Source organism: Micromonospora vinacea (assembly GCF_015751785.1).
Taxonomy (GTDB): Bacteria; Actinomycetota; Actinomycetes; order Mycobacteriales; family Micromonosporaceae; genus Micromonospora; species Micromonospora vinacea.
This window is the reverse complement of sequence record NZ_JADOTY010000001.1, coordinates 6,325,541-6,383,211: the sequence shown is the minus strand read 5'-3', so window position 1 is coordinate 6,383,211 and position 57,671 is coordinate 6,325,541. Positions and strand designations below refer to the sequence as shown.

Annotated in this window: 48 protein-coding genes and 1 pseudogene (2 of these 49 running past the window's edge); 29 read left to right on the top strand and 20 right to left on the bottom strand. The window is 69.8% G+C overall.

Annotation, left to right across the window (positions count from 1 at the left end; translation table 11 throughout):
• The 3 genes in view from IW249_RS29815 to IW249_RS29805 are tightly spaced (at most 25 nt apart) and all read right to left on the bottom strand, a layout consistent with a single transcriptional unit that may run on beyond the window.
• Positions 1-627: the 5' end (the start) of an FAD-binding and (Fe-S)-binding domain-containing protein gene (locus IW249_RS29815; protein ID WP_196923827.1), read on the bottom strand. 2,241 nt of this gene lie to the left of the window's left edge; only the first 627 of its 2,868 coding nucleotides appear in the window; the start codon lies at positions 625-627; the stop codon falls past the left edge of the window.
• Between the two features lie 25 nt (positions 628-652).
• Positions 653-1,825 (bottom strand): anhydro-N-acetylmuramic acid kinase, encoded by a 1,173-nt coding sequence (locus IW249_RS29810; protein ID WP_196923826.1) that lies wholly within the window; start codon positions 1,823-1,825, stop codon positions 653-655.
• 11 nt (positions 1,826-1,836) lie between these two features.
• Positions 1,837-3,402, bottom strand: coding sequence for a sodium:solute symporter (locus tag IW249_RS29805; protein ID WP_196923825.1), 1,566 nt, complete (start codon positions 3,400-3,402; stop codon positions 1,837-1,839).
• 260 nt (positions 3,403-3,662) lie between these two features.
• Between IW249_RS29805 and murQ the strand changes: the two genes are divergently transcribed.
• Positions 3,663-4,556: an N-acetylmuramic acid 6-phosphate etherase gene (gene murQ / locus IW249_RS29800; RefSeq protein WP_196923824.1), complete on the top strand. Its 894-nt coding sequence runs from the start codon at positions 3,663-3,665 to the stop codon at positions 4,554-4,556.
• 460 nt (positions 4,557-5,016) lie between these two features.
• Here the strand turns inward: murQ and IW249_RS29795 are convergent.
• Positions 5,017-5,364, bottom strand: a pseudogene (locus IW249_RS29795) (ADP-ribosylation/crystallin J1); the annotation flags it as partial.
• A 159-nt stretch (positions 5,365-5,523) separates the two neighbouring features.
• On the opposite strand from IW249_RS29795, the gene IW249_RS29790 reads away from it, so the two are divergent.
• Positions 5,524-6,534: a hypothetical protein gene (locus IW249_RS29790; RefSeq protein WP_196923823.1), complete on the top strand. Its 1,011-nt coding sequence runs from the start codon at positions 5,524-5,526 to the stop codon at positions 6,532-6,534.
• Between the two features lie 103 nt (positions 6,535-6,637).
• On the opposite strand, the gene IW249_RS29785 is transcribed toward IW249_RS29790, so the two are convergent.
• From IW249_RS29785 to IW249_RS29770, 4 genes are all read right to left on the bottom strand, one after another.
• The gene (locus IW249_RS29785; protein ID WP_196923822.1) at positions 6,638-6,922 is read right to left on the bottom strand and encodes a hypothetical protein; all 285 of its coding nucleotides are present in this window, start codon (positions 6,920-6,922) and stop codon (positions 6,638-6,640) included.
• A gap of 13 nt (positions 6,923-6,935) precedes the next feature.
• A complete protein-coding gene (locus IW249_RS29780) occupies positions 6,936-7,682 on the bottom strand; it encodes a hypothetical protein (protein WP_196923821.1) in 747 nt (248 codons plus the stop codon).
• A 228-nt stretch (positions 7,683-7,910) separates the two neighbouring features.
• Entirely contained in the window at positions 7,911-9,149 is a 1,239-nt protein-coding gene (locus tag IW249_RS29775) for an MFS transporter (protein ID WP_196923820.1), read from the bottom strand.
• Between the two features lie 56 nt (positions 9,150-9,205).
• Positions 9,206-9,871 (bottom strand): DNA alkylation repair protein, encoded by a 666-nt coding sequence (locus IW249_RS29770; RefSeq protein WP_196923819.1) that lies wholly within the window; start codon positions 9,869-9,871, stop codon positions 9,206-9,208.
• 111 nt (positions 9,872-9,982) lie between these two features.
• Between IW249_RS29770 and IW249_RS29765 the strand changes: the two genes are divergently transcribed.
• Positions 9,983-10,696 (top strand): alpha/beta fold hydrolase, encoded by a 714-nt coding sequence (locus tag IW249_RS29765; RefSeq protein ID WP_196923818.1) that lies wholly within the window; start codon positions 9,983-9,985, stop codon positions 10,694-10,696.
• A 65-nt stretch (positions 10,697-10,761) separates the two neighbouring features.
• On the opposite strand, the gene IW249_RS29760 is transcribed toward IW249_RS29765, so the two are convergent.
• A complete protein-coding gene (locus IW249_RS29760; RefSeq protein WP_196923817.1) occupies positions 10,762-12,528 on the bottom strand; it encodes an alpha/beta hydrolase-fold protein in 1,767 nt (588 codons plus the stop codon).
• A gap of 347 nt (positions 12,529-12,875) precedes the next feature.
• Here IW249_RS29760 and IW249_RS29755 point away from each other — a divergent pair, with 347 nt between their 5' ends.
• Positions 12,876-13,268 carry a YybH family protein gene (locus IW249_RS29755; RefSeq protein ID WP_196923816.1) on the top strand — a complete coding sequence of 131 codons (393 nt, stop codon included), beginning with the start codon at positions 12,876-12,878 and terminating at the stop codon, positions 13,266-13,268.
• A 117-nt stretch (positions 13,269-13,385) separates the two neighbouring features.
• Here the strand turns inward: IW249_RS29755 and IW249_RS29750 are convergent, their stop codons facing one another.
• Together IW249_RS29750 and IW249_RS29745 are read right to left on the bottom strand one after the other, a co-directional pair.
• Positions 13,386-14,954: an alpha/beta hydrolase gene (locus IW249_RS29750; protein WP_196923815.1), complete on the bottom strand. Its 1,569-nt coding sequence runs from the start codon at positions 14,952-14,954 to the stop codon at positions 13,386-13,388.
• 69 nt (positions 14,955-15,023) lie between these two features.
• Positions 15,024-17,852, bottom strand: coding sequence for an AfsR/SARP family transcriptional regulator (locus IW249_RS29745; RefSeq protein WP_196923814.1), 2,829 nt, complete (start codon positions 17,850-17,852; stop codon positions 15,024-15,026).
• A 188-nt stretch (positions 17,853-18,040) separates the two neighbouring features.
• Between IW249_RS29745 and wrbA the strand changes: the two genes are divergently transcribed.
• On the top strand, positions 18,041-18,649 hold the full coding sequence (wrbA, locus tag IW249_RS29740; protein WP_091399821.1) for an NAD(P)H:quinone oxidoreductase: 609 nt from the start codon (positions 18,041-18,043) through the stop codon (positions 18,647-18,649).
• A 92-nt stretch (positions 18,650-18,741) separates the two neighbouring features.
• On the opposite strand, the gene IW249_RS29735 is transcribed toward wrbA, so the two are convergent.
• Positions 18,742-19,344: a class I SAM-dependent DNA methyltransferase gene (locus IW249_RS29735; RefSeq protein WP_196923812.1), complete on the bottom strand. Its 603-nt coding sequence runs from the start codon at positions 19,342-19,344 to the stop codon at positions 18,742-18,744.
• Positions 19,345-19,397: 53 nt separating this feature from the next.
• Between IW249_RS29735 and IW249_RS29730 the strand changes: the two genes are divergently transcribed.
• From IW249_RS29730 to IW249_RS29710, 5 genes are all read left to right on the top strand, one after another.
• Positions 19,398-20,180, top strand: a complete 783-nt coding sequence (locus IW249_RS29730) for a hypothetical protein (RefSeq protein WP_196923811.1) — start codon at positions 19,398-19,400, stop codon at positions 20,178-20,180.
• Positions 20,181-20,254: 74 nt separating this feature from the next.
• The gene (locus IW249_RS29725) at positions 20,255-21,091 is read left to right on the top strand and encodes an alpha/beta fold hydrolase (RefSeq protein ID WP_196923810.1); all 837 of its coding nucleotides are present in this window, start codon (positions 20,255-20,257) and stop codon (positions 21,089-21,091) included.
• Positions 21,084-21,674, top strand: a complete 591-nt coding sequence (locus tag IW249_RS29720) for a TetR/AcrR family transcriptional regulator (RefSeq protein ID WP_196923809.1) — start codon at positions 21,084-21,086, stop codon at positions 21,672-21,674. The genes IW249_RS29725 and IW249_RS29720 overlap by 8 nt, the downstream gene beginning before the upstream one ends.
• 86 nt (positions 21,675-21,760) lie before the next feature.
• Positions 21,761-22,648, top strand: coding sequence for a helix-turn-helix transcriptional regulator (locus tag IW249_RS29715; protein ID WP_196923808.1), 888 nt, complete (start codon positions 21,761-21,763; stop codon positions 22,646-22,648).
• Positions 22,649-22,747: 99 nt separating this feature from the next.
• Positions 22,748-23,752, top strand: coding sequence for an SMP-30/gluconolactonase/LRE family protein (locus tag IW249_RS29710; protein ID WP_196923807.1), 1,005 nt, complete (start codon positions 22,748-22,750; stop codon positions 23,750-23,752).
• A gap of 137 nt (positions 23,753-23,889) precedes the next feature.
• Here the strand turns inward: IW249_RS29710 and IW249_RS29705 are convergent, their stop codons facing one another.
• Together IW249_RS29705 and IW249_RS29700 are read right to left on the bottom strand one after the other, a co-directional pair.
• Positions 23,890-24,291 carry a hypothetical protein gene (locus IW249_RS29705; RefSeq protein WP_196923806.1) on the bottom strand — a complete coding sequence of 134 codons (402 nt, stop codon included), beginning with the start codon at positions 24,289-24,291 and terminating at the stop codon, positions 23,890-23,892.
• Positions 24,288-24,716 carry a hypothetical protein gene (locus IW249_RS29700; protein ID WP_196923805.1) on the bottom strand — a complete coding sequence of 143 codons (429 nt, stop codon included), beginning with the start codon at positions 24,714-24,716 and terminating at the stop codon, positions 24,288-24,290. The genes IW249_RS29705 and IW249_RS29700 overlap by 4 nt, the downstream gene beginning before the upstream one ends.
• A 79-nt stretch (positions 24,717-24,795) precedes the next feature.
• On the opposite strand from IW249_RS29700, the gene IW249_RS29695 reads away from it, so the two are divergent.
• A complete protein-coding gene (locus IW249_RS29695) occupies positions 24,796-25,413 on the top strand; it encodes a TetR/AcrR family transcriptional regulator (protein WP_307788750.1) in 618 nt (205 codons plus the stop codon).
• 77 nt (positions 25,414-25,490) lie between these two features.
• Here IW249_RS29695 and IW249_RS29690 read toward each other — a convergent pair whose 3' ends face one another.
• Complete coding sequence (locus IW249_RS29690) at positions 25,491-26,282, bottom strand: IclR family transcriptional regulator (protein WP_196923804.1); 792 nt, start codon at positions 26,280-26,282, stop codon at positions 25,491-25,493.
• A gap of 161 nt (positions 26,283-26,443) precedes the next feature.
• Between IW249_RS29690 and IW249_RS29685 the strand changes: the two genes are divergently transcribed.
• From IW249_RS29685 to IW249_RS29655, 7 genes are all read left to right on the top strand, one after another.
• Positions 26,444-27,691, top strand: coding sequence for an ABC transporter substrate-binding protein (locus IW249_RS29685; protein WP_196923803.1), 1,248 nt, complete (start codon positions 26,444-26,446; stop codon positions 27,689-27,691).
• Positions 27,692-27,766: 75 nt separating this feature from the next.
• Positions 27,767-28,720, top strand: coding sequence for a carbohydrate ABC transporter permease (locus IW249_RS29680; RefSeq protein WP_196923802.1), 954 nt, complete (start codon positions 27,767-27,769; stop codon positions 28,718-28,720).
• Positions 28,717-29,547 (top strand): carbohydrate ABC transporter permease, encoded by an 831-nt coding sequence (locus IW249_RS29675; protein ID WP_196923801.1) that lies wholly within the window; start codon positions 28,717-28,719, stop codon positions 29,545-29,547. The genes IW249_RS29680 and IW249_RS29675 overlap by 4 nt, the downstream gene beginning before the upstream one ends.
• 8 nt (positions 29,548-29,555) lie before the next feature.
• The gene (locus IW249_RS29670) at positions 29,556-30,737 is read left to right on the top strand and encodes a mandelate racemase/muconate lactonizing enzyme family protein (RefSeq protein WP_196923800.1); all 1,182 of its coding nucleotides are present in this window, start codon (positions 29,556-29,558) and stop codon (positions 30,735-30,737) included.
• A complete protein-coding gene (locus tag IW249_RS29665) occupies positions 30,734-31,942 on the top strand; it encodes a fumarylacetoacetate hydrolase family protein (protein ID WP_196923799.1) in 1,209 nt (402 codons plus the stop codon). Before IW249_RS29670 ends, IW249_RS29665 begins: the two co-directional genes overlap by 4 nt.
• A complete protein-coding gene (locus IW249_RS29660; RefSeq protein WP_196923798.1) occupies positions 31,939-33,456 on the top strand; it encodes an aldehyde dehydrogenase family protein in 1,518 nt (505 codons plus the stop codon). Before IW249_RS29665 ends, IW249_RS29660 begins: the two co-directional genes overlap by 4 nt.
• 322 nt (positions 33,457-33,778) lie before the next feature.
• Positions 33,779-35,353 carry an alpha/beta hydrolase-fold protein gene (locus tag IW249_RS29655; protein ID WP_196923797.1) on the top strand — a complete coding sequence of 525 codons (1,575 nt, stop codon included), beginning with the start codon at positions 33,779-33,781 and terminating at the stop codon, positions 35,351-35,353.
• Positions 35,354-35,471: 118 nt separating this feature from the next.
• On the opposite strand, the gene arfA is transcribed toward IW249_RS29655, so the two are convergent.
• Positions 35,472-36,995: an arabinosylfuranosidase ArfA gene (gene arfA, locus IW249_RS29650; RefSeq protein ID WP_196923796.1), complete on the bottom strand. Its 1,524-nt coding sequence runs from the start codon at positions 36,993-36,995 to the stop codon at positions 35,472-35,474.
• A gap of 285 nt (positions 36,996-37,280) precedes the next feature.
• On the opposite strand from arfA, the gene IW249_RS29645 reads away from it, so the two are divergent.
• The 9 genes from IW249_RS29645 to IW249_RS29605 all read left to right on the top strand — a co-directional run bounded on the left by IW249_RS29645 (position 37,281) and on the right by IW249_RS29605 (position 49,599).
• Positions 37,281-37,568 carry a hypothetical protein gene (locus tag IW249_RS29645; RefSeq protein WP_196923795.1) on the top strand — a complete coding sequence of 96 codons (288 nt, stop codon included), beginning with the start codon at positions 37,281-37,283 and terminating at the stop codon, positions 37,566-37,568.
• Positions 37,529-39,655, top strand: coding sequence for a glycoside hydrolase family 3 N-terminal domain-containing protein (locus IW249_RS29640; protein WP_196923794.1), 2,127 nt, complete (start codon positions 37,529-37,531; stop codon positions 39,653-39,655). The genes IW249_RS29645 and IW249_RS29640 overlap by 40 nt, the downstream gene beginning before the upstream one ends.
• Positions 39,656-39,944: 289 nt before the next feature.
• Complete coding sequence (locus IW249_RS29635; protein ID WP_196923793.1) at positions 39,945-40,967, top strand: LacI family DNA-binding transcriptional regulator; 1,023 nt, start codon at positions 39,945-39,947, stop codon at positions 40,965-40,967.
• Positions 40,968-41,135: 168 nt separating this feature from the next.
• Positions 41,136-43,319, top strand: coding sequence for an alpha/beta hydrolase-fold protein (locus IW249_RS29630; protein ID WP_196923792.1), 2,184 nt, complete (start codon positions 41,136-41,138; stop codon positions 43,317-43,319).
• Positions 43,320-43,422: 103 nt separating this feature from the next.
• A complete protein-coding gene (locus IW249_RS29625; RefSeq protein ID WP_196923791.1) occupies positions 43,423-44,763 on the top strand; it encodes an ABC transporter substrate-binding protein in 1,341 nt (446 codons plus the stop codon).
• 165 nt (positions 44,764-44,928) lie between these two features.
• Entirely contained in the window at positions 44,929-45,783 is an 855-nt protein-coding gene (locus IW249_RS29620) for a carbohydrate ABC transporter permease (protein ID WP_231392701.1), read from the top strand.
• The gene (locus IW249_RS29615) at positions 45,783-46,667 is read left to right on the top strand and encodes a carbohydrate ABC transporter permease (protein ID WP_196923789.1); all 885 of its coding nucleotides are present in this window, start codon (positions 45,783-45,785) and stop codon (positions 46,665-46,667) included. Before IW249_RS29620 ends, IW249_RS29615 begins: the two co-directional genes overlap by 1 nt.
• An 87-nt stretch (positions 46,668-46,754) precedes the next feature.
• The gene (locus IW249_RS29610) at positions 46,755-48,482 is read left to right on the top strand and encodes an IlvD/Edd family dehydratase (RefSeq protein ID WP_196923788.1); all 1,728 of its coding nucleotides are present in this window, start codon (positions 46,755-46,757) and stop codon (positions 48,480-48,482) included.
• Positions 48,483-48,594: 112 nt separating this feature from the next.
• Positions 48,595-49,599: a LacI family DNA-binding transcriptional regulator gene (locus tag IW249_RS29605; RefSeq protein WP_196925010.1), complete on the top strand. Its 1,005-nt coding sequence runs from the start codon at positions 48,595-48,597 to the stop codon at positions 49,597-49,599.
• A gap of 130 nt (positions 49,600-49,729) precedes the next feature.
• Here IW249_RS29605 and IW249_RS29600 read toward each other — a convergent pair whose 3' ends face one another.
• The 3 genes from IW249_RS29600 to IW249_RS29590 form a co-directional block, all read right to left on the bottom strand.
• On the bottom strand, positions 49,730-50,893 hold the full coding sequence (locus tag IW249_RS29600) for an FUSC family protein (RefSeq protein ID WP_231392700.1): 1,164 nt from the start codon (positions 50,891-50,893) through the stop codon (positions 49,730-49,732).
• 214 nt (positions 50,894-51,107) lie between these two features.
• Complete coding sequence (locus IW249_RS29595) at positions 51,108-52,808, bottom strand: cellulose binding domain-containing protein (protein ID WP_196923787.1); 1,701 nt, start codon at positions 52,806-52,808, stop codon at positions 51,108-51,110.
• A gap of 173 nt (positions 52,809-52,981) precedes the next feature.
• Positions 52,982-53,917, bottom strand: coding sequence for a hypothetical protein (locus IW249_RS29590; protein WP_196923786.1), 936 nt, complete (start codon positions 53,915-53,917; stop codon positions 52,982-52,984).
• 332 nt (positions 53,918-54,249) lie between these two features.
• Between IW249_RS29590 and IW249_RS29585 the strand changes: the two genes are divergently transcribed.
• Positions 54,250-55,077 (top strand): SAM-dependent methyltransferase, encoded by an 828-nt coding sequence (locus IW249_RS29585; RefSeq protein WP_196925008.1) that lies wholly within the window; start codon positions 54,250-54,252, stop codon positions 55,075-55,077.
• Between the two features lie 72 nt (positions 55,078-55,149).
• Here the strand turns inward: IW249_RS29585 and IW249_RS29580 are convergent, their stop codons facing one another.
• Positions 55,150-55,674, bottom strand: a complete 525-nt coding sequence (locus IW249_RS29580; RefSeq protein WP_196923785.1) for a MarR family winged helix-turn-helix transcriptional regulator — start codon at positions 55,672-55,674, stop codon at positions 55,150-55,152.
• Between the two features lie 144 nt (positions 55,675-55,818).
• Between IW249_RS29580 and IW249_RS29575 the strand changes: the two genes are divergently transcribed.
• A protein-coding gene (locus IW249_RS29575) for an LLM class flavin-dependent oxidoreductase (RefSeq protein WP_196923784.1) crosses the window boundary here: on the top strand, positions 55,819-57,671 show its 5' portion. 427 nt of this gene lie beyond the right edge of the window; only the first 1,853 of its 2,280 coding nucleotides appear in the window; its start codon is at positions 55,819-55,821; the stop codon falls past the right edge of the window.

Here is a 57,671-nt window from a genome sequence, read left to right as displayed (position 1 = left end):
CAGCCCGGCGTGCAGCTCGGGCTCGTCGACCCGTAGCCGGTCGTCGGCGTCGCGGGCGCCGGAGTCGACGACGGTGCCGGACGGGAGCACGAAGCGCAGCGACTCCATGGTGCGGTACGCGTTGTCGGTGGTGCCGCAGGTCATCCCGCTGGAATTGTTGGCCACCATGCCGCCGACCGTGCACGCGGCCTCGCTGGCCGGGTCCGGGCCGAGCCGGCGCCGGTAGCGGGCCAGCCGGGCGTTGGCCTGCCGGATCGTCAGGCCCGGCTGGAGGCGGATGCGGCGGCCGTCGTCGAGGACCTCGGCGTGCCGCCAGTCGGTGCGGACGTCGACAAGCACGCCCGCGCCACCGGCCTGCCCGGCGAGGCTGGTGCCGCCGCCGCGCAGGGTCAGCGGCACGCCGGCCTCCCGGGCGCCGGCCATCAGCGCCCACACCTCGGCGGCCGAGGCGGCGCGAACCACTGCCTGCGGCTCGAACAGGTACGGCGAGGCGTCGTGTGCCGCCGCGAGCCTCCGGGGCAGCTCGGCGCTGGCCCGGCTCGGATCATCCAGGCGCGAGCGCAGCAACTCGGCGACCGCGCGGGCGCGAGCGCCGGCCGCGGTTGGTGTGGGTACCACGGTGCTCATGGGCGATCCTCCCTGGAAGGGACGGTCAGTCGGCGACGATCAGCAACCGGTCGGGAGCGGTTCCGACCGGGGCCGGCAGCCGCAGCGGCTGCCGGCCGGGGGTGATGCTGCCGAGCACGGAGGCGTGCCGCGCGCCGGTGCCCGACGGCAGTGTGCCCGGCAGCCCGTGCACGGTCAGGTAGCCCAGCAGCGCGAAGGCCAGCGCCTCCTTGGCGTCCGACGCGATGCCCAGGTCGTCACTGGAGGACAGCTCGACGCCGGGCAGCTCGTCGGCGATCATGCGCATCAGCGTCGGATTGTGTGCGCCGCCGCCGGAGACGACGAGCCGGGTGACGCCGTGGTCGCGGCAGGCGTCGGCCACCGTGACCGCCGTCAGCCGGGTGAGCGTGGCCAACACGTCCTGCGGGTCCGGCGTGGGCGCGTCGGCGAGGGCGGCGAGCAGGTAGGGCCTGTGGAACAGCTCCTTCCCGGTGCTCTTCGGGCTGGACAGCCGGTAGTACGGCTCGTCGAGCAGCCGGCGCAGCAGGTCCGGGTTCACCTGCCCGGCAGCGGCCCCGCGCCCGTCCCGGTCGTACTCCTCGGTGCCCCCGCTGAAGTGGCGGGCGGCGGCGTCGAGGAGCGCGTTCGCCGGCCCGGTGTCGAAGGCGAGCGGGTCCGCGTCCGGCGCGACGACGGTGATGTTGGCGATGCCGCCCAGGTTCAGCGCGGCCGGGACGCCGGGCAGGCCACCCAGCAGCAGTGCGTCGAAGAGGGCGACCAGGGGAGCGCCCTGTCCGCCGGCGGCCACGTCGCGGCTGCGCAGGTCGGCCACGACCGGAAGACCGGTGGCCTCCGCGATCCAGGCCGGCTGGCCCAGCTGGAGAGTGCCCCGAACCGTGCCGCCCTCGACCCAGTGGTGCATGGTCTGCCCGTGCGAGACGACCAGGTCGGCAGTGCCGTCGCACAGGTGGGCGAGGGCCCGCACGCCGGCCTCGGCGAAAGCCTGGCCGATGCCGGTGTCCAGCACGCAGATCGCCTCGGTGGTGGTCGCCGCGGGCGGCAGGGCCGCGGCGATCTGCGTGCGCAACTCGTCGGAGTACGGGTGGCTGAGCCGGCCGAGTGGTCGCATCCGCAGGGTGTCCCCGCTCAGCTCGAACTCGGCCGCGGCGGCTTCGATTCCGTCGTAGGACGTTCCGGACATCAGGCCGATCACGCGCATCACGTCCTCCTTCACGCCCGGCCGACGGGCGTCGCCGCCGCGTCGTCGTCGACCTCGTCCTTACGCCCATGGTCGTACGGCGTCTCCGGGGCCCTGTGGAACCAGCTGGACACCGCGCCGACGACCAGGGTGATCAGGACGCCGATCGGGACCAGCCACTGGGCGGCGATGGCGGTGGCCGTGGTGGTACCCGCCGTCGTCACATCGATCTTGACATAGCGGACGATGTAGGTCATCACCGCCACTGTGACGAGGAAGGCGATCACCGCGTCGACCTGGTTGGCCCGCTTGACGAGGCGGCCGAGCAGGAAGGCCCCGAGCAGCGCCCCGTAGGTGTAGCCGGCGATGGTCAAACCGGTCAGGTAGACGTTTCCGGTGCTGGAGCTGAACGCACAGGCGAAGACCGCCATCAGCACCGCCCAGACCAGGGTCATCACCCGGGCGAGTCGGAGCATCGCGTCGTCGGAGGGGACCTTGCGGAAGAAGCTGTGGATGAAGTCGGCGACGGTGGAGTTCGACATCGAGTTCAACGCCGAGGACAGCGAACCCATCGCGGCGCCGAGGATGCCGGCCACCAGCAGACCCGAGATGCCCACCGGCAGGGCGTGCAGGATGAAGCTCGGGTACAGGTTGTCGCTGCTCGCCAGGCCGAGTTCCTTGAAGGTCTGACCCTTGTTGTACGACCACAGCAGCGCCCCCACCAGGGAGAACGCGGCGAACTGGATCACCACGAAGATGCCCGAGGAGATCATCGCCTTCTGCCCCTCCCGCAGTGTGCGGGTGGACAGGATGCGCTGGACGATCAGCTGGTCCGACCCGTGGCTGGCCATCGCGAAGATCGCGCCACCGATGATCGCGGTCGGCAGGGCGAACGGGCTGGTGAGCACGTGCGCGAGGGTGAAGTTGGTGTCGAAGAGCTGGAACTTGCCGGCGTCCAGCGCCTGTGAGTAGCCGTCGAAGCCGACGGCGTGGCTGAGCACCGCGATGGCCAGGATCGCCCCGCCCAGGTACAGACCCATCTGGATGGCGTCGGTCCAGATGACCGCCTTGATGCCACCGAGGTAGGTGTAGATCACCGTGATGAGCGTGAGAACGATGATGATGGCCTGATAACCGACATTGAGCCCGAACTCGTCGAGAAGGAGCTTGATGGGGATGGCCGAGGCGAACAGCCGTACGCCCTCGGCGAGGAGCCGGGTGAAGACGAACGTCACGGAGGCCAGGCCCTGGAGCTTCAGGCCGAACCGCTCACCGAGGTACTGGTAGGCGCTGACGAACCCACCCCGCTTGTAGAGCGGGATGAGCACCGCTGCCACGACGACCCGACCGATGACGTAGCCCAGGGCCAGCTCGACGTTGCCGAAGCCCTGACCGCTGTAGGCGCCGCCGGGAACACTGATCACGGTCAGGACGCTGGTCTCGGTGGCGACCACGGAGAACGAGACGGTCCACCAGGGCAGTCGACCCTCGCCCACGAAGTAGTCCTTGGCGGACTTCTGTTTACCGGACAGGCGAAGTCCGACGAAGGCGATCACCACGAGGTACAGCACGATCACGACGAGGTCGAGTTGACGCACGGCTCGCTCCCAACCAGCGGTTGTCAATAAGTGACGCTGACCCACCCTAACGCGAAACTTTTTGCCACCGCCCGTCCGGGCTGGTTACGCTGTGGTTTCAGCCTGCTGATACGGGGACTGTTCGCGGCTGCGCCCTCAGCCTGGCCGCGGCGGCAGGTCGCGAAGACGCGCTCGACGGCGAGCCGTCGCCGCCGCCGGGCGACCGGAAACCTCTCCCCGCCGGCTGGCGACTGCACACCAGCGAGAGGAACGAGCACCCCGTGGACCTCAGCACCCTCGGCACCGAGACCCGCAACGACAAGACCAGCGACCTCGACCGGATGTCTCCCACCGAGTTGCTTCTCGCGATGAACGACGAGGACCGGACCGTCGCCGACGCCGTCCGCCGGGCCGTGCCGGACATCGCCGCCGCCGTCGACGTCATCGTGGCGTCGCTCCGTCAGGGCGGACGGCTGATCTACCTCGGCGCCGGCACCAGCGGCCGGATCGGCATGCTCGACGCCGCCGAGATCCCACCCACCTTCGGTACGACGCCCGAGCGGGTCGTCGGTCTGCTCGCCGGCGGGGCACGAGCCTTCGGCGTCGCCGTCGAGGGTGCGGAGGACGACCCGACCCGCGCCGTCGCCGACCTCGACGCGGTCGGCCTGACCGCCCGCGACACGGTGGTCGGGCTCGCCGCCAGCGGCCGTACCCCGTACGTGGTCGGTGGGTTGGACCATGCCCGTGCGATTGGCGCGGCGACCGTCTCCGTGGCCTGCAACACCGAGGCGGTGACCAGCCGGCACGCCGACGTCGCCATCGAGGTGCCCACCGGTCCCGAGGTGCTCACCGGCTCCACCCGGCTCAAGGCCGGCACCGCCGAGAAGCTGGTCTGCAACATGCTCTCGACCGCCACGATGGCCCGGCTCGGCAAGGTCTACGGAAATTTGATGGTGGACATGAACGCCACCAACGAGAAGCTCGTCGACCGGGCGCGGCGGATCGTCGCCGAGGCCGCCGACACCGACCTCGACACGGCGGCGCGGGCGCTCGCGGCGGCGCACGGGCACGCCAAGACGGCGATCGTGCTGCTGCTGGCGAACTGCACCGCCGAGGAGGCCTCAGCCCGGCTGCGCGCCGCCGACGACGACGTCCGGGCGGCCGTCGCGGCCTGACCCAGGGGGTTCGCGGTGGGGTCGTGACCGGGCAAGGGTGAGCGGTAGCTCGTTGCCCGGGTTCGGGTCAGTCCTTCAGGTCGAACGCGAAGGTGCCCGCCTCGATGCGGTCGATGAGCTGACTGACATCGTCGGCCTGCCGGATGGCGGTGTCCCACCCGTCGCTGGCGATGTCGACAAGCAGCACCGGGGCGGGGTCACTGCGCAGATCGAGGACGAGCTGTTCCCTGGAACCGTCACCGCCGATGATCGCGATACCGGGGTGCGTGACGGTGGCCTGGTCCCACGCCTCGTGCACCTCGAGCGTCTCGCGTGGCGAATTGAGCCACACGTAGGCCTCGGTGGTCATCCAACCTCGCCGGAACCACGACTCGCCCTGGAGGTAGGTGCGCCACGCCTCGGGCAGCGCCCGACCCAGGGCCTCCTCCGCGTCGGTGAACTCCTCGTCGTCGACGGGGCCCCGGTACTCGGCCTCCGCAATGATCGCGCCGACGAGGTGGGCGTTGAAATCGTCAAGCTCCTCGGCCGGGATCCAGTACTCCAGCACATCGCGACCACCGGCCTGCTGAACCTGGTAGCGGTCCAGGTAGGAACGCCGCACGTCGAACCGGGTCACGTAGCCGACGCCTTCGGCGGGGACGTTCCACTCGCGGGCGATCTTCGTGGCGTACCAGCGGTTGAGCACGGGGTAGAAGATCGGCTGGTCGGGCAGGCGTGGTGGCCAGGCCCGCCAGCCGGCCGCCGCCACGAGGTCGAGTTCGGCCTGTCCGGTGGGCCGCCACAGCGTGATCGTGTCGGAGGTGCCGATGGTCTGCTCCCTGTCAGTCCCGGTGATGGCGGCATGATGCCACCGCCCGACATTCTGGTGGTACGAGTTTCCCGGGTGGACGCCGCGGCTCGTGCCGGCGACGATCGCCGTGCAGTCGGCACGGATTCGCTGTCGGTCAGCCCGCCTAGAGTGCGCCGCATGTACTTCGTCTGTCGCTGGCGCGAGGAATCGCCGTTCAGCAAGCGGGTGGTCACCGTGTCCGACACGACAGTGCTCGACTGGTTCCGTCGGGGCTGGAGCTGCGACGACCCGCGAGGCTGGATCGAGAGCGAGCTGGGCGAGATCGTCTACGGTCTGGACTCGATCTTCGACGAGGCCCAGGAGCGGCACCTGCCGCGGCCGGAGACGGTTGACGAACTGCGCGACCTGCTGAACGAGCACCTCTGGGTGGAGGGCGACGACGACGGCACGTTCATCCGGCTCGGTGAGCACGCCCTGCGTGTGCGGACCGACGACGACGAGGTGGATCTGGCCTACTACTTCATCGACGACGACGCCGCCGCCGCGTCGCCTGACCGGCTCGCGTACCTGCTCCACGACACCTGGCCGCTGCCCCCCGACGCCGCCGCGCCCGGTGCGGTCTTCGAGCATGGCGTGCCGGTCCGTACCGTCCGCATCGCTCCGTCCGGGCCGGAGGCCGTCTTCTCGGTCCGTCTGTGCTGGGATCCGCCTGGTATCGAGACGAACCTGGATCTGGCTGGCGCCCTCGTCTTCCCCGGCCTCACTCTGCCGGGCTTCGCCGCCCGTCTTCGGGCCGCCGACGCGCCCGACACCCGGCTCTGGCCGCACGACGCCCGGTTGCTGCGGGCCCTGATCGCGCCGGACGAGGAGGACGCTGGCGTGGCGCTGGCGCGCTACGCCCGGCTGCCCGGATACGACCCGTCGCCCGCCAATCTCGACCTCGTGTCCGCACACCACGAGATCCACCGGGAGACGCTGGAGATGATGACCCCGGAGCCGTCCGTCGGGTCGTTGATCCGGTTGGATGCGCACATCGTGCAGGTCGCTCGATACATCGACGACTTCTTCGGGTTCGACCAGTGGTTTCTCTTCGACACCAGATGGGCGGCGGCAAACCCGGACCTGGCCCGCTCGCTGCTGCGCTACGCGGCGCACTGGGACCCGTACGACGGCGTCACGTCGAAGTAGCTTCTGCCGTCGTCCACGGCGTCGCGTTGATCAGCACTGGTCTGGGTCGAGAAGCCAGATCGACGAAGCGCCCCGTCCATAGCGGACGGGGCGCTTCGTGGTGTCAGCCGAACTGTGTGTCCGGAACCGTTCGGTCCCCGTCCGCGTCGATGCCGGGGGAGCCGGCCAGCTCGATCCGGGGGGACCGATCCGGCGGGAGGTGGGCGACGTCGGCGATGACGACGACATCCACCTCCCCGTCGATCATCGTCTGCTCGACGGTCTCCCACGGGGCCCGCATGATTCCTGCGAATCGGTAGGAGTGTCGGCGAAGGTGGCTGAGACACCTCGCGACGGCGGGCTCCGACGGCTCGATGTGGGCGGGAATCCAGATAACGGCGATTTCCATGAACCTCTCCTGATCAACGTCGTGGACGTGGGTGGGTGATCAGGAGTTGTCGGGGCGGGGGAGGGCCCCGCTCCACGGGACGGCTGGTAGCGCGCCTGTCGACGCTGGTGACGGTGAGCCCTGGGCGCAGCGGCGAGGTGGGCGGCGGAGCGTCGGCTGTCGACGTGGGTGGGTCAGCGCCGCCGGTGCCGGCGCCGGTCGGTGCCGACGCGAGGGCCAGCACGACCGCCGGCGGCCCCGGTGCGGGACGGGCGGGCGGGTTGGGCCGTTGCCCGGTGGCGCTGGTCATCGTCGCCCGCGCCCGCTTCGACGTCAGGCCATCGAACGTGCTGTGGCCTGTGTCCCGGGGCGTCGTCGCCAGCACACGCGTCGACGGTGCCGGCGATGGCCGCGAGGCAACGCGTGCCCCCGGGGACGCCGAGGCCGACGGTGCCGGTGTGGCCGGCGGCGACGACGATGGCGTACGGGCCGGCCGACGTGGCGGGGCGGTGGAGGGTGTGGTCGACGGCGTCGGCAGCGGAACGGCCGACGGCAGCGGCAGCGGGTCCGTCGACGGTAGCGGCAGGGGCAGGGGAACGACGGCGGTCGGCAGGGGCAGGGGGACGATCGGCTGCGCCTCGACCACGTCGGCCACCGAACCCGTGATGGCCTTCGGCGAGGCGGTGACCTCCATCAGTGGCAGACGCGACGGCGACGGCGTGTCGGCATGGGCGGGGTCGGCACCCAGAGCCGCGCCGAGCGCCACTGCGCCGAGCGCCACCGGGGGGAGGCTGTGCCTCAGCCGCATCAGACGGAGGCCGTCGGCCGCGGGGTCGCCAGCCCTGCCCGGTCCGGCTCACCGATCCGGTGTCGCTGGCCGAGCAGTCGCCCCTCGCACAGTGCTGCTCCCTCCATGCGCGGTTCTTGCCCCGGCAGATCGCGGGCTACACCTTCCGTCGATATCCCGACCGAGCGATGTGGACAGAGGCCGGGAACGCACCCGGCCGGGTCAGACCCGGGCCTCGCTGGGTGTCGGCGCGGGGTCGAGCGGCAGGTCACGCAGCCGACGGATCGGCGTCGACAGGTAGATGATCGGGGACAGCACGGTGAGCGCCCCGAAGATCAGCAGGGTGGTGCGGGCGCCGAGTGGCCCGGCCAGGATGCCGGCGAGGAGACCGCCGACCGGGATGGCACCCCAGGAGACGAACTTGACCGTGGCGATCACCCGGGACAGCAGTTCCGGCGGGCTGGCGAGCATCCGGTAGGTACGGGTGGTCACGCTGAGCACCACAGTGGAGCCGGCGAAGATGAGGTTCCCGACGGCGAAGGCCAGGAACGCGGCGGTGCCGGTGCCCAGCGGGATGATGAGCGCGCCGACCACGCCGACGAAGGCCGAGATGATCAGGCCGCGGGCGGTGCCGAACCGGTCGGTGAAGCGGGTCGTCAGTGCGGCGCCGATGAGCGTGCCGAGGCCGTCCGCGGCGAGCAGCAGCCCGACCATGAATGGCGATGCGTGCAGTTCGCGCACCAGGTAGAACGGGAACAGGGCGAGCATGGCGCCGTTGACGAAGTTCGTCGCGGTGGCGTCCCACATGGCCGGCCCGATGATCGGGTGTCGGAGCACGAAGTGCCAGCCCTCGCGGATCATCGTGACCATCGGTGGCCGCTCGGTCGGTCGCTGCACCCGCCGGGCCGGCAGGGTGCGCAGCAGCACGGCGGAGAGCAGATAGCTGACGGCGTCCACGAACAGCGTCGGGACCGCACCCAGCACCTGCACGGCGAGGCCGCCCACTGACGGTCCGCCCAGCGATGTGGCGGCATGCGTGCCGGAGGTGAGGCTGTTGCGGGCCTGCAACTGCGCGGCCGGCACGATCTCCGGCAGGAAGGTCTGGTTCGCCACGTCGAACAGCACGTTGGCGAAGCTCACCACCAGGGCGACAGCGATCAGTTGGGCCACCGTCAGCATGTCGAACCACCAGGCCAGCGGGACCGACGCGATGGCGAGGGCCCGGACCAGATCCAGGGCGACCTGCATGCCGCGCAGCGGCACCCGCTGCACGATCACCCCCGCCGGCAGGCTGATCAGCAGGTACGCCAGGTAGCTGGCCGCCGTGATCAGACCCATCTCGAAGGCCGACGCGTCGAGCACTGTCAGCGCGGTCAGCGGGAGCGCCACCGCGCCGACCGCCGAGCCGAGTTGGCTGGTCGTGCCAGCGACCCACCACCGCCAGAACGTAGTAAGTCCCATAATGGAACTCACTATAGGGGTGCGCGCGAGACGGCGTCGACCCCGCCCATGCGGGCTTATCCCGCTCTGCGCACCATCTCGCCGATCCAGATCGGCGCGAACGGGGACGTGCAGCCGGGGGAGGTGGGGTAATCCTTGAGCACCTCCAGGCGTTCGCCGATGTCGATCGCCCGGGCGCGGTACTCGGCGTGCTCGATGCCGATCTGCGCCAGGCAGTGGTTCATCGCCCACTGCAGGCGATCCGGCGCGTCCCTCATCTCGGTCTCGATCACATCGAGCAGTCCCGGGAGGTCGAGACTCCCGGGATTCTTCGTCACGCGGTCGGTGGTCAACGCCCAGCCGGCACTCGCGACCACGGGATCCGCGTCGGCGAACCAGGCCAGTCGCAGCTCGTCGGAGTGCGGGCTCTTCTTCACCACGTAGTTCACGAGCCAGTCGTGCACCTTCGGGGTGCGCGCCTCGCGCACCATGGCGTCCAACTCGTCCCGCTCGAAGGCCCTGGGACGGCAGATCAGGACTGCCAGCAGCCGCGCCGAGGCGTCACCCGTCGCCCAGAGCTGGCGCGCGAGATCGTGCTGCATCTTCAGCCGCTTCCCGAGGGCCCGAAGCGCGCCGAGGTGCACACCATGATCGTCACCGTGTCTGGCGTTCACCTCCCGTGCCTTCGGGTCCTCCAACTCGGCCAGCTCGGCCATCACGTCGGTCACCGTCGTCGTAGCCATCGCAGCCTCCTGCCACATCGGGACCGGACGTTTCACACTCGCGTAACGGGTATCCAGGCGTACCAGTGCGACCGGCGGTGAACAGCTTCACGGAGTGAGGGGGCACCTATCATGCCTGATCCACAGCCCACCATCGTGCTCGTGCACGGCGCGTTCGCCGAGTCGGCGAGCTGGAACGGTGTGCTCGAGCGGCTGAGCGGCGCGTACGACTTGGTGGCCGTTGCGAACCCGCTGCGGAGCCTCGCCGGCGACGCCGCGTACGTGCGGGATGTGGTCCGTAGCATCGGTGGTCCGGTCGTCCTCGTCGGCCACTCGTACGGCGGCATGGTGATCACCCAGGCCGCAGCCGGCGACACTTCGGTGCGCGCCCTCGTGTACGTGAACGCCTTCGCCCCGGACACCGGTGAGTCGGCGCTTGCGCTGTCCGCGAAGTTCCCCGGCAGCACGCTCGCCGACACGCTGGTGCAGTACCCGGTGTCGACCGGTGGGAACGAGGTGGCGATCGGTCAGGACCAGTACCACGCGCAGTTCTGCGCGGACGCGTCGGACAAGCTGGCCGCGCTGATGGCGCGGACCCAGCGGCCGATCACCGAACAGGCCCTGGGCGACACGCTCACCGGCGACCCCGCCTGGCGATCGCTGGCCAGCTGGTTCGTGTTCGGGGACGCTGACAAGAACATTCCCGCCGAGGTGCACCGCTTCATGGCCGAGCGGGCCAATCCCCGGGGGCAGCGCGAGGTCGTCGGCGGCTCGCACGCGATGGCGGTGGCCCGGCCGGGTGAGGTCGCCGAGACGATCATCGAAGCGGTCCGGGGCGTGAGCTGACGGTCCGGACGGACAGCTGACGGGTGGGCCGACGACGAGAGGTCGCCGGCCCACCCGCCTGTTGGTCAGCGAACCCGCAGCTGCTGGTGGACCGCCGCGGTCGGGGCGTGGACCCGGTCGCCGGAGTAGGCGACGTGCACCGGGTACGACCCGGAGGGCAGCCCGTCGGTCGGCAGCGTGACGACGGCCGCGCCATCGCGGAGCGGCACCACCCGGGTGGTGCCGCCGAAGGTGACGGCGACCTCGCCGTTCACCGCCGTGGCAGCTTTCCGGTGCGGATGCTGCGCCCGCACGTCGACGGTCAGCGTGAACGTGTCACCACGGACGACCGAGGCGGGCGTGGCCTTCGTCTTCACCGTGACTCGCGCGGGGCCCGGAGGCGTCAGGGTGACCTGGGCCGAGCGTGATCTGGTCGGGTCGACCACCGACGTCGCCACGACGGTGAGCGACGACGCGGTCTCCGCGGCGGCGACCGAGAGCAGACCCTCCGCGGAGATGGTGGTGCCGGTGGAGGTCGCACCCTGAACCGACCACGTCACCGCCGGGCTCACACCCTCGTTGGTCGTCACCTGCGCGGTGAACTGCCTGGTCCAGTTCCAGCCCGTGGTGAGGTTCACCGTCGCCGGCGTCACCGACACGGAGTCGACCCCCGACCACAGGTGATCCCGGGCGAAGATCGTGAACAGTTGACCCGCCGTCATCCCGTCGTGCGCGCCGGGGACCTGGGTCGTCGCGGCGGAGTACCCCCGGGCCCGGAAGTTGTCGGCGATGGCGTTCTGGGCGTTGAGGTTGCCCTCGAAGACACCGTTGCCGAGGAAGACGGAGAGGTCGTCGTCCCCGACCGCGTTCGCGATGGTGTCGTAGTCCTGGGTGGTGAGGGACGGGTTGCCGGAGAAGTGTCCGTAGAACGCGAAGGTGGTCGGGTAGTTCTTGATGACGACGCCGCCGGTCATTCCGCCGTACGAGAACCCGGCGTAGGCGCGCCCGGACCGCTCGGTCGAGACGTTGTAGCTGCGCTCGATGAGGGGCAGGATCGTCTGGACCAGGTTGTTGGCCGCGTTGGTCTGGTTGTAGGACGCGAAGCCGAGGCCGGTGCCCGTGAAGTGGTTGCCCATGGTGACGACCACCGTCGGCTCGATCTCGCCCCTGGCCGTCATGTTGTCCAGGATGTTCGGGACGTTCGCGGGGACCATGAAGTCGGTCTCGTCGCCGAAGATACCGTGGGCGAGATAGGCGACCTTGTACGGCTCCGCGCGGTTGGCGTCGTAGTTGGCCGGCAGGTAGACGCCGAGGTAGTGGCCGCTGTCACCCAGGATCGTGGTGTACGGGACGTACCGGACGGTTCCCCGCTTCGCGCGGTCGGCCAGCGGCAACTCGTAGTCCGCACGCTCCTTCAGCACCGGGTCGTTCTGCTTCTTGGCGTACGGCACGTACACGGCATCGAGGACGTCGTTGTTCCGGACCCGGAACGAGGACTCGCCCGGCGGCCGAGGGTTCGTCGAGGCGGGATCCCAGATGCGCTTGTTCTCCCAGCCCTGGGTCGGGTCCCAGACGCGGTACCAGTAGCTGAGACCTCCGGCGTGCAGCGGGAGCGAGACCGACCAGTTTCCCTTCGGGTCCCTCGCCATGTCCCGGAGGAACTCGGTGCCGCCGGCGTGGTAGCGCCCCGGCTGCCACTCTTCCGGCTGATAACGCGTGCTGCCGGTGCCGACGTCGAGCAGGGTCAGGTCCCCGGCGAGACGGACCTGGGTGGCATGGGGATTGCGGTAGACGAATGTGACTGTGTAACCGGTCGGTGAGGTGCGGTCCGCCTTGACCGTCGTACCCGGCACGGGCGCGGGCCTGCCGGCGGCGGCAGCCGGCGCGGGGAGGACGGCCCCCGCAGCGAGTGCCGTGAACGCGAGAATCGAGATCGCAAGCCGGAGCCTGCGTCTTCCGGTCGTTTCCCTCATGCGCGAAGACTCCTTTGTGGTGGTCGCTCGTCGCGGTCTGGTCCGGTGGTGGGAGTTGAGGGCTCCGATGGCAGCTAAATCGAATTAGCATCGGGAGTGTGGCTGGCTACACCCGTCGATGTCAAGGGTGTCCGAGGCCCGAGGCTGGCGAGCGCCCCGATGGGTGCGTTACCCGCGGCCTGCGGGTTCTCGCAGCTGGGCGGCCCCCGGATGGCAAGGTGGAGGGCATGGACAGGACGCACGTCGAGGAGTGGCTTGCCACCTACGAGCGGCTCTGGCGGACCCCGGGCACTGACGCGCTGGTCACGCTCTTCACCGAGGACGCGAGCTACCAGCAGGGGCCGTACTGGACCCCCGTCGTCGGCCTGCCGGCCATCGCCCGTATGTGGGAGAAGCAGCGCAAGGGCCCCGACGAGGTGTTCCAGCTGACCACGGAGATCGTCGCGGTCGACGGCGACACCGCCGTGTCGCGCCAGGAGGTCCGCTACGGCGACCCGGTCGACCAGGAGTACCGCGACCTGTGGGTCATGCGGTTCGCCGACGACGGACGGTGCCGCTCATTCGAGGAGTGGCCGTTCTGGCCGGGACAGCAACCCGCCGATCCGCCCGACGGCTCCTGACCGCGACTGGTTGCGGCGACGCCCCAGCCGCCGGCGTAGAAGACCTGACCGACACGACGTCGGACCGGTCGCGCTACCTGCCGAGAGCTGGGGCGTCACAGTGACGACCTCGCCCCGTCAGACCGGGGCGGCCGGACAGCTCGCGCCGACCGGTGGCGTGGTTCTGGTGATGAGGTACCGCTCCACCTGACGACGGGTGCACTCGGTCCGTGGGTAGCTGGCGTGGCCCGACCCCTCGTAGGTGACGAGGTGGCCCCGGCCGCCGAGCTGACGCACCACCCGCTGGGCCCCGTCGTACGGGGTGGCCGGGTCGTACCGCCCGTTGAGCACCAGCAGCGGCGCGCTCGTCCGTACCCGCAGCTGATGTTGTGGGTTGGTCGCCGTCCACCCCAGGCAGATCGCGCCGAAGCGGACGGCCAACGGGGAGGCCCGCAGGTGCGGTGCCGCGGCGCGGGACAGTTCGAGATACCGGTTCCAGTCGGCGAACCCGTCGATCGGCAGCGACCAGTCCTGGCAGAACGCCGGTAGCGCGTACTCGGTCAGGTCCGTGTCGCCGTCGACCGGCACCATCGGGGACGCGAGTGAGGCGGGCTCGCCCCGCTCCAGGGCGAGCAGCATGTTCGCGAGATCGGCCCAGGTCGCGTCGAAGAAGTTGACGAATGTCGCGAACCCGAGCTCGAACCAGGTCAGCGTGGTGCCGGTGGCCGCGTCGACAAGCGTGCCGGCATCGGCGCGGCGCACCAGTCGGTCGTAGAGCGCCGGCACATCGCGTCCGTGCAGCGCGCAGCCGGGGCTCCGCTGGCACCACTTCACGAATTCGTGGAACAGCGCCTCGTTGCTGGCCGCCCCGCTGCGGAAGTATTCCCTGACCCCCTGGCTGTGGTCCATCACGCTGTCCATGACCAGTGCGCGGACGCGGTCAGGAAACAGCTCCGCGTAGGACTGCCCGATCAGTGTGCCGTAGGACCACTGGTAGAAGCTGAGCTGCCGCTCGCCGAGCGCGGCCCGGATGGCGTCCGTGTCACGCGCGACGCTCACACTGTCGAGGTGGTCGAACAGCGGGCCACTGCGGGCGCGGCAGTCGTCGCGCAACTGGCTGTTGTAGGTACGGAGCCGCTCGAACTCCGCAGCGTTGGCGGGCGTCAGGGAGGGGTGCCGGCCCAGCAGCGCCGACGAGCAACGCACCGGTTCGCTGCGGACCGTGCCCCGCGGATCGAAGCCGACGATGTCGAAGCGGCGCAGCACGTCCGGCCCGAGCTGGCTGGCGGCCGTCAGCGCCACGTCCACCCCGGACAGGCCGGGACCGCCGGGGTTGAAGACCAGGACACCGATGCGGGCGGCCGGGTCGGTGGCGGGACGCCGGGCCAGGGCCAGTTGGAAGGTCTCCCCGCCCGGACGGGCCCAGTCGACCGGCAGGCGCAGGGTGCCGCACCGCGTACCCGGATCGTCGGGCTGTTCCGGGCACGCCTGCCAGTCGATCCGACCGTTCCCACCGCTGGCGGTGTTCGCGGCGACCGGCCCGGTGCCGCCGCCCGCCGGCGTGGTTGTGCCAGCGAGCGACGGTGGAGCGTTGAGCGAGAGGGCGACCAGGACCGCGACGACGGCCGAGAGGCTACCGAGGAGCCGTCGGCGTCGCCGGGCGCCCCCGCGGGGATGCCGGAAGGTGGTGCTCTTCGTGGTCAACATTCGCCCAGCCTGCCGACGCCCGGTCCACGTCGGATCCATGCCGGTCCGGGGACGGTCGGCGAAAGGCATTCACCGGTACGCCTCAAGCCGCTCGGACAGCGCCGTGGCCTGCGGATGACCGACCCGGTCGAGGATCGCCAACGCCTGTCGCCACAGGTCGACCGAGGTGTCGTGGTCGCCCACCGCCTGGTGGGTGTCGCCGAGGCGGACGAGTGTGTCCGCCCTTCCGCACGGGTCCTGGACGTCGGAATAGAGCGCCAGAGCGCGCCGGTAGCAGTCCGCCGCGGTCGGATGTTTCCCGAGGCCCTGATAGGCGAAGCCGAGGCTGTCCCAGGTGTGGGCCGCGCCGAGCCGGTCCTCGGCCTTCTCGTAGAGCGCGAGCGCCTGCTCGCAGTAGGAGATGGCGCGGTCGTGCTCGTCCAGCCGCGCGTGGCTCCAGCCGAGCGCGTTGAGCGCAGCAGCCTCGCCGAGCCGGTCGTCGATGCTGCTGGCCAACGCCAGCGCCTGCCTGGCATGCGGCAGTGCCGCCCGGGCGTCGCCCTCGATGTCGGAGAGCCAGGCGAGATGCAGGTGTGCGCTGGCCTGCCCCGGGCGGTCGGCGGCCTGGTCGTACCGTGCCATCGCGCGTTGAAGGTGATGGTGGGCCGCACCGAACCGGCGGTACTGGATGTGTGCCAGCGCCAGGTCCCGGTGTGCCAGCGCCTCGGCCCGCGGATCACCGAGGCGCTGCGCGACAGTGATCGCATTGGCCTGTACGGCGGCCAGGTCGTGCCACTGTGACAGCCTGCTGAGCAGGGGAGTGAGGGCCTGGGCGAGGTGCCCGGCGTGGGCGTCGAAACGGTGCGCGACCGCGTCGTCGACGGCAGCCAGCAGCACCCGCTGTTCGATGGTGAACCAGGCCAGCGCGGCCCGGTGGTCGGCAAACGCCGGCGGTGCCGTGTCGGCGGGCAGGGGCGGCGGATCGAGCGGCTGCCAACCGGTGTCGACCAGCCTCGCCGCGTCACGGGCGACGCGTAGGTAGTGGTCGAGCACGCGCCTCCGGACGGCCCTGTGGTCGGCCGGGCGGTCGAGCGCGTACGTCAGTTCCTCCCCGTACGCCCGGAGGAGATCGTGACAACGGAACCGGTTGGGGGACTCCTCGGCCAGCAGGTTCGCCCGGGTCAACTCGTCCAGCGCCGGCCGGATCAGGTGCGGCGGCGCCCCGGCGAGGCTGGCTGCCGCCGCCGCGCCGACGTCGGCGGCGGGGTGCAGGCTGATCTGCCGGAACAGCCGGGCCGCGTCCGCGCTGAGCAGTCGGTACGACCAGGACAGCACCGTCCGCACGTCGGTGGCGGCATCGTCGGTGGCGAGGGCGGCGAGCCCGCCCCGAGTCGCCGCCAGATCGTCGGCGATGGCCTGGAGCGGGAACGTGGGCCGGGCGGCGGCTCGCGCGGCCACGATGGCCAGGGCCAGGGGCAACCGCGCGGTACGGCTGATCAGCTCGTCCACAGCTGCCGGCTGGGAGGCGGCTCGCTGCGCACCCAGCCGGCGTACGAGCAGCTGGCGCGCTTCGCCATCGCTGGGCAGGTCCAGCGCGAGGGGATGGGCGCCCTCGGCGGCGACCAGGCCGGGCAGGGTGTGGCGACTCGTCACGAGCACACCGCAGCCTGTCGACCCCGGAAGCAGCGGCCGTACCTGTTCCGCGTCGCGGGCGTTGTCGAGCAGCACGAGTAACCGCCGGTCCGCGGTCAGGCTGCGGTACAGGGCGAACTGGGCCGCCGACTCGGCGGGGATCTCCAGAGGCTTCACACCCAGGGCGGGCAGGAGCGATCGGACGACGACGGCCGAGGGTGACGCCGCCTGCGGCGCGGTGCCGAATCCGTCCAGGTCGACGTGAAGCTGGCCGTCGGGGAAGTGGTGCAGGTTGTCGTGCGCCCAGCGCAGCGCCAGCCAACTCTTTCCGACGCCGCCCGTACCGGTGATGACGACGGTGCCGGCCGAGCCGGGGTCGCCGAGTAGCAGCGTGGTGAGCCGGGCCAGCTCCCCGGCCCGGCCGGTGAACAGGGTCGGTGGGGCCGGCAGCTGCCGGGGGACGACCCGCGGGGGGCATCGTTCCGGTGACCGCGCCTCGGATGTCAACAGCTCCCGCTCGGCCCGCAGGACGCGGGTGTGCAGGAGTTGGAGATCGGGACCGGGCTCGACTCCCACCTCGTCGGCGAGGAGTTGGCGTAGCTGCCGGTAGGTGGCCAGCGCGTCGGCGCGTCGGCCCGCCCGCGCCAGGGCCACCATCAGTTGCCCCCAGGGGCGCTCCCGCAGCGGATCGGCGTCGACCTGGCTCCGCAGCGGTTCGATCAGCTCCTGGTGCCGTCCGGCGCGCAGCTGCAGGTCCACCACCTCTTCCACCAGGCTCGACCGCTGCTCCTGGAGCCGCGCTCGGACGGAGAGCAGCACCCCCCAGCCGGGAAGGCCCGCGAACGGCTCCCCACGCCAGAGTGCCAACGCGGCCTCGAACGACTCCTGGGCGGCTGACCAGTGACAGTGCCGCAGCGCGGAATATCCGCGCTGGGCCAGGTCGTCGAAGGCCACACTGTCCATCGTCAGCCCGTCGAGGGCGAGGCGGTAGCCGGTGGGCCCGGCGAGGATGGCGGCGTCGGGGGAGCCCGGGGACCGCAACGCCCGGCGCAACGCCCAGACATAGGTCTTCACGTTGCCGGCTGCCGTCTTCGGTGGGCGCCCCTGCCACAGCTCGTCGACGAGTTGGTCGATGGACCACCCGGTGCCCGGCTGCGACATCAGGACGGCCAGGAGGCGCACCTGCATCGGCGTGCCGAGGGCCAGCCGTTCCCCGTCGGCCGACCGCACCTCGACTGGCCCGAGCAGGTGGTACCGCGCCGCCGGTGGCGCCCCAGCGGGGTCCATCGCCTCATCGTAGGGGCCCGAACCGTCCCGCCTCATCGGCTGGACGGCCGCGGCCCGCGCCCGTCTGCCGAGTGGTGTGCTCCGTCACCCGAGTGGGCATGGTCAGGACGTTGGGGTGTCGCGAGGCGGCTGCTACAGTCGAGATTGTTGCGGCCGCAAATTTATCAGCGGCAACTACTCTGGGAAGGATGCCTCCGATGACCAAGCTCTCCGTCATCTACTACTCGTCCACCGGCACTCTCCACGCCATGGCCAAGCGCCTGGCCGAGGCCGGCGAGAAGGCTGGCGCCGAGGTGCGGCTGCGTCAGGTTCCGGAGCTCGCCCCGGCAGAGGCCATCGCCTCCAACGCCGCCTGGAGCCAGCACTTCGACGCCACGAAGAACGAGCCGAAGGCGACCGCCGACGACGTCGTCTGGGCGGACGCGGTGCTGTTCGGCACGCCCACCCGTTACGGCAACGTCGCCAGCCAGCTCAAGCAGTTCATCGACACCCTCGGCCCGCAGTGGGCGCAGGGGCTGCTCGCCGACAAGGTGTACGCCGGCTTCACCGCGTCGATGACCGCGCACGGCGGCCAGGAGTCGACCCTTCTCGCGCTCTACAACACCGTCCACCACTTCGGCGGCCTGGTCGTCGCCCCGGGTTACACCGACCCGCTGAAGTTCGCCGACGGCAACCCGTACGGCGTCTCGCACGTCACCGGCGGCAGCAACGACGCCCCGCTGGGCGACGCGCAGTTCGCTGCCCTCGACCACATGGCCGAGCGGGTCGTCAAGATTGCCGGGAAGCTCAGCGCCTGAGCGCTGCCGCCGTACCGGACGCCCGCGTCGACGCGTGTGGCCAGTTGGGCGAGGGCCGGTCTCCCGCTACGGGAGGCCGGCCCTCGGCGTCCTCACACCGCGATCGCCGCGATGGCGGCAAGCGGCCGATGCTCGTCGGTGCCGGGCCGCTGGACGCGTTCGACCTCCCGGAAACCGGCTCGGGCGAGACGCTCGGAGATCTCGTCGGGCGGCCAGCGGTAGGCGGTCAGGACCTTGTGGTCGAAGGCGCCGACCTCCTCGGCGGCGAAGACGCCCAGGACGAAGCGTCCGGCCGGGACCAGCACCCGCCGGAACTCCCTGAGCACGTCGTCGAGCTCCGGCGGCGGAAGATGGATCAACGAGTACCAGGCCAGGATGCCGTCGATGGAGTCCTCGGCGATGTCGAGGCGTTCCATCGAGCCGAGGTGGAACTCGACGCCCGGGTGGGTCGCCCGCGCATGGGCGATGAACTCGGGGACCAGGTCGATCCCCATCGCGTCGACGCCCAGCTCGCGAAGGTAGCCGGTGAGGTGGCCAGGCCCGCACCCCAGATCGAGCACCCGGCCGGACCGGCTGTCCAGGTGTCGTCTGATGAGGGCGAGGTCGTCGGCGTCCACCTGCTGTTTCGTGCCGAACAGCTCGATGTAGAGCTCCGCGACGGACGTGTAAGCCTGCCGTACCGTGTCCGTTTCCATCGCGGAACTATACGGGTCACCGGACCTTGCTCAGGCGGCCTACCGTGATGGCCATGACACGTCGAGCCACACTGGCCGGCATTTCTGCGGGCCTGCTCCTGCTGGGTTGCTCGGTCGGCGCACCGACGGAGAACGAACCCCAACCCGAATCCGCCCCGGTGTCGGCCGCCAGCGCCGATGCCACCACGACGGCCGAGGCGATCGGCCTGCTGCGTGGGGGCACGGCGTTCGTCAATCAGACGAGTTATCGCAGCGACGTCGACATCGCCAGTCAGGTCACGGCGCTGTCGCACAGCGACAACGTCCACAAGCGCTCGATCGGCACCGTTTCGACGCCGGGTGGGGGCATCGAGATCCGGATGATCGACGACGAGGTCTACATGAAGATCGGTCTACCCATGCGCGGTGTCGGCGACGGATGGATGGTCCTGGACCCGGCCCGGGTGCCGTCGGACTTCGCCCTGAGCTTCGCGCCGGGCAGGAACGACTTCGGCGGCTCCGGCCGCCTCATCGACGCGATCGTCACCGCACGAGCGGACGGCCCGGAGATCTCCGGGACGATCGACGCGAGCCGGATTGGCGCCGGCAACGGGATCAGTTTCCGCCCCGCTCCCGGTGCCGTCTTCCCGGACAGTGCGCGCAGGCACGCGTTCCGGGCATCACTGGACACCGAGGGCCGGCTGGTCAGCTTCCTGATGCCGCAGGCCAACGGGCTGCCGAACGCGTCCCTGCGCTACAGCGACTTCGGTGCGACAGTCACTGTCGCTCGGCCACCTGGGGCGGTCGCTGCCCCCGACGCCCTCTACCCCCAGCTCGGCCTGGGTGGGGGCGGGTAGCGGCGGCGGGCTTGCCCTCTGGGGCTAATGCGGTTAGCCTTTAGCTAATCGCATTAGCTCACTTGGAGGGCGTCATGACCGAACGTCTCGGCATTGCCGGCAACACCATCGCCTACGAGGTGACCGGGCAGGGCCCGCTGGTCGTCCTGGCGCACGGCATGGGCGACAGCCGGCACTCCTACCGGTTCGTCGCTCCGGCCCTGGCCTCGGCCGGATACCGGGTCGCCAACGTCGACATCCGTGGCTGCGGCGACTCCAGCCTCGGCTGGGACGGCTACAGCCGCACCGACATCGCGGGTGATCTCGTCGCCGTGGTGCGTCACCTCGGCGGTCCGGCCGTGATCATCGGTCAGTCGATCAGCGGCGGTGCCGCGACCATCGCGGCCGCCACCGCACCCGACCTGATCACCGGCGTCATCGAGCTGGCGCCCTTCACCCGCGCACAGTCCTTCGACCTGGGTGGGCTGGTGCGGGTGAAGCGCTTCCGGGCCGGCTTCATCCAACTGGCGCAGGTCCTCCTGCGCGGGAGCCTGGCGAACTGGAAGAAGTACCTCGATGTTGCGTACCCCACCAAGCCCGCCGACTGGCACGGCGAGCTGGCGCGCATCGAGGCCACGATGAGTGAACCCGGCCGGATGAAGGTCCTCCAGGCCATGGCCAAGACCAGCCCGGCCGACGCCGGTCGGCAACTGCCCAACGTCACCTGCCCGGTCCTGGTGATCCAGGGCAGCGCCGACCCCGACTGGGTCGACCCGCGAGCCGAGGGCGAGCGCATCATCGCCGACCTGCCGCGAGGGCTCGGCGAGCTGGCAGTCATCGAGGGCGCGGGCCACTACCCGCACGCCCAGACGCCCGACCAGGTCCTCGCCCTCGCCCTGCCCTTCCTCGCCCGAACGCTGCCCAATGCCTAAGGCCCGGCTCACCCCGGCAGCGGTCACCGAGGCCGCAGCCGCGCTGGTCGACGAGGTCGGCTTCGACAACCTCAGCATGGGCCTGCTCGCCGAACGGCTCGGGATCAAGACCCCCTCGCTCTACAAGCACGTCAGCAGTCAGGCCGACGTGGCGCACCGGATCGCCACCCTGGCCATGACCGAGGCCGGCGACACCATCCGCGACGCCATTCAGGGCCGGTCCGGCAGCGATGCCCTCGCCGCCGGCGCGCAGGCCATGCGGACCTACGTGCGGGAACACCCGGGCCGGTACGCGGCCGCCAACGCCACCCGCCCGACCGGCCCCGACGATCCGTTCATCCCGGCCAGCGAGCGGGTGCTCGCCTCCTGGGCGGCCATGCTGAGCGGGTACGGGCTGGAACCCGGCCAGGAGATCCACGCCATGCGGACGCTGCGCAGCGTCCTGCACGGGTTCGCGACCCTGGAGGCGGCCGGTGGGTTCCAGATCGACGCGTCAGTCGACGAGAGCTTCAACTGGTTGATCAAATTCATCGACCAGGGCCTTCGTGCCGGCGCCACCAGCGGCAGCGCCGTCACCCACTGACCCACCCGTACGAGCTGCCTCGCCGCGCGGTGCCTACCCCTGGCAGGGAGTGGTTGGGGCAGGCGGGGCTCGCAATACTTCGAGTCATGAACGCGAGAGGACAGCTCGGCGATTTCCTCCAGGCCCGGCGCTCCCAGCTACGGCCGGAGGACACCGGCGTGGCGACGTACGGTGAGCGGCGCCGGGTTCGAGGGCTGCGCCGGGAAGAGCTGGCCCTGCTGGCCGGGGTGAGCGTTTCGTACTACACCCGGTTGGAGCAGGGGCAGGCCGTCAACGCCTCACCCGAGGTGCTCGACGCGCTCGCCCGGGCACTGCGACTCGACGACGCGGAACGCCGCCATCTGAACGAGCTGGCGGCCGGTACCCGCCGCCGGCCCGCCGTCCGTCGCCCGGCCCCGGAGCGGCTGAGCCCGGCGGTACGCCAACTCGTCGCGACACTTGGTGACGTACCGGTGGTGGTGCTCGGTCGCCGCGCCGACGTGCTGGCCTGGAACACCGCCGGTCATGCCCTGTTCGCCGGCCACGTGGACCCGGAGATCCCGGAGCGGCCGAACCAGTACCCGAACATGGCACGGCTGGTGTTCCTGGACGCCCACACCCGCGACCTGTACGTGGACTGGCCCGCCAAGGCCCGCGCGGTGGTGGCGACGCTGCGGATGGCTTCCGGGCAGCACCCGGACGACCCGCTGATGACCGCGCTGGTCGGTGAGCTGACGGTGCGGAGTTCGGAGTTCGCCGCCATGTGGGCCGACCACCGGGTGAAGGCCGGCGGCGACGCCGTCTACGAGATGCGTCACCCGCTTGTCGGCGCGATGAACGTGACACAGCAGTCCCTGCGTACCGAGGACGGCCAGACCGTCGTCGTCGCCACCACCGAACCCGGCTCGGCATCTCAGGCTGCGATGACGTTGCTCGTGCACGGCGCCGTCACCACCCGTGCCGTGGCGTCGCAGCCGCTCGTCAGGCGCGAATAGCGCCGTCCCCATCGGCTCGACACGAGGTGCTCCGCAAGGAGCGCCGGACCCGTCGCGCCCATTTCACGCCCACCAACAACGCACTGAGTAAGGACAGAAATGCGCAAGAGAACGATGACCCTCGCAGTCGCTGTCGCAGCAGCGGGGATCGGCGTCACAACGGTCGTACCGTCGAGCGCCGCACCGGCTGCTACCGCGCCGGCCCTCACCGTCGGGCCGCCCCGGGTGTCGGCCGCACCGGTGCCGTCGCGGATCGCTGTCCACTTCGACCTGGCGAAGGGGCAGTTGCCGGAGAACGTCGCGCTCGGCCCGGACGGCACCGCCTACGTCACCTTCGCGGCCGCCCGGCAGGTCGCCGCGGTCAGCCCGTCCGGCGGGACGCGGATCCTGGCGACGCTGCCGGCCCCGGCCGACGGTGGCGTCAACACCCCGGTGCTCGCGTTCGCGCTGACCACGGGCATCGTCCGGATGGCTGACGGCACGCTCTACTTCCTCTACGCGAGCGGCGATGCCGCCACCACGGGGCTGTACCGGCTACGCCCCGGCCGGTCCCCGCACCGCATCGCGGCCCTGCCAGCCGACGGGCTCCCCAACGGCCTGGCGTTCGACGCGGAGACGAGGAGGTTCTACCTCGCGGACTCCGCGCTCGGCACGATCTCGACGGTCGCTCTGGAGGGCGGTCGCGCCGAGGTCTGGTCCTCGGCACCCGAGCTCGCCGCGGCGGGCTTCCTCGGTGCCAACGGCATCAAGGTCCGCGCCGGCGCGGTCTGGGCGACCAACCTCGACCAGGGCACGCTGCTGCGCATTCCGTTGCGGCACGGCCGACCCGGGCCGGTCCGGGTGGCGGCGACCGGCCTGGTCGGCATCGACGACTTCGCCTTCGCCGGTGCCGGTGACCACCAGGTCATCGCCGCGCTGAACGGACCGAACACGGTGGTGAGCATCGACGCGGCCGGCCGTTCGCGAACGCTGATGAACGCCGCCCACGGGTTGCAGAATCCGACCTCGGTGGCCGTGCGCGGCCGCACCGTCTACGTGCTCAGTGCCGCGTACACCACCGGCATCGACCCCAACCTCGCGCTGGCCACCCTGCCGCTCCGCTGATCCGTCACTCCTTGGACGACCTCATCAACCAGTGGGGCCCGTTCCCTCGATAGTGAGCGCTCGGATCGCCCGCCGCCGTCGAATGATGGCGACGGGCGATCCGACGTTTCCGTCCAGGCGGAGGAGGAGCGTATCGGTCACGGCGCGGCCCGGAAGTGCTGCCGCTCGCTCGGCGACCCGTCGGGCCTGCTCGAGCGTCGACGGCCGAGGTGAAAGGCAGCTGCCGCGACCAGCGAGGCCACGACGATCAGTGCGGCGAAGACCGGGTGCATGTCCCTGGACAGGCTCGGGGCGCGGTCGGGCCCGATGGTCCAGAGGATCAGCGGGACGGCGTAGGCGGTGCCGAGAGCGATGGTCCAGCGGCGTAGTCCGCGTAGGTGGGCGTGCCGCAGGCTGACGGTCAGCGCAAGGACGACCGGGACGATGGCCAGCATGGCGAACTGGCCGACGACCAGGACCGGGACCGCCCAGATCGAGATGATGACGGTACGGTCGACGCGCCGGGAAGGCGAGGTGGGGGACACGGTCGTCTCCGTCATCGGGTCGGGTTGGTGGTCGCGGAACGCCACGCCAACCAGCCGCGGCACAGCACGTAGGCAGCCGCGACGACGGCGACAAGCCCCAAGTCGATGATGGCCGACAGCCGTGCCTCGGGGACGTCTCCGATCAGTGCGCCGAACACGACCAGCGCGGCCTTGCCGACGAGCACGATCTCCCAGACGCCGGCCGCTTGGCGGGGCCTGACCGCGAGCAGGGCGAAGAGCGCGGCGAAGATGCCGAAGCTGGAGACTCGCCAGCCTTCGATGAACAGGCGGTCGTCGCTGGCGTTGAGTGTCAGTAGTACGCCGTTGACGAACGCGACGCCGGTGGCGAGGGAGGCGAGGGCCGCCAGCCCACGGCCGACGAGGTCTGCGCTGTGGGCGGGGGCGGCGATGTCGATTCGGGTAGCGGTAGCGGTGGTCATGAGGGCCTCATCTCTGGAAACGGCTGTGAACTTACAAGCGTTAACTTACGCCCTCACCTAACGCATGTAAAGTCAGGGAGTGACCACACCGAGAACGCGGGCCCGCAACAAGCGTGGCGAAGGTGCCCAGCTGCGCGACGAGATCGTCGACGCCGCGATGACGCTCCTGGAGGACGGCACGCCGCAGAACATGACCCTGCGGGGGATCGCCCGACAGGCCGGCATCTCCGCGCCGTCGATCTATCCGCACTTTCCGGACCTGGACTCGATCCTGCTCGCGGTCGCGCAACGCGCGTTCGGCATCCTGGAACAGGAGTTGGGCGCGCCGGATGACGCGGATCCGGTCGAGCGCCTGCGCGCGATCTGCGCGGCCTACCTGACCTTCGCCGAACGCCGGCCCCACCAGTACCGGGTGATGTTCGGTGCCGTCTGGGACGCCGGGCAGGCCCTTGAGCGGGCCCCGGCCATGGCGGACGAACTCACCGTGCTCGGCATGGGAGCCTTCGAGGTCTTCCGGCGTACGCTCGCCGACTGCGTTGCGGCGGGACGATCGACCAGCGCGGACCTCTTCGCCGACGCGACGGCGCTCTGGGTCGGGCTGCACGGATTCGCCCAGCTCCAGGTGGCGGCGCCGTTGTTTCCCTGGCCACCGGGGCTGCGCGATTCCATCATCGACCGGATGGCGCTGCTGCGCTGAGCGGCCGACCGACGAGCATCACCGCATCACCGGCGGGTCGGCGCCGAGAACGCGGTGATCGCCCGGGACGTGCGCGGTCAGGTCGCTGCGCGGATCTCACTGTCCGCGCTGGCTAGGGAGGGCGGCGCGTAGCCCAGCTCGTACGAGATCTTGTTGGCGGTCTCCAGGAGCAGCGGAAGGTTGCTCTTGAGCTGGTCGAGGCTGGCGATGACCTCGATCGCCGTGATCGAGGCGGCGGCGATGACCTGCCCCCGCGAATCCCTGATCGGCGCGGCCACGCACATCACGTAGGCGTCGTGCTCGCCGTTGTCCACGGCCCAGCCGCAGTCGTGGATGCGGGCAAGTTCGGCTTCCAGGGCGTCGTGGTCGGTGAAGGTGGTGTCGGTGAATCTCTCGAAGACGACGTGGGAGAGAAGGCGGTCGCGTTCCTGCCGGGGAAGGTAGGCCAGGATCGTCTTGCCCACGGCGCTCGCGTAGATGGACACCGCGCGTCCCACCCGCGACGGCAGCTTGACGGCGTCGAACGCCGGGCTGTCCACCTTGTCGATATAGATGATCTCATCGCCGGTCAGTTGCGCCAGGTGTACGGTGTGGCCGGTCTCGCGTTGCAGCGCGCGCAGGTGTGCGGCGGCGGGTTGGCGGAGGTCCATCGAGCCGAGCGCTAGTTCGGACAACTCGATCAGGCCGCTGCCGAGCACGTAGGTGCCCGCGCCGGTCCGGCGGACGAAGCGCGCGGACTCCAGTGTCTGCAGGATGCGCAGGGCTGTGGACTTGTGGACGCCGAGCACGTCCGCAGCCTCCGTTAGGGACAGCGGGTGCTCCGCGGATCGACGGATGAGGTCGATCGCGCGGCGAATCGATTGCGCCAAGGCTGTGTCTCCCCTCGCGCGACGGCAACACCGTCGCTGTCATTGCACATTATGCAATATAGATGACGCCATGCGCAATCGCCACTTGACACCGTTGCACATGGCGCTACGATCGTTGCAATTTCATCGGCTTGACGTCATCTCGTAACAGTGGAGTAACGATGGGTAATAAGCGCGCTCATTTCGGCATCGCCAGGGCGACATGTGCCCTCGGCCTGGTCGCCACCCTCCTGACCGGTTGCGGTTCGGACGGCGATTCCGGCGACGGCGTCACCAAACTGACCTTCGCCGCCTCGACCTTCGGCGACCCGGGCCGCGGACCCCTGTTGACGAAGTGGCTCGACGAGTTCAACCAGAGCCAGACCAAGGTCCAGGTCTCCGCCGCCGCGGTGCCGTACCCGACCTTCGGCCAGACCGTGCTCACCCAGATGGGCAGCGGCAAGGGCCCCGACCTGATCCGCTTCGACATGCCCGAATTCGAGGCAGCCTCGGACGCCGGCCTCGTCGCGCCGCTGGACAAGGTGATCGACGCCAGCAAGTACGACCTGCTCAAGCAGCCGGACCAGTTCATGGTCCACGACGGTGTCCGGCACGGCGTCATCTTCGAAGCGTCGAACTACGCGATGTTCTACAACGCGGACCTGATCCCGACGCCGCCGACCACCTACGAGCAGTTCACCTCCACCGCGAAGTCGCTGACCAAGGGTGACGTCTTCGGCCTGGCGTTCCGTCAGACGGAGGCCGAGGAGGCCGGTGTCTGGCAGGACATCTTCAACTACGTCTACGGCTTCGGCGGAGCGTGGTCCGACGGGAAGAACCTGACGATCAACTCGCCCGAGAACCTCAAGGGCCTGCAGGCGTTCAAGGACCTGTACGACGCGAACGTGATCCCGCGCGGCGCGGACGCGGCGACGTTCCGGCGGATGTTCGCCGAGGGCAAGGTCGGGATGGAGCTCAACAACGGCGGCTACGTGACTGCCACCCGCGGCCAGAACGCGAAGTTGAACTTCAACGTCGCGCCGATCCCGTTCCCGGTCCGCAAGCAGGGCGCGATCCTCGCACCAATCGTGATCAACGAGGCGAGCGAGGGCAAGGAGGAGGCCGGCACCTTCATCAAGTGGGCGCTGGAGCCGCAGAACCAGGTCAAGCTGCAGGAGATCCTCGGCGCGAGCAGCGTCGCCACCGCCACGCAGCGCAGCGCGGAGGCGCTCAAGGCGACCGCGTTCCTCCCCGTCTTCGACGGGCTCACCGAGACCAGCCTGCCGCAGATCGTGCTGGGGTTCGAGGCGAAGACGCCGGACATCCGCAAGGTGGTCGTGCAGAACGTGGTCGCGGCACTGCAGGGCAAGGCCGACCTCAAGTCGGCACTGGATCGCGCCCAGCAGCAGGCGACCGAACTGGTCCGCTGACCGCTCGACACGGCGACGCTGCCGGCGCGACGTTCCGTGCGCCGGCAGCGTCCTTCCCCCGAAGGACCGAACCCGATGACTGTGGTCGAGCAGACCGGAGCACCGAAGACAACACCCCCAGGCCGGCCCCGGCGTCGGCCCAGCCCGCTGGGTAGCAAGTGGACGCCCTACCTGTTCCTGGCACCCGCCGCCCTGTTCATCCTCGTCTTCCAGGCGGTACCCCTCGTCCAGGAGGTGTACCTCAGCTTCACCAGGACGAGGCTGCTCAACCCCACCCGCAGCGAGTGGGTCGGGCTCGAGAACTTCAACCGGATCTTCGGCGACCCCGAGTTCCACCGCACCCTGCTGATCACCGTCGTCTACGTGATCACCTGTGTGGTCGTCGCGATCGGCGCCGGACTCGTCGTCGCACTCCTGCTCAACAGGAAGTTTCGAGGCCGGGGCGTGGCACGGGCGCTGGTGACCGTCCCCTGGGCCGCCCCGGGCATCGCGGTCGCGCTCATCGCCACCTGGATGCTCAACGCGCAGTACGGCATCGTGAACCGCTTCCTCGACGCCGTGGGACTCGGCGTCCCCGGCGGCGCCATCCTGGACAGCCCGCGCTACGCGCTCCCGGCCGTGCTCGCCACGACCATCTGGCAGCTGTTCCCGTTCACCTCCGTGGTGCTGCTCTCCGCCCTCCAGTCCGTTCCGCAGGACCTCAACGAGGCCGCGACCGTCGACGGCGCGGGGCGATGGGCCACCTTCCGCGCCGTCACCTGGCAGGTCATCAAGCCGACAGTGGGTCTGCTGGCCCTGCTGATGACGATCTGGTCGCTACGGCGGTTCGAGCTGATCTGGTTGATGACCAAGGGCGGACCGGTCGGTGCCACCGAGACGCTCGTCATCGACCTGTACTCGCAGGCGTTCGACTCGAAGGAACTCGGATCGGCGGCGGCCATCGGAATGGTCGGCGTCGTCATCTCGCTCATCGTCATCATCGGCAGCCGCCTGGTCGCCCGTGCCGTGGAGAAGGGGGACGTCCGATGAGGCGCTTCCGTTTCGGTGTCACCGCACGGATCGTCGCCGTGCTCGTCGTGCTGGGCATCGCGGTGTTCCCGCTGTACTGGATGTTCGTCACGGCGCTGTCCAGCAACAGCGACCTCTTCGCCGATCAGCCCCGGCTCACGCCCGACCTCGGCCAGTTCGGGGTCTTCGTGGACGCGCTCGCCGAGGGCAAGGCGGCCGGCTGGCTGCTCAACAGCCTGATCATCGCCGTCGGCACGATGGTCCTCTCCGTCGGCCTGGGCATCCCGCTCGGTTACGCGCTGTCCCGGTTCTCGTTCTGGGGCAAGGCCGTGCTGACCGTCGTACTGCTGTTCACACAGATGCTTCCCGAGGCACTCATGGTCGTCCCGCTGTTCGCGCTGTTCCGCCGTTTCGAACTGCTCGACTCGCTGACCGGCCTCGTCCTGGTGAACTCCGCCTTCGTCCTGCCGATCGTCGCGCTGATCCTCAAGGGCGCCATCGACGGCATCCCGAAGGAACTGGAGGAAGCCGCACGCGCCGACGGCGCCCGGCCCTTCACCACGCTGACCCGCATCAACGTGCCCCTCATCGCACCGTCGATCGCGGCCACCGCTGTCATCGCCTTCTTCCACGCCTGGAACGAGTACGTGTTCGCGGTGACGTTCATCTTCAACCCCGATCTGCAACCCGCCTCCGTCGGCATCGCGAACTTCATCGGCGAACTGGGTACACCGATCCAGACGGTGATGGCCGTCGCCTTCCTGTTCACGCTGCCCGCCGTCGCCTTCTACCTGTTGGTCCAGAAGTACGTGGTGTCCGGCATGACCGCCGGTGCGGTGAAGGGTTGAGCCGAAAGATGAAGATCGTCTCTGTCGACACACTGGTCGTCGACTTCTACCGCACGAACCTCGTCATCGTGCGCGTCCACACCGACGAGGGGATCGTCGGGCTCGGCGAGGCCACCCTGGAGGGCAAGGAACGTGCCGTCCAGGGTGCCATCGCCGAGCTGGCCGAGGCGGTGGTGGGCCTGGATCCCACAAGCATCTCGAAGATCCTCTACGAGACCGCGCGGGACTGGTACTGGCGCGGCGGCCCGGTCATCATGACGGCGTTGAGCTCGCTGGAGATGGCCCTGTGGGACATCGCGGCGCGCCAGCTCGGCGTACCGGTGTCCCGGCTGCTCGGCGGTGCGACCCGGGACCGGGTCCGGGCGTACGCGAACGGTTGGTTCTCCGGCGCCGTCACGCCGGAGGACTACGCGGCCGCCGCGCGCCGGACTGTGGAAGCCGGCTTCCGGGGCCTCAAGTGGGACGCGTTCGAGAACTACGACCTCACCATCACCACCGCGCAGTTGGACCGGGTGCTCGCCCAGATCGACGCCGTGCGCGGGGCAGTGGGCCGCGAGGTGGAGCTGTTCGTCGAGGGCCACGGCCGCTTCGACGTCCGCCACGCCATCAAGGTCGCCAAGGAGATCGCCCAGTTCGACCCGGTGTGGTTCGAAGAGCCCTGCCCACCGGACAATCTCGACGCGCTCGTCGACATCCGTCGCGCGTCGCCGGTGCCGATCGCGGCGGGGGAGCGGTGGTACGGCCGGCAGGGCTTCGCGCCCGCGCTGGCCCGCCAGGCCGTCGACTTCGTCCAGCCCGACGTGACGCACGCCGGCGGGATCGCCGAGCTGGCGTTCATCTCCACGCTCGCCGCGACCAGCTACGTGGGCTTCGCGCCGCACAACCCGAGCGGTCCACTCAGCACGGCCGCGACGCTGCAACTCGGGGCGACGCTGCCCAACTTCCGGTACCTGGAGATCATGGCGACCGACGTGCCCTGGCGTCCCGAGATCACCAACGAGCGGCTGGTGCTGACCGACGAGGGCGACATCCTCATCCCGACCGGGATCGGCCTGGGCATCGAGGTGGATCTCACCGCGATCGAGCAACACCCGTTCACACCGCACCCGCTACGGATGTTCCAGGACGCCGTCTTCGACATCCGTCCCCGCGACGAGCGGTCCTTCTTCAACCTGGAGAGCGACTCATGACCGTGCCACGGCCCCGAGGGCTGGCCGCGGACGCGGACTGGGTCGGTACCGCCGCCGAGGCGTTGCCGGACGACGCCGACAGCATCCTCATCGGCCGGATCTGGGACCCGTCCGGCGACGGCCCCTCGCCGGTGACCGTCCGCGACGGCGAGGTCATCGACATCAGCCACCGGTTCCCGACCGTCCGCGACATCTGCGAGCTGCCCGATCCCGCCGCGACGGTGGCCGGGCTCGACGGGCCGAGGGTGGGCGACTTCGGGGAGATCCTGGCCAACACGGGGGCCGCGACCCGGGACCCTAACCGGCCCTGGTTGCTCGCCCCGGTCGACCTCCAGGCGCTCAAGGCCGCCGGGGTGACCTTCCCGATCTCCATGATCGAACGAGTGATCGAGGAACGGGCACGGGGAGACCTGGCGCTGGCGGCGGACATCCGACACCGCATGCTCGCCGACGTCGGTGTCGACCTGCACAGCCTGGAGGCGGGCTCGCCGGAGGCCGACCGGCTCAAGAGTCTGCTGGTCGCCGAGGGCATGTGGAGTCAGTACCTGGAGGTGGGAATCGGCCCGGACGCCGAGATCTTCACCAAGGGCCAGATCCTCTCCGCCGTCGGCACCGCCGTTCCGGTCGGCGTGCTCGCCGCATCCACCTGGAACAACCCGGAACCCGAGGTCACGCTCATCGTCCAGTCCAGCGGTCGGATCGTCGGCGCCACCCTCGGCAACGACGTGAACCTGCGTGACATCGAGGGCCGCTCGGCGCTCCTGCTTCCTCTGGCGAAGGACAACAACGCCTCCTGCGCCCTCGGCCCCCTGATCCGGCTCTTCGACGACAGGTTCGGCATGGACCGGGTACGCGAACTCAAGGTGCGCCTGGAGGTTCGCGGCGTGGACGGCTTCCACCTGGAGGCGGTCTCCGAGATGACCCAGATGTCGCGTGACCCGGAGGAACTGGTCCGGCAGTTGATCGGGCCGCACCACCACTATCCCGACGGCGCCGCCCTGATGCTCGGCACCATGTTCGCGCCCATCCAGGACCGGGACCGCCCCGGCGAGGGCTTCACCCACAAGGTCGACGACGTGGTACGGATCAGCTGCCCGGCGCTCGGCACCCTGGTCAACCGGGTGCGGCACGCGGAGGAGTGCGAGCCCTGGCACTTCGGTGTCCGCGATCTGATGGGCAATCTGGTGAGGAGAGGACTGCTGTGAACGTGGTCATGACGGTCGATCCGCGCGACGGTCAGCGTCGCGCGACGGAGCTGACCGAGACCGACGAGTCTCGACTGGAGGTGATCGCCGGTCAGACGTCCCCGGCGGCGCAGTGGCTGGCCGCCCGCGGGAGGCTCGGCCGCGCCGAGTTGCTGGACGCGATCGCCACGTCGCTGGAGTCCCGCCGGGTGGACCTGGTCGCCGCCGCCGAGGCGGAGACCGGGCTGAGTCACGCGCGACTCGACGGGGAACTCACCCGGGCGGCGCTGCAGTTCCGGATGTTCGGCGAGGTGCTGCGCGACGGGGCGTACGTCGAGGCGACCATCGACCACGCCGCCGACACACCGCTCGGACGTGGTCCGGACCTGCGGCGGATGCTCGTACCCCTCGGGCCGGTCGCCGTTTTCGGGGCGAGCAACTTCCCGTTCGCCTTCTCGGTCGCCGGTGGTGACACGGCCGCTGCCCTCGCCGCCGGGTGTCCGACGATCCTGAAGGCCCACCCGTCCCACCCGCTGACCTCGCACGCCTCCGCCGCAGCAATCGAGGCGGCCGTCCGCGACCTCGGCGGGCCCGAGGGTGTCGTCGCGACCGTGTACGGGGAGCAGGCCGGTCGTTCGCTGGTGCGCCACCCGGCGATCCGCGCGGCCGCGCTGACCGGCTCGGTGAACGCCGCCCGCGCCATCCAGGCGGCCATCGACGAACGGCCCGACCCCATTCCCCTGTACGCCGAGCTGAGCAGCGTGAACCCGATCGTCGTCCTGTCCGACGCGGCCGCCGGTCGGGGCGACCAGATCGCCGAGGGGCTGTTCGGCTCCTTCACGAACTCGGGCGGTCAGTTGTGCACCAAGCCCGGCCTGGCGTTCATCCCGTCGGACCCGGGTGGTGACGGCCTGGTCGACGCGCTGCGGGCCAGAGTCGACGCGTCCGGTGGCACGGTGCTGCTCAACGAGCGGATCCGGGACGCGTACGAGAACCGGGCCACGGAGTTCGAGCGGGCCGGCGCCCGCGTCTCGGCGCGACCGAAGATCGACCCCGGCGCGGGCTTCACAGTGGCCCCGACCCTCCTGGAGGTCGGCGTCGCCGGCCTGACCGCCGAGATCGCCGACGAGTGCTTCGGTCCGCTCCTGATCGTGGTCCGGTACGACGACGCCGCCGACCTCGACGCCGCGCTGGCCACCGTCCCGCCGTCGCTGACCGGCTCGCTTCACAGCGGACCGGGCGATGACGCCGACGTGGTACGCCGGCTTGTCGACGTGCTCGCGGCCCGCGCGGGTCGCATCGTCTTCGACGGCTACCCCACCGGTGTACGGGTGTCGTGGGCCCAGCACCACGGTGGACCCTGGCCGTCGACGAACGCCGTGCACACGTCGGTGGGCGCCACGTCGATCCGACGGTTCCTCCGCCCGCTGGCGTGGCAGGACGCCCCGTCCTGGGTCCTCCCCGAGGAGTTGCGCGACGAGTACACGGTCATTTCCCGGCGAGTCGACGGGAGGTTGCAGCCAGCGGCCGAATAGACCGCGTCCGCCGGTCTCTCCTGGGTGGTTTCCGGGCCACCTCGACTGGCGCGCGAATTCCTTGACGAATTGACCCGACAGAGAATTCGCGCGCCAGTTGTCCTGGCGCCGATGAAGCGCGCCCACATTGTTTCGACGCGATTCTCTGCTGCGATTTCCGTCTTGACCGTCAATGCAATTCATGGTTCTGTTTTCGACAGGGAACGATGTTAGCGCTCGCACTGCTGCATCGCTCGTTACTGGTATCCCCTCCACCTCACCATCGAATGGTCGGTCGGCCGCTCGGTGCGGTCTGACCACACGCCGAAGAGGGAGCAGGAACATGCCCGTCGCACTTCCCCGTCCCCTGAGGCCGGCACCGGCACGCCGGCTGATGCTCGCGCTGCTCACCGCCATCACCATCACGGCCGGAACGGCGGCAGCCCCGGCGGCCTCGGCCGCACCGCCCGCGCCGCTGGGCCCGACAGTCACCCGCACCGACAAGCCCCCGACCGGTTACACCGTCACCTTCCGGTACCGGGCGCCCGAGGACGTCCAGCAGGTCCACGTCTACGGCGACTGGTTCTACTCCCGACCGGAGAACATTCCCTGCCAGGACTGCGGCGACGCGCGGCCGCCCGCCGAGTGGCAGCCCGGCGACGTAGCGGCCACCCCGTGGCACATCCAGGCCATGAGCAAGGGCGCCGACGGGGTGTGGACCTTCACCACCCCGCTGCCGGCGGGCACCTTCCGCTACGCGTTCACCCACGACTGTGCCAACGAGCTCGCCACCGGCTGTGCCCTGCACGACGACCCGGCCAACCGGTGGCAGATCCAGCCGCAGTACCCGGGAGCACCCGGCGCGGTACGTAGCACGATCCACGTTCCGGCCAGCAGGAAGTTCCCGACGTACGACACCGGCTACCAGGCGCCGGTTGCCAAGGTCGGCCGGCTGGAGTCCCGGCGGTACACCTCGCCGTTGTCCACCAACCCGGCCGGCGTCCACGACATCGTCGTCTACCTGCCGCACGGCTACGACCCCCACCGCGCCACGCCGTACCCGACCCTCTACCTCAGCCACGGCAGCGGCGACCACTCGACCGCCTGGACGATGCAGGGCGTGGCCCACCTCATCCTGGAGAACGCGATCAAGGACCGCGCGGCGCAGCCCATGGTGATCGTGTCCACCGACTTCAACGGCCTCCCCGGTGGCAACGAGGGCTACGTCGACGAACTGCGGAACAACATCTTCCCGTTCGTCGAGCAGAACTACCACGTCTCGACCCGGCCGCAGGACCGCGCGTTCGCCGGCTTCTCCGCAGGTGGCAGCCGGGCCTACACCATCATGTACAACCACACCGACCTGTTCGGCTACCACGCGGCCTGGAGCGCGGGCGGCCCCACAGCCACCCAGACACAGATCGACAGCATGAAGTCGGTGGCCGGCGGCATCATGATCGGTACCGGGCTCCAGGACCGCCTGGGCAACATCGCCGAGAACTCGCAGCGCAACGCCGCTGCCCTGCGGGCCGCCGGCGTCCAACTGGACGAGTACAACGTGCCGGGCGTACACACCTGGCACGTCTGGCGCCCGCTGCTGAACCACTACCTGCGCAGCCTGGCCTTCCGGGCCACCACCACCGACCTCGACGTCACCACGTCGCCGGCGGGCCTGTCGCACCACACGAAGGTCACCGCCACCGCGACGGTTGGCGCGGTCAGCACCAGCACGTCGGCCCCCTCCGGCACTGTCGACTTCTACGCGGGGGACACCCACCTGGGTTCGGCCCCGGTGCACAACGGCGTCGCCCGGGTGAAGAAGACCGTCCACGGTGAGCTGGGCGGGCCGGTGGTCGCCCGCTACCAGGGCGACAAGCTCTTCAACGAGTCCCGGAGCGCACCGGTCGACGCCCGGTAACAGGCTCGACCCCGTACTCCCTGTGGTGGGGAAGCCCCGGCCGCGCAGCCCTGGTGAAGCCAGGGTGTGCGCGGCCGGGGCGCGTCCGGAATCGGCGGGCCGGCGGTTCGTCAGCCGATCACGGGGTCGTGTCGGTGGCGCGGAGCCGCAGCATGGTCCAGGACGCGGGCGGGAGAGTCACCTGGACGCTGGCGTCGGCGCCGCGTGCCGTGCCGTTGGGGCGCGGAGCGGCGTGGTCCGGACCGTCGGCCGTGTTCTTGGCGTGCAGGTCGGTGCCACCGACGGTGACGCACTCGAGGATGTCGCTCACCTGGGCGCCGGCGACGTCGATGGTCACCTCAGCCGGGGTGTCGAGGACGCGGTTGACGAGGAAGATGGTCATCTCCCCGGTGGTGTCGTCCCAGGTGGAGACCGCGTCGACGGCGTCGATCTCACCGTACCGGTCGGTGGTCGTCGTGCTGCTGTCGCGGAGCACGTCGAGCACTGCGCCCTGCGCGTGCCGGGCGGTGCGGGCGAAGGGATGGAAGATGGTCTGGCGCCAGGCCGAGCCGCCCGTCTCGGTCATGATCGGTGCGATGACGTTGACCAGTTGGGCCTGGCAGGCCGCGCTCACGCGGTCGCTGTGTCGGAGCAGGCTGATGAGCAGGCCGCCGACGACGACCGCGTCGGCCACGCTGTAGTGATCCTCCAGCAGTGGCGGTGCCACCGGCCAGTCCTCGCCGCTCGGCGGCGTGGACGGGGCGGCGGACTGGTACCAGACGTTCCACTCGTCGAACGCGATCATGATCTTCTTCGTCGACCGGCGGATCGCTCCGACCGAGTCGGCGATGGCGGTGACGGCGTCGATGTACCTGTCCATGTCCTCGGCCGAGGCGAGGAAGCTGGCCAGGTCGTCGTCGACCGGCTGGTAGTAGGCGTGCAGCGAGATCAGGTCGACGTCGTCGTACGCCTCGGTCAGCACGTCACGCTCCCAGCTGCCGAAGGTCGGCATGCCGAGGTGCGAGGACCCGCAGGCGACGAGTTCGAGATCGGGGTCGAAGCGGCGCATGGCCTTCGCGGTCTGCGCCGCGAGCCGCCCGTACTCGGTCGCGCTCCGCTGGCCCACCTGCCACGGGCCGTCCATCTCGTTGCCCAGGCACCACAGCTTGATCCCGTACGGATCGACCGCGCCGTTGTCGCGGCGCTGGTCGGCGAGGTGGCTCCCACCGCGGTGATTGGCGTACTCGAGCAGGTCGACGGCCTCGGCGGTGCCACGGGTGCCGAGGTTGACCGCCATGATCGGATCCACGCCGGCCTTGCCGACCCAGCGCATGAACTCGTCGAGCCCGAAAGCGTTGGTCTCCAGGCTGTGCCACGCGAGGTCGAGCCTCGCCGGTCGCTTGTCGACCGGGCCCACACCGTCCTCCCAGCGGTAGGAGGAGACGAAGTTGCCGCCCGGATAGCGCACCGTGGTGACGCCCAACTCCCGCACCAGCGCGAGGACGTCGCCCCGGAAGCCGTCGGCGTCGGCCGTTGGGTGCCCCGGTTCGTAGATTCCGTTGTAGACGCAGCGACCCAGGTGCTCCACGAACGAGCCGAAGAGCCGACGCGGCACCGGTGCGACGCGTCGGCGGGGGTCCAGGGTCAGGCGGGCCGTGTTCACGACGTTCTCCGGCGCGCTGTCGGGGTGGGTGTTCAGGGCTGGCTCCCTTCGTGCAGGTCCGACGCGGAGGTCTCTGCCCGAGCGCCGGAACCGAGGGGTGGTGGAGGCGGTGTGAGCTCTGGACAACGTGATCGACTTCGATTACGTTCTCGATCTATGTAAACGTTACCGATTACGTTTACGTAAGGGAACACGGCACCTGGATCAATGTCTGGCCGGCACACCCCCGCAGGGCCTGCCGCCCCGGCTGAAAGACCAGCTTGTCGCGGTGATTGGGGTGACCGGGTGACCACTGTTGAGCCGGAGATCGAGGCGACCTACACCGACGCGACCGCGCCCGTCGACGAACGGGTGTCGGATCTGTTGGCCCGGATGACCCGCGAGGAGAAGCTCGCGCAGCTGGGCAGCACGTGGGCGTTCGCCCTCCTGGAGGGCGGTCGGTTCGCCCCGGAGCGGGCCCGCCCGATCCTTCGGCACGGCCTGGGGCACGTGACCCGCGTCGCGGGCGCGACCAGCCTGGGAAGGCGGCGCAGGTGGCGCGGGTCGCCAACGCTGTCCAGCGCTTCCTGGTGACCGAGACCAGGCTGGGGATCCCGGCGATCGTGCACGAGGAGGTCTGCTCGGGGGTGATGGCCCGCGAGGCGACCATCTTCCCGCAGGCGATCGGCGTCGCGAGCACCTGGGCACCGGAGCTCAACCGGCAGTTGGCGGACGCCGTTCGCGCACAGATGCGCGCCATGGGAAGCCACCAGGGGCTCTCGCCGGTGCTGGACGTGGTGCGCGACCCACGGTGGGGCCGGACGGAGGAGACCTACGGCGAGGATCCGTACCTGGTGTCCCGGATGGGAGTGGCGTTCGTCCAGGGCCTCCAGGGCGCCGACCTGACCGACGGTGTCCTCGCCACCGCCAAGCACTTCGTCGGCTACGGGGCGTCCGAGGGTGGGCTGAACTGGGCGCCGGCCCACCTGCCGCCGCGTCTGCTGCGCGAGGTCTACCTGTATCCGTTCGAGGCGGCGGTCCGCGAGGGCGGGCTGAAGTCGGTGATGGCCGGCTACCACGAGCTCGACGGCGTTCCGTGCCATGCCAACCAGGAACTCCTCGCCGACGTCCTTCGTGGGCAGTGGGGCTTCACCGGCAGCGTGGTGTCCGACTACTTCGCCGTCAACGACCTCCACTCGTACCACCACTTCGCGCAGGACAAGCAGCAGGCCGCGACGGTGGGCCTCGGCGCAGGCGTGGACGTCGAGCTTCCGGCGACGGACGCGTACGCCGACGCCCTCACCCGCGCACTGGACGCTGGCGAGGTCAGCGAGGCCCGGCTCGACGAGGCGGTCTCACGGGTCCTTCGGCACAAGGTCGAACTCGGGCTCTTCGAGAACCCGTACGTCGACGAGGATGCGGTCGCGACGTCGGCGAACGCCGAGCGGCACCGGGACGTGGCGCTGGAGATCGCCCGCCGCAGCCTCGTCCTGCTCAAGAACGACGGCGTCCTGCCACTGCTCGCGGGAGCCGGAACTGTCGCTCTCATCGGCCCGAACGCCGACGACGCCCGACACCTGCTCGGTGACTACTCGTTCGCGGCCCACATCGAGGCGTTGGTCGAGGCGCGCAATCGGCGCGGCCTGCTCGGCGAGATGATGACGATCCCGGACGATCTGGAGATCGACGAGAGCACCGACGGTGTGCCGACGGTGCGGGACGAACTCGCGGCGCGGCTGGGCGACCGGCTGCGCTTCGCCCCGGGCTGCGACGTGCTCGACCCGTCGACGGAGGGGTTCGCCGAGGCGGTCGCGGCCGCCGCGGCGGCCGACGTCGCGGTGCTGGTCCTGGGGGACCGCTCGGGTCTGACGCCCGGGGCCACCACTGGCGAGTCGCGAGACCGGTCCAGTCTGGACCTGCCGGGCGTGCAGGAGGACCTCGTCCGTGCCGTCGTCGCCACCGGCACGCCCGTCGTGGCGGTGCTCGTCGCCGGCCGACCCGTGGGCAGTGACTTCCTGCACGACGAGTGCGCCGCGGTGCTGATGGCCTGGTTGCCGGGGGAGACCGGGGCGCAGGCGATCGCCGAGGTGCTGCTCGGTGAGGTGAACCCGAGCGGAAGGCTGCCGATCTCGTATCCCCGTGGCGTGGGCCAGATCCCGGTCTTCTACGGCCACAAGGTGTCCGGAGGGCGGTCGCACTGGCACGGCGACTACGTGGATTCGCCGGTCTCGCCGCGATATGTCTTCGGCCACGGCCTCGGGTACACCTCGTTCGTGATCGAGGACGCCACTGTGGGAAGCGCCGACGTGCGCGCCGGGGACAGCGTCGGTGTCGAGGTCACGGTCGCCAACACCGGAGACCGGGCGGGGGAGCAGGTCGTGCAGCTCTACGTCCGCGACCCGCAGGCCACCATCACCCGGCCGGTGCTGGAGCTGAAGGCCTTCGCCCGTGTCGAGGCCGCGGCCGGTCAACGGGTGGCGATGCGGTTCGCGCTCCCCACCGGTCAGCTCGGGTTCTACGACCGGAGCATGGCCTACGCGGTGGAGGCCGGGCAGATCGAGGTGTACGTCGGCTTCTCGGCTGCCGACCATACCCACGCCGGCACCTTTGTCATCAGCGCGGACCCGGACCGACCGGTGTCGAAGGTCTTTACCGGAACCGCCGAAGTTCGACAGCTGTGATCGTTCACCCGGGTCGGAGAATGGTTCTTGACGGAGCGTGCCGTCCCGTTGTCAACGGGTAGCACCAGCGCAGAAATCGTGGCCTTACTCCGGCCGCCGGGAGAGCCGCCGATTGCGTTATTCGCAACGGCATCCAAGGGTCAACCACGCCCTCGTGAGCATCCAGATAGGACGTTCTTCCCGATGGTCGGGTAAGGACGAAGAGGTCTTGTGTTCGTAATCGTTCTCAGTTACGTTGGCAACACCCTGGAAACGTAACCGATAACGATTGCAGTCCAGAGAGAGCGGCATGATTGAAGTCAATGCGCCGGTAACCATGAGTGATGTCGCCCGAGCGGCCGGCGTTTCCACCGCCACCGTCTCGCGCGTCGTCAACGGGCATTACGGCGTCAGCGCTCGCACTGTCGCTCAGGTGCGCTCCGCCATCGAGCAGCTCGGCTACGAGTCGAGCCTGGTGGCCACGAGCCTTCGGCGCAGCCGCACCAACGTTCTGGGCCTCGTGGCGCACAGCTTCCAGTCGTACACGGCGGAGGTCCTCAAGGGCGTGATGAAGGCGTTGAGCCGCTCGGGCTTCGACCTGATCATCTACGCCAACAGCGACCTCTACGGGTCGTATTCGGAGGGTTGGGAGCAGCGGCACCTGACCCGCCTGTCGGGCACCCTCACCGACGGGTGCATCGTCGTCACGCCCTGGGGTGAGGTCCGGAGCCGGACTCCGGTCGTGGCCATCGACCCGGTGCGCGGTTCGACGGCGCCCTCGGTGACGGCCGACAATCTCGCGGGCGCCACCACCGCTGTCGAGCACCTGCTCAGCCTGGGCCATCGACGCATCGGGTTCATCGCCGGCCGCGACAGCCTGGCCTCGGCCTGGTCGCGGGAGGAGGGCTACCGGGCCGCGCTGACCAACGCCGGCGTCCCGGTCGACCCCACGCTGATCGGCCGGGGGGATTTCAACCCCGAGTCGGCGACTCCCTTGGCGCGCGTCCTGCTGCAACGACCGGACCCGCCGTCGGCGATCTTCGCGGCGAGCGACGGGATGGCCCTCAAGGTGCTGGAGGTCGCCAGGGAGCTGGGGTTCTCCGTGCCGGGGGACCTGTCCGTCGTCGGGTTCGACAACATCCCCGAGTCGGCGTTGACCGAACCGGGTCTGACCACAGTGGACCAGTCGATGTACCAGCTCGGGTATGAAGCCGCCCGGATGCTGAAGTCACTGGTGACCGGCGAGTGGGACGAGCCTCGCCAGATCGTGCTTCCGACCAGCCTCGTCGTGCGCAGCTCGACGGCACCACCGACGAGCGCGGCACGACCATGACATCCACCCATGGGCGCGCAGGCCTGATCGCTCCGGACAGAGCGATCAGGTCAGGTGTGGCCGTGGCAGCGGCCTGAAGGAGGTGCACGCACCACACGGCAGATCCACAGTTGAGTTGAGCCGGCCAGTCGGGTCGCATCCGCTGCCGGCACGTGAAAGGAGTGGAGTGTGGCTACCGAACAGTATCACGGGCGTTTACGCCGTCTGGGCGTACGTCGGCGGCTCTCGGCGGCGTTCACCGCCGGGGTCATCGCCACCGCGGCGGTGCTCCTCGCGCCGCAACCGGCAGCGGCTGACACGCCGTGGCTGAACGTCTCCGCGGACCGCTACGCCACGTTCGCCGTTCCCGCGGCGTACGTCCAGGAGAACCTGGGCACCGTCTCGCAGGTCGTCGTCGAGGGAAACTTCGGCCCGTCGGCCAGCTGGGCGGAGTTCGGTCTGACCCGCCGGGGTGACGTGTGGTCGGGTGTTCTCGGCGCGCTGGAGCCCGGGCTGTACAACTACCAGCTCACCGCCGACGACACCAAGACCATCAAGGACCCGACGAACAGCACCGGTGTCACGTCCAACCCGCTCCTGAGCACCTTCTTCATCGCGGGTGACTCGGCCCGGTGGCTGGTCGATGCGCCGGCCGGCACCGGCGGGAAGATCGAGACGCTGACCTATCGGACCAGGAACGCACAGCGCTCCGCCCTGGTCTGGACGCCACCGGGTTACGCGGCCAAGGGCTCCAAGGGATACCCGGCGCTCTTCCTGCAGTCGGGTGACGGTGTGGCCGCCACCGACTGGCTCGACCTCGGTCGATCCAAGCAGATCCTCGACAACCTCTCGGCCGCGGGCGCCATGAGCCCGATGGTGGTGGTGATCAACGACGCCGACGCCTCGGACGACAAGGAGCTGAAGGACCTCCGGAAGGCGGTCACCGACAACTACCGGGTCCTTCGCGATCCGGCGCACCAGGCGATCGCGGGTGTGTCCGACGGTGGCACGCAGGCGCTGCGGGCAGCGCTCACCAGGCCGGGTCAGTTCGGCCACGTCGGTTCGTTCTCGGGCACGTCGGCTCCGGAGATCGACCGCAAGGACGCTAAATCGATCAACCGCGGCGTCAAGCTGCTGCGCCTGTACACCGGTAACGTCACCGATCCCGCGTACAACCCCACCTACCGGCTGACGAAGGCGTTGACCCGAGCTGACGTCCGGTTCGAGTTCGACGGGGTCAACCCGGACGGCGGCGCGACCTGGACCACCTGGCAGGAGAACCTCGTCGACTTCGTGCCGCGGGTGTTCCGGCACGTGGCGGACCACGGGCCGAGCCCCGGTCACCAGCCGCTCAAGCGGGAGTTCACCCCGCCACCGGCCGGCACCACCCCGACGCCCTTCATCAGTGAGGACGGGTTCGTCACCTTCGAGACGACCACGGACTTCGCTGACGCCCAGCACGTCACGGTCTGGGCGAACGTCGCGCCGGGCGGCAGTTGGCTGCGACTGCCACTGACGCGCGACGGTGACCGGTGGCGGGCAACAGTGGGTCCGCTGAAGCCCTGGTTCTACTACTACCGGCTGATCGTGGACCGGGTCGCGGTCAAGGACACCTCCAACCCGACGACTGTCACCACCGAGCCGATGTGGAGCACCTTCTTCATCCCCGGGCCCGGCGCCCGACTGCTGTCGGACGTGCCCGCCGGTCGCGGCGGCAAGGTCGAGAGCATGACCTACACCAGCACGGTGGCCGGCCAGGACCGCACCGCGCTGGTGTGGACCCCACCCGGGTACGACCCGGGCCGGGCGCAGCCGTACCCCGTTCTCTACCTCCAGCACGGCGGTGGCCAGAACTACACGGACTGGGTTGAGATGGGCCGCGCCAAGCAGATCCTCGACCACCAGTACCTCGACGGCGATCTCACGCCGATGGTCGTCGTGATGGGCAACGGCAACTCGTCGAACTTCAACCGGGAACTGCGGGAGAACATCGTTCCGACGGCCCGTGCCCGCTACCACATCTCCAGCGACCCGTCCCAGCAGGCCCTCGCCGGCCTGTCGATGGGCGGCGGGCAGGCGTTCGGGGTGCTGCGGGCCTACCCGGGCGAGTTCGCCTACGTCGCGGCCTTCTCGGCCGGGTTCGGGAGTGGCACCGGCGTCGACGTGGAGGCGATCAACAACGGCACCAAGATGCTGCGCCTGTACGTCGGTGACCAGACCGACTTCGTGTACCCGAGCTTCATGACGTCGCTGACCACGTTGGACAACCTCGGTATCCGCTACGAGTTCGACGGGGTCACCCCGGGGCCGCACGGCTGGGACGTGTGGCAGAAGAACCTCATCGACCTGGCGCCGCGTCTGTTCAAGCGCTAGGAGCCTTCGCCGGCGACGCCACCGGGAGCAGGGCTTCCTGCCCCGGTGGCGCCCGCCAGCGTATGGATGCAGTGCACCGCCATCGCCGAAGGGAACCATCTCAATGAAGAGAAGACGGATACTCGCCACGGTAGCCATGCTCGCGGCGGGGACCGGCCTCGTCGCCTGCTCCTCCGATGAGGGCGGCAGCGACGCGAGCAATTGCACGAACACCATCACCAAGCAGAACGTGCCGGTCGTGACGATGTGGGGCTGGTACCCCAACACCCAACTCGTCGTCGACAACTTCAACAAGCAGCACGACGACGTACAGGTCTGCTGGACCAACGTCGGGCAGGGCGGCGACGAGTACGACAAGTTCCAGACGGCCATCTCGGCGGGCACCGGCGCGCCTGACGTGATCATGGTCGAGGCGGACCGGATCCCGACCTTCCAGATCCAGGGCGCGCTCGTCGACATCAAGCAGTACGGCTACGACGCGGTCAAGGCCAACTACAGCGAGGGCGCCTGGAAGGACGTGTCGGTAGGCGACGCGGTCTACGGCGTACCCGTCGACGGTGGCCCGATGGGCATGATCTACCGGAAGGACATCTTCGACAAGTACAAGATCACCCCGCCGAAGACCTGGGCCGAGTACGAGCAGGCCGCCCAGAAGGTGAAGGACGCTGGCGGTCCGCTCTTCGGGGACTTCGGCGCGAACGTCCCGGCGGTCCTGATGGCGCTCCAGATCCAGAAGGGCGCCACGCCCTTCACCTCCGATCCGGCGCAGCCGAACGCTATCGGTGTGAAGCTCAACGACCAGGCGTCCAAGGACGTGCTGGACTACTGGGGCGGCCTGGCCAAGAAGGGCCTGGTCGGCACGCAAAACCAGTTCACCCCGGAGTACATCTCCGGCGTGATCAACGGCAACTACGCGACGTACATCTCGGCGGCGTGGGCACCCGGCTACCTCACCGGCGCGGGCGTCGGCAAGGGCCAGGACACCGGCAAGTTCGCTGTGGCGCCGCTGCCGCAGTGGGATTCGGCCAACCCGGTGCAGGTGAACTGGGGCGGGTCGGCGTTCTCGGTGACCAAGCAGGCGAAGAAGCCGGAGTTGGCCGCGAAGGTCGCCTACGGGCTCTACGCCGACAAGGAGTCGCTCACCGACGGCTGGACCAACCAGATCATCTTCCCGTTGAACCTCACGGCGCTCAAGGATCCCGCGTTCGTCGACCTGAAGGTGGCGTTCTTCGGCGGCCAGCAGGCGAACAAGGAGGTCTACGTCCCCGCCGCCGACGCCTACCAGGGCGTCCAGTACGCCCCCTTCGGCCAGTACTACCTCGACGCCATGGAAAAGCAGGTCAGCGAGGTCATCAAGGGGTCCATCACCGGATCGCAGGCTGCCGACCGGCTCCAGGAGGACGTGGCGAAGTACGCCAAGGAACAAGGCTTCACCGTTCAGTGACCGGCTGGGTGGGCCGCGCCGGCAATGCGCCGGCCGGCCCACCCGCCACCTCTCAGCGTCCACGTCCCGGAGACCAAGATGACATCCCTGACCGAGAAGCGCGCAGCGCGTACACAGCCTGAAACGCGCAAGATCCGTGGCAAGGTACACCTTCGCGAACACCTGATGGGATGGCTCTTCGTCGGGCCGTTCGGGGTGGTGTTCCTGGCGTTCCTCATCGCGCCGCTGGCGTACGCGTTGTACCTCAGTCTCTTCCAGAAGAAGCTGATCGGCGGCACCAGCTTCGTTCTCTTCGACAACTACGTGAAGGCGTTCACCGACCCGAGCTTCCTGTCCGGGGCGTGGTTCGTCATCCGCTTCTCGCTGGTCTCGATCCCGGTGCAGATCATCATCGCGCTCGCGTTGGCCCTCATCCTGGACTCGGTGACCACCCTGTTCGCTCGCTTCTCCCGCCTCATGATCTTTCTGCCGTACGCCATCCCCACCGTCATCGGGGCCGTGATGTGGGGGTTCCTCTACAGCCGGGGCTTCGGCCCGCTCACCGACATCTTCGGGCTGTTCGGCGCCACCGCGCCCGACTTCCTCAGCAGCGATCTGATCTTCTACGGGCTGCTCAACGTCGTCACCTGGCAGTGGGCCGGCTACTACATGATCATCCTGTACGCGGCGTTGCAGGGCGTCGACCCGACGCTCTACGAGGCGGCCCGGATGGACGGCGCCGGGCGGTGGCAGATCGCGACGCGGATCAAGATCCCGCTGATCGCGCCCGCCCTGATCCTGATCCTGGTCTTCTCGGTCATCGGCACCCTGCAGTTCTTCAACGAACCGCAGATCCTGCGGTACCTCGCCGCGGGCACGATCGGCTCGGACTTCACCCCGAACATGTACGCGTACCAACAGGCGTTCTCGCTCGCCAACTTCAACTACGGGTCCGCGATCTCCTTCGCCCTCGGCGGGATCGTGTTCATCTGCGTGTACGCCTTCCTGTTCTTCACCCGCAAGCGGAGGAGCTTCCTCTGATGACCGACCACACCAGCGTCCGCGCCGGCGCCCGCCGACCGCAGCGCTATCTCCCCCTTCAGATCCTCCTCGGCTTCCTGGTGATCTACTTCCTCGTACCGTTCTGGTGGGTCATCGTCAACAGTTCCAAGGACGCGCCCGGCCTGTTCGGTGGCGGCAACACCCTCTGGTTCACCGACCAGATCGACTACCTCGGGAACCTGCGGCAGCTCTTCACCTACGACGGCGGCATCTACCTGCGGTGGATCCTCAACTCCACGCTGTACGCCATCGCCGGCGGAGTCGGGGCCACGATCCTGGCGGTCATGGCCGGCTACGGGTTCGCCAAGTACCGGTTCGCCGCCCGACGCTTCAGCTTCGCCGTCGTGCTCGGCGCGTTGATGGTGCCCGCCACCGCCCTGGTCATCCCGACCTTCATCATGTTCTCCCGGCTCGGCCTGACGAACACGGTGTGGGCGGTGATCCTCCCGTCGCTGCTCAACCCGTTCGGCGTCTACCTGATGCACGTGTACGCACGCGACGCGGTGCCCGACGAACTCCTGGACGCGGCGCGGGTCGACGGCGCGGGGGAGATCCGGACGTTCATCCAGATCGCCCTTCCGCTGATGCGTCCCGCGGTGGTCACCGTGTTGCTCCTGTCGGCGGTGGCGTCCTGGAACAACTACTTCCTGCCCCTGGCCATGCTCTCCGACAACCGGCTCTTCCCGGTCACCGTCGGCCTCGGCCTCTGGCAGGGAATCGCGTCCGCGAACAACGCGGGAACCACCTCGCTGTGGAGCCTCATCATCCTGGGCTCCCTGGTGTCCGTGATCCCGCTGATCATCGCGTTCTTCAGCCTGCAACGACACTGGCGCGGCGGCCTGTCCGTCGGAGGCCTCCGGTAGGTCGCGCCGCTACCACCAACCAATCCACCACACGCGCATTGATCGCCGCGCAGGACGCGGCCGGACGGATGACAGAGAGGTGTGTTGATGTCGACGACGAATCGACCGCTGCGCAGCGGGGAGTGGTTCGGTGCGGAAGGCCGCAACGGGTTCATCCATCGGTCCTGGATGCGCAACCAGGGGTTCGCGGACGACGTCTTCGACGGTCGCCCGGTGATCGGCATCGCCACCACCTGGTCGGAGCTGACGCCCTGCAACGCCCACCTGCGCGACCTGGCCGAATCGGTGAAGCGGGGCGTGTGGGAGAGCGGGGGCCTGCCGTTGGAGTTCCCGGCGATGAGCCTGGGTGAGCCGCTGATGCGACCCACGACCATGCTCTACCGCAACCTGCTGGCGATGGAGCTGGAGGAGTCGGTCCGCGCCAACCCGCTCGACGGGGTGGTCCTGCTCTCCGGCTGCGACAAGACCACACCCGGCCTGCTGATGGGAGCGGCGAGCGTCGACCTGCCGACCCTGATGCTGACCGGCGGCCCGATGCTCAACGGCAAGTTCCGCGGCCAGGACATCGGCTCCGGCACTGTCGTCTGGCGCTTCACCGAGGAGATGCGGGCCGGCCGGATGACCGCGGCCGACTGCTCCGAGGCGGAGGTCGGCATGTCCCGCAGCCGGGGCCACTGCATGACGATGGGTACGGCGTCCACGATGGCCTGTGTGACCGAGGCGCTGGGCGTGCAGCTGCCGGGGGCGGCCGCCGTGCCGGCTGTCGACTCCCGGCGGTACGCGCTCGCGCACGCCGCCGGACGCCGGATCGTCGCCATGGTCGAACAGGACCAACGGTTGTCCTCGGTGCTCACCAGGCAGGCCTTCGAGAACGCCGTTCGGGTCAACGCCGCGATCGGTGGCTCCACCAACGCGGTCGTACACCTGCTCGCGATCGCCGGGCGCCTCGGTGTCCCCCTGTCGTTGGAGGACTTCGACATCCTCACCGCCGACGTGCCCATGCTCGTCAACCTCATGCCGTCCGGGAAGTACCTGATGGAGGACTTCGCCTACGCGGGCGGCCTGCCGGTGGTGATGAAGGAGCTCGCCCCGCTGCTGCACATGGACCACGTGACCGTCAGTGGCAGGAGTGTGGCGGAGAACGTCGACGGCGCCCAGTGCTGGAACCGGGACGTCATCGGCACCATGGAGGAGCCGTTCCAGCCCGCCGGCTCGGGCACCGTCGTGCTGCGCGGGTCGCTCGCGCCGTCCGGGGCGGTGTTGAAGGTCTCCGCCGCCTCCGCCCACCTCCTCACGCACACCGGCCCGGCGCTCGTCTTCGACCGGATCGAGGAGTACGTCGTCGCCGCCGACGACCCGGACCTCGACGTCACCCCCGACACGGTGATCGTCGTCCGCAACGCAGGGCCGCGGGGCTACCCCGGCTTCCCCGAGGTGGGCAACGTGCCCATGCCACGACGGTTGCTCGCCGACGGCATCACGGACATGGTGCGGATCTCCGACGCGCGCATGAGCGGCACCGGCTACGGCACCTGCATCCTGCACGTGGCGCCGGAGGCGTCCGTGGGCGGCCCTCTCGCCCTGGTACGCACCGGCGACCTGGTCTCCGTCGACGTTCCGACGCGCCGCCTGGACCTCCTGGTCGACGACGCGGAACTCGCCCACCGCCGCACCGCCTGGCAGCCTCCGGGACCGGTGGCCGACCGGGGTTGGGTACGGCTCTACAGCGAGCACGTCCTACAGGCGGACAGCGGCGCGGACCTCGACTTCCTCGTCGGTGGCAGCGGCAGCGCGGTGCCCCGTCACTCACACTGACGGCCACGAACGGACGAGGCCCACGAGAAACTGATTCCATGGAAGAACGGACGGCCCGCCAGTGCGAGTTCACGCAAAGGCCGCTGTGACAGCGGCCGACCGGCCACCGGTCATGGCCGACGTCGCTCGCCTGGCGGGCGTGTCACACCAGACGGTGTCCCGGGTCATCAACGGGGCACCCAGCATCAGGCGCGAGACGCGGGAACGGGTCCTCGAGGCCATCCGACGACTCGACTACCGCCCCAACACGGCCGCCCGCGCGTTGGTGCGCGGACGGTCCGGGATGATCGGCATCATCGGCACGGCCAGGACGTTGTTCGGCCCGACGAGCATCCATCGCAGCGTCGAGGACGCCGCCCGCGCCGCCGGCTACTTCGCCACCTCGGTGAGCCTGTCCGAGGTGACGGTACGGGCGCTCAGCGACGCCACCGAACACCTCATGCGCGTCGGCGTGGAGGGCGTCGTGATGATCGCTGGCAACGACGAGGCGCTCGAGGTGGTGCGGATGACGCGCTCGAGTGTCCCCTTCGTCGTCGTGGAGGGCGACCTGTCCAGGGCCAGCGTGACCGTCGGCGTCGACCAGGTGCTCGGCGCCCGGATGGCCACCGACCACCTCCTCGAACTCGGACATCGGGAGATCGTCCACGTGAGCGGCCCGCTCAACTGGGCGGAGGCCCGCGCCCGCCTCGAAGGTTGGCGTCAGGCGATGAGTGCCGCAGGGCTACGCCCGCCGGAGCCGGTCGAGGGCGACTGGAGAGCCCACAGCGGGTACGTCGCCGGGCTGCGGGTCGGTGCGATGCGCGGGACCACCGCGGTGTTCGCTGCCAACGACCAGATGGCCATCGGCGTGCTGCGCGCGCTGCACGAGCGCGGGCGACGAGTGCCAGAGGACATCTCCGTCGTCGGATTCGACGACGTCCCCGAGGCGCCCTACCTCATCCCGCCGTTGACGACGATCCAGCAGGATTTCGACGCTGTCGGTCGACGGGCCATCACCGCCGTCACCCAGGCCATCGACGACACGGTGCCGCAGCGCCTGCCGTTGGTCGTCCCCAAGCTCGTGGTGCGGCAGAGCACGGCGCCGCCGCTGTCGGCCGACAAGTCGAGTGGCCGATAAGTCATTTCACCGACATTCGACCTGCTGTCAGGTTCTGTCCGGTGAGTGCTCAGCTGACCTCGCCAGGCTCAGGACATGACCTGACGGAGGTCACCGCCAGCAGGGTCCTGGCCGACGGCGTGACCCTGACCTAAACCGTGCTGGCCTCGCGTACGATCCGGTTCGCAGTTTCGGGCTCGGAGCCTGTCGCGCGGAGCAGGTCGCTGGCCATCGTGCGTAGCTGGATCACCATCGCGTCGGAGAACGGCTTCCTGCCCTTGCGATAGGCATGGCCGGCCAGTCGCGCGCCGTCCAACACCGCCGCGTACGTCTGGTCGAAGGGTCGACCCGCCCGAGCCTCCCGCCTGAGCAGGTACACCGCCTCGGCGATCTTCTCCACGGCTGCCGGGAGTTCCTTCGGCACCGGTTCGTCGTACTCCAGTGTCGTGACCGCCCACCGGGCCAACTCGCGGGCCTCGAGACTCACCCGATCGATGTGCGGGATACCTACCTGGTAATGCTCGACATCGTGACGGCGTTGCCAACGCACTGGCGCAATCACTGTGACCTCCTCGGCGCCGCCGAGGGCCTCGTGCATACGACCCAGGTCAGGATCCATGGCACTCAGCTGATCCAGTGCGCGCGTCGCCCGGCCTCGGTCACGCTCGGCCAGTGCGTAGGCAACCTCCCGCAGTTGCGTGCAGAGTGTCGCGACGACGGGTGCGGTGGCGCGTTCGAGGATCCGCATCGGATTGATGGGTAGCAGGATCGCGACCACCACCAGTGCGATGATGCTCCCGACGGCGGCGTCGACGATCCGCGCCCACTGGAGGCCCCGTTCGGCCTGGGCGAACGTGGCGATCAGCACGGCGGTGCCGCCAGCCTGGGCAACCAGTGCCCCGCTGTGCCCGCTCGCCAGCAGGGCGACGGTGATGGCCAGCGCAACCACGAGGCCGATCTGCCACAGCCCGAAGCCGATGACACGCACCAGGAGATCACTGACCACCAGACCGACCCCCACGCCGAGCATCAGTTCGGCGGTGCGTCGAGCCCGCTGTCCCAGGGCGGCGACGATCGTCCCGACGGCCGCGCTGGGCGCGAAGATCGGCGAGGGGCGGTCGAGAAGGTGGTGCGCCACACCCCAGGACAGGGCCGCAGCGAGCCCGCACTGAGCGGCGACGAGCAGGATGATGGAGAACAGCCGCAGCCTCAACCGTCCCGCCTCGCCAGCGCGGCGCCGAGCCTTCGTCGCCGCGCCCCTGGCGAGCCCGGAAGCGGCGGTGGGGCGGGAGACGTCCCCCCGGTCAGCAGCCATGGCGAGAATTACCCGGCCCGGCGGGCATAAACCGGCCGTTCGTTCCTCCCTGACGCCGTCGACGCGATCGGTGGCTCGCTGAACACCTCCGGGCTGATGGGCGCGCTCCGGTCCCGACTGTGCACCGTCGCGGCGGCGGCGTCAGACAGGTGGGTGCCCCAGCGCGTGGCTGGGGCACCCGCGACGCCGACCGTGCCAGGGTCGAGCAGAGTTCTCAGAGGGTGAAGACGAGGGTGGAGATGCTGCGGGCGCCGACGTTGATGGTGGCCTGACCGCCGTTCACGGTGGTCGGTTGGCTGGCCGCGTTGGCGTTCTGCGAGGTGAGGTAGTGCTCGGCCCGGCTGACGTTCTGCGGGGCCTGGATCACGGCGTTGTTGACCGCGCTGTTCGAGCGGTTGAGGATCACCAGGGTGATCTTCCCGTCCCCCTGGTAGGCGGTCACCTCCAGCGGCGACGCCTTCGAGCTCTTCGTCAGGGCGACCCGCTGGTAGCCGGGGCGGACGTACTTCGCGTACTGGGAGAAGGCGTACCCGCGCTTGAGCGGAGCGCCGGCGGTGGTGCCGAATGCGGCTTCGCCGTCACCGATGAAGGAGTAGTAGCGCTTGCCGTACCACCAGATGTAGGCGTTCCAGTTGGCCTCCATCGACTTGTGCACGGTGCGCATGATGTCGTCGAGGGTCTCGTTCCAGACCGCCGTGTTGGCGGGGTTGCCCCAGATGTTGGAGCCGCCACCGTCGGCCGCGTGCAGGTTCCACTCGGTCATCCACACCGGCTTGTTGTGCTGCTCCGCCAGGGAGTACGGCCGCAGCCGACCCGACTCCTCGGTGCCGTACAGGTGCCCACCGATGTAGCCGATGTTGTTGCGCGCGGTCGCGTCGTTGAGGGTCGGGTCGGTGAAGTTGTAGTTCATGTTGACGGCCTCGGCCACCATCAGCTTGGTGTTCTGCACCTTGGTGCCCTGGTCGCGGACGAAGGTGCGCAGCTCGGTGCCGCTCCAGTCCATCGAGTCGTAGTCCGGGTGCCAGTCGGGCTCGTTCTGCACGGAGGTGACATCGATGGGTACGCCCTGGCCGCGCATGTACTGCACGTAGCTGTTCAGGTGGTTGGCGTAGTCGTCGTAGTAGTCGGTCTTCAGCTTGCCACCGTTGACCCGACTGTTGTTGGTCTTCCACGCCGCCGGCGCGGTCCACGGTGAGGCGAGGATCTTCACGTTCGACCCGTACGACTTCGCCGTCTTCAACGAGTTCACGTGCGTCGCCCACTCGCTGGATTCCGGTGACAGGCCGGTCCGCACGATGGACAGCCCCAACTGGTTGGCACCCATCCCGACGAGCGTCTGGGTGTCCGTCGTCGACCAGGCGCTACCCCAGATCGACTGCGCGGCCCCGAAGCCGTCGACCGTCTGGTACCTGGTCGCGCTGTTCACAGTGATGTCCGCCGGCCCGTTGGGCGGCGGGGTGGTGGGCGGCGGGTCCGTCGGCGGCGGGGTCGGCTCGGTGCCACCGGTGCAGCCCACCCCGTTCAACGCGAAGATGGTCGGATCGGGGTTGCTGCCGGTCCACGAGCCGTTGAATCCGAATGAGACGGTCCCGTTGGTCGGGATGGCCCCGTTGTAGCTGACGTTCCTGGCGGTGACGGCAGTGCCGCTCTGGGTCAGTGTCGTGTTCCACGCCTGCGTGACGGTCTGACCGGCGTTGTAGTTCCAGGTCAGCGTCCAACTCGTCAGCGCGTCACCGAGATTGGTGATGGTGACGTTGGCGCCGAAGCCGCCCTGCCATTGTGACGACACGCTGTAGTTCACCTTGCAGCCGGCGGCTGCGGCCCCGGCCGGCACCGCCACGGCGACCGCCGCCGACGCCAGCAGGACGGCGCCGGCCGACACCAGGGCGGCGGTGGTCACTCTTCTTTTGCTCATGAAACTCCTCCTGAAGTGGTGGTGGCTTCCACGCCTCGGGAGGGCTCGTCTGCGGCGAGATTCAGGGATAGTGGGCGGCGGAAGGATTGGGAGCGCTCCCAGGTGGTGATCCCAGAAAGCTAATTCGTATAACGAATCCTGTCAATGCAATCGGCCCGGGCGCAATGGTGCCGTCAACGGCCGCAGGTGCCGCACTGCCTGCGAGTGCGCAGGTGGTAGTCGGTGGACCCGATCACCAGGCCCACCCCCATGACGAGGTACGCCGACATCGCCACCCACAGGAATGCGTCGGAGAACTCGCTGTGCGAGCCCGACGACACCTGCACCATCCCCATGCCGAAGTAGGCCACGATGCCCGCGCCGAGCCCGAAGCCGGGCACCAGCAGCAGCGGACGAGGAATCGTGCGGTCGGCGAGCAGCGGCACCCACCCCGGCCAGACCTCACCCCAGTGGTACACCAGCGCCAGCGGCAACAGCACTCCGGCCAGCACCAGGCCGATCTCCAACCCGTACAGGGCGGCGCTCTGGTCGACGCGGTCGAACCCCACCACGAACTGGGCCGCGAAACGGGTCACGAGACCGCCCACCGCGGCCCACGCGGCCCAGCGCGCCCACCGCGCCGGTGCCGAGCGTCGCACGCCCGGTGGGACCGTCCGGCAGCAGTCCGAGCAGTCGCCTCTGGTCCGCCGCTGATAGCGCGCGGTGGCCAGAGCGAGCAGGGCCGCTCCGGTGACACAGCCGAGCCGGCTGGCGAACGCCAGCGGGTCGAAGAACGGGCCGACGGTGAACAGCAGGAGGCCCACCAGTTCCGGCAGCAGGATCGCGGCTGCCGCGACCAGCGCTCCGGCGACCGCCCAGGCGAGCCCCGCGAGCGCGGGCCGCCAGGTCGCCACCCGGTCCAGGGCGACCGCCAGCCCGCCGGCGGCCGCGCACAACGCCACCGACCACCAGCCGGTGAAGCCGAGCAGGTCCAGCCCGAGCCGCCCGAACTCGGGGGCCTCGCCGACCGTCCACGCCAGACGCACGCCCCCGTATGCCACGGCCCAGCCGAGCACTGCGTACGTCAGGCCGTGGACGCTCCGACCGACGATCGATGCCGATGTCGTCATGCACCCGATCCTGCCGATGGCCCGCAGCTGGCAGGCCCCGCTGACAGGGGACGGCGCTCCCTCGCGGGAGGGACGTACCGACGGCGCGGGGCGGCGATGCGCGCGGGGCGGCGCCCGCTAGCCGGACTCGGTCGGGTCGTCGGACCCGAACAGCACCGAGGTGGGCGGTGCCGGACGCGGCTCAGGGACGGTGTGGTCTTCTGTGGAGTGACCGGGTGTTTGTGGATCCCCGTCCTTCGATACCGTGGCACGGTCAGGGGTGGCCACTTCCTCGACCGGGCTGTCCCGCGACGCCGTCGCGTACGCGTTGGATATGGGGGTTCGCCGTGACCATGGAATCGCCGACGACCGGCCGGCCCGAGGCGGGTGAGGCTGGGGAGCAGCAGAAGATCGACACGTCGGTGCCGCATTCGGCGCGGATCTGGAACTACTGGCTCGGTGGCAAGGACAACTTCGCTGTCGACCGCGAGGCCGGGGACCAGTATCGCCAGGTCTTCCCCGGCGTCGTCGACGTGGCCCGGGCCTCCCGGCAGTTCCTGGTCCGCTCGATCATGTTCCTCGCCGCCGATGCGGGCATCCGCCAGTTCCTCGACGTCGGCACCGGGCTGCCGACCGCCAACAACACCCACGAGGTGGCCCAGCGGATCGCGCCGGACGCGCGGATCGTCTACGTCGACAGCGACCCGCTGGTGCTGGTGCACGCTCGCGCGTTGCTGGTCGGCACGGCCGAGGGCAGGACCGCCTACATCGACGGTGACCTGCACGACCCGGCCGCGGTCATCGCCGAGGCCGGCAAGACGCTCGACTTCACGCAGCCGATCGGTCTCATTCTCAGCGGAGTCATGGGGCACGTGCCCGACTACGAGACGGCCCGCTCGATCACCCGGCAGTTGGTGGCGGCGCTGCCGGGCGGCAGCTACCTCTCACTGAACGACGGCACGAGCCTGATCAGCGCCGAGATGCAGCAGGCGCAGGACGACTACAACGACAGTGGGGCGACGCCGTACACCCTGCGCTCGCCCGACCAGATCGCTGGCTTCTTCGACGGCCTGGAGTTGGTCGAGCCCGGCGTCGTGCCGTGCCCGCAGTGGCGACCGGACGACGCGGTCGACACACCGGCCGACATCGACGCCTTCGGCGGGGTGGGCCGCAAGCGCTGACGCTGTCTCCCGGCGGCGTTCGGCACCGGGGCGGGTCGTCCTGGTGCCGAACGCCGCCGACAGGACCGAGGGTCAGCTGGACTGGTCGGCGGGAGGAAGGACGCTCTGCACCGCCACGCAGGGGTCCGTGGCGGGTGCGGCGGCGTGGATCGCTTCGGCGGCCCGGGCGGCGAGGTCGCGGAAGATCGGGCGCTGCTCCTCGGGTAACCCGCCCAGCACGTGGTCCTCGGCGTGGGCGACCCGCCGTTCGGCCTCGGCGAGCGTCTGACGGCCGCGTTCGGTGGCCACGACCCGTCGGGCCCGGCGGTCCTGGGGGTCGGGCCTGCGCTCGATGAGACCGGCGTTCGCCAGGTCGTCGATGACGTACGTCAGCACGCTCCGGTCGATGGCCAGGCGAGCGGCCAGGGCGCCCTGCGTGGGCACCTCCTCGTGTACGACGACGGCCAGGATGTGGTAGCCCCGGCTGCCGTGCGGCAGGTCCTTCAGTAGCTCCTCGACGCGCTCGTGCCAGCGGCGCAGCACCATGCCCAGCGACCAACTGAAGGTCGAGCCGCGCTGGCGGTCGGCCGGCAGCTCGCAGGGATCGGTCACGGACATGTCCCGATGCTAGTGGCCGGCACGTTGATCATCAGCGGACATCGCGGCAGCCCAGGAATGATTGGCCGAGAAGACAGGTTGCTAGACAAACGATAGGCGCACAACATGATTGGTTGATCAAACGACTGCGTGGATGGTGGAGCAATGTCGGACTACGGGCACGAACTCCGGTTTGGGTCATTCCTGACGCCGAGAGTGCACGACCCGGATCAGGTGGTGGCGCTGGCCGAGCTGACCGAGGCGGCGGGGCTGGACCTGGTCACCTTCCAGGACCACCCGTACAACGCGGAGTTCCTCGACACCTGGACCCTGCTGAGCTGGGTCGCCGCCCGCACGGAACGGCTCCGGATCTCGGGAAACGTCCTCAGCCTGCCGCTGCGCCCGCCGGCCGTGCTGGCCCGGGCCGCGGCGAGCCTGGACCGGCTGTCGCACGGACGTTTCGAACTGGGCCTCGGCGCCGGCGCCTTCTGGGACGGGATCGAGGGCATGGGCGCTCGTCGGCTGACCGCGGGGCAGGGGGTCACGGCTCTGCGGGAGGCGATCGACGTCCTGCGCGGTGTCTGGGACGACACCGCCACCGGACCGCTGCGGCTGGACGGGGAGTACTACCCCGTACCCGGCATGCAGCGCGGCCCGAAGCCGGCGCATGACATCGACATCTGGCTCGGCGCGTACCAGCCGAAGATGCTGGCCCTGACCGGCCAGAAGGCCAACGGCTGGCTGCCGACGCTGGAATACCTGCGATCTCCGGACCGGGTGACCGCCAACCGGCTCATCGACGAGGCGGCCGTCGCCGCGGGCCGCGAGCCGCGGGAGATCCGCCGGCTGCTCAACCTGTTCACCGTCGACGTCTCGTCGCGCAGCCGCGGCTTCCTCCAGGGACCCGTCGAGCAGTGGGTCGAGCAGCTTCTTCCGCTGGTCCTCGAGGAGGGGTTCAGCACCTTCCTGATCGGCCGCGACGACCCACGCCTCATCCAGACCCTCGGGCAGGAGATCGCCCCCGCGCTGCGGGAGGCGGTCGCCAGGGAGCGCGCCGGCGGTGAGGTCGGCACCGGACCGGTCCGCACGACCGTCGCGCTGGCCGAGCGGCACCCCGGCCTCGACTACGACGCGCTGCCCTCGTCGCTGGCCACCAGGTCCGTCGAGCCCGGTGACCCGGAGTACGAGCGGGTACGCCACACCTACAGCAGGCACGGGTCGCCGGCCCTGGTGATCCGTCCGCAGAACGCCGCCGAGGTGGTCGACGCCGTGTCGTACGCCCGGACCCAGGACGTCCCCCTGTCGGTGCGCAGCGGCGGGCACGGCATCAGCGGTCGGTCGACGAACGACGGGGGAGTCGTCATCGACATGTCGAGGATGCACAAGGTCGAGGTGCTCGACCGGGCGACCCGTCGGGTGCGGCTGGAGCCTGGTGCCCGGTGGGGCGACGTGGCCCAGGCGCTCGCCCCGTACGGCCTGGCCATGAGCTCGGGCGACTACGGAGACGTGGGCGTCGGTGGTCTCGCCACCACCGGCGGCGTCGGATACCTGGCGCGCAAGCACGGCCTGACCATCGACCACGTCGTCGCCGCCGAGATCGTCACAGCCGATGGCCGCCTGCTCCGCGTCGACGACGAGCATCACCCCGACCTGTTCTGGGCCATCCGGGGCGCCGGTGGAAACTTCGGTGTGGTCACCGCGCTCGAGTTGGAGGCGTACGAGGTCGACAAGGTCGTCTACGCCCAGCTCGTCGCGGACGCGACCGACACCGCCCCACTGCTGCGCCGGTGGGGCCAGCTCGTCGAGGATGCCCCACGGGAGCTGACGAGCTTCCTCTCCCTCTTCCCGGGCCGCCGGGGCAACCCGCCGGCTGCCCAGGTCACCCTCGTCTACGCCGGTGACGACGTCGAGGCGGCGCAGTCCGCCCTGAGCCCGTTCCTGGAGATCGGGCCGATCCTCGACCAGCAGGCGCAGCTCGCGCCGTACCCGGCGATCGTCGTGCCACCGGGCAACCAGCA

Bases quoted from the DNA above. Each gene is read 5' to 3' on its own strand.
- IW249_RS29685 (WP_196923803.1), top strand. From the start codon at position 26,444: ATGGGTAATAAGCGCGCTCATTTCGGCATCGCCAGGGCGACATGTGCC.
- IW249_RS29655 (WP_196923797.1), top strand. From the start codon at position 33,779: ATGCCCGTCGCACTTCCCCGTCCCCTGAGGCCGGCACCGGCACGCCGG.
- IW249_RS29725 (WP_196923810.1), top strand. From the start codon at position 20,255: ATGACCGAACGTCTCGGCATTGCCGGCAACACCATCGCCTACGAGGTG.
- IW249_RS29785 (WP_196923822.1), bottom strand. From the start codon at position 6,922: ATGGAAATCGCCGTTATCTGGATTCCCGCCCACATCGAGCCGTCGGAG.
- IW249_RS29670 (WP_196923800.1), top strand. From the start codon at position 29,556: ATGAAGATCGTCTCTGTCGACACACTGGTCGTCGACTTCTACCGCACG.
- IW249_RS29595 (WP_196923787.1), bottom strand. From the start codon at position 52,808: ATGAGCAAAAGAAGAGTGACCACCGCCGCCCTGGTGTCGGCCGGCGCC.
- IW249_RS29810 (WP_196923826.1), bottom strand. From the start codon at position 1,825: ATGCGCGTGATCGGCCTGATGTCCGGAACGTCCTACGACGGAATCGAA.
- IW249_RS29675 (WP_196923801.1), top strand. From the start codon at position 28,717: ATGAGGCGCTTCCGTTTCGGTGTCACCGCACGGATCGTCGCCGTGCTC.
- IW249_RS29585 (WP_196925008.1), top strand. From the start codon at position 54,250: ATGGAATCGCCGACGACCGGCCGGCCCGAGGCGGGTGAGGCTGGGGAG.
- IW249_RS29750 (WP_196923815.1), bottom strand. From the start codon at position 14,954: ATGTTGACCACGAAGAGCACCACCTTCCGGCATCCCCGCGGGGGCGCC.
- IW249_RS29790 (WP_196923823.1), top strand. From the start codon at position 5,524: ATGTACTTCGTCTGTCGCTGGCGCGAGGAATCGCCGTTCAGCAAGCGG.
- IW249_RS29710 (WP_196923807.1), top strand. From the start codon at position 22,748: ATGCGCAAGAGAACGATGACCCTCGCAGTCGCTGTCGCAGCAGCGGGG.
- IW249_RS29730 (WP_196923811.1), top strand. From the start codon at position 19,398: ATGACACGTCGAGCCACACTGGCCGGCATTTCTGCGGGCCTGCTCCTG.
- IW249_RS29765 (WP_196923818.1), top strand. From the start codon at position 9,983: ATGCCTGATCCACAGCCCACCATCGTGCTCGTGCACGGCGCGTTCGCC.
- IW249_RS29720 (WP_196923809.1), top strand. From the start codon at position 21,084: ATGCCTAAGGCCCGGCTCACCCCGGCAGCGGTCACCGAGGCCGCAGCC.
- IW249_RS29745 (WP_196923814.1), bottom strand. From the start codon at position 17,852: ATGGACCCCGCTGGGGCGCCACCGGCGGCGCGGTACCACCTGCTCGGG.
- IW249_RS29665 (WP_196923799.1), top strand. From the start codon at position 30,734: ATGACCGTGCCACGGCCCCGAGGGCTGGCCGCGGACGCGGACTGGGTC.
- IW249_RS29610 (WP_196923788.1), top strand. From the start codon at position 46,755: ATGTCGACGACGAATCGACCGCTGCGCAGCGGGGAGTGGTTCGGTGCG.
- IW249_RS29700 (WP_196923805.1), bottom strand. From the start codon at position 24,716: ATGACCACCGCTACCGCTACCCGAATCGACATCGCCGCCCCCGCCCAC.
- wrbA (WP_091399821.1), top strand. From the start codon at position 18,041: ATGCCTCCGATGACCAAGCTCTCCGTCATCTACTACTCGTCCACCGGC.
- IW249_RS29775 (WP_196923820.1), bottom strand. From the start codon at position 9,149: ATGGGACTTACTACGTTCTGGCGGTGGTGGGTCGCTGGCACGACCAGC.
- IW249_RS29715 (WP_196923808.1), top strand. From the start codon at position 21,761: ATGAACGCGAGAGGACAGCTCGGCGATTTCCTCCAGGCCCGGCGCTCC.
- IW249_RS29600 (WP_231392700.1), bottom strand. From the start codon at position 50,893: ATGGCTGCTGACCGGGGGGACGTCTCCCGCCCCACCGCCGCTTCCGGG.
- IW249_RS29580 (WP_196923785.1), bottom strand. From the start codon at position 55,674: ATGTCCGTGACCGATCCCTGCGAGCTGCCGGCCGACCGCCAGCGCGGC.
- IW249_RS29635 (WP_196923793.1), top strand. From the start codon at position 39,945: ATGATTGAAGTCAATGCGCCGGTAACCATGAGTGATGTCGCCCGAGCG.
- IW249_RS29620 (WP_231392701.1), top strand. From the start codon at position 44,929: ATGGGATGGCTCTTCGTCGGGCCGTTCGGGGTGGTGTTCCTGGCGTTC.
- IW249_RS29680 (WP_196923802.1), top strand. From the start codon at position 27,767: ATGACTGTGGTCGAGCAGACCGGAGCACCGAAGACAACACCCCCAGGC.
- IW249_RS29615 (WP_196923789.1), top strand. From the start codon at position 45,783: ATGACCGACCACACCAGCGTCCGCGCCGGCGCCCGCCGACCGCAGCGC.
- IW249_RS29770 (WP_196923819.1), bottom strand. From the start codon at position 9,871: ATGGCTACGACGACGGTGACCGACGTGATGGCCGAGCTGGCCGAGTTG.
- IW249_RS29590 (WP_196923786.1), bottom strand. From the start codon at position 53,917: ATGACGACATCGGCATCGATCGTCGGTCGGAGCGTCCACGGCCTGACG.
- IW249_RS29605 (WP_196925010.1), top strand. From the start codon at position 48,595: ATGGCCGACGTCGCTCGCCTGGCGGGCGTGTCACACCAGACGGTGTCC.
- IW249_RS29705 (WP_196923806.1), bottom strand. From the start codon at position 24,291: ATGACGGAGACGACCGTGTCCCCCACCTCGCCTTCCCGGCGCGTCGAC.
- IW249_RS29755 (WP_196923816.1), top strand. From the start codon at position 12,876: ATGGACAGGACGCACGTCGAGGAGTGGCTTGCCACCTACGAGCGGCTC.
- IW249_RS29625 (WP_196923791.1), top strand. From the start codon at position 43,423: ATGAAGAGAAGACGGATACTCGCCACGGTAGCCATGCTCGCGGCGGGG.
- IW249_RS29735 (WP_196923812.1), bottom strand. From the start codon at position 19,344: ATGGAAACGGACACGGTACGGCAGGCTTACACGTCCGTCGCGGAGCTC.